21 protein-coding genes and 1 pseudogene are annotated in these 50,530 nt (G+C 73.8%); 9 read left to right on the top strand and 13 right to left on the bottom strand.

Annotated elements, in window-relative coordinates; genetic code table 11:
- On the bottom strand, window positions 1-221 hold a 221-nt coding region (locus ACZ6EM_RS27820), incomplete at its 3' end, for a hypothetical protein (protein ID WP_465773500.1).
- Window positions 222-936: 715 nt separating this feature from the next.
- Between ACZ6EM_RS27820 and ACZ6EM_RS27815 the strand changes: the two genes are divergently transcribed.
- Window positions 937-1,521, top strand: a complete 585-nt coding sequence (locus ACZ6EM_RS27815; protein WP_465773499.1) for a hypothetical protein — start codon at window positions 937-939, stop codon at window positions 1,519-1,521.
- A 36-nt stretch (window positions 1,522-1,557) separates the two neighbouring features.
- Here ACZ6EM_RS27815 and ACZ6EM_RS27810 read toward each other — a convergent pair whose 3' ends face one another.
- The 8 genes from ACZ6EM_RS27810 to ACZ6EM_RS27775 form a co-directional block, all read right to left on the bottom strand.
- A complete protein-coding gene (locus ACZ6EM_RS27810) occupies window positions 1,558-1,758 on the bottom strand; it encodes a hypothetical protein (protein WP_452178465.1) in 201 nt (66 codons plus the stop codon).
- Between the two features lie 8 nt (window positions 1,759-1,766).
- Window positions 1,767-2,516, bottom strand: a complete 750-nt coding sequence (locus tag ACZ6EM_RS27805; RefSeq protein ID WP_465773498.1) for an SRPBCC family protein — start codon at window positions 2,514-2,516, stop codon at window positions 1,767-1,769.
- A gap of 69 nt (window positions 2,517-2,585) precedes the next feature.
- A complete protein-coding gene (locus ACZ6EM_RS27800; RefSeq protein WP_465773497.1) occupies window positions 2,586-3,833 on the bottom strand; it encodes a cytochrome P450 in 1,248 nt (415 codons plus the stop codon).
- Window positions 3,834-3,844: 11 nt separating this feature from the next.
- Complete coding sequence (locus ACZ6EM_RS27795; protein WP_401053975.1) at window positions 3,845-4,060, bottom strand: MbtH family protein; 216 nt, start codon at window positions 4,058-4,060, stop codon at window positions 3,845-3,847.
- Between the two features lie 3 nt (window positions 4,061-4,063).
- Entirely contained in the window at window positions 4,064-28,120 is a 24,057-nt protein-coding gene (locus tag ACZ6EM_RS27790) for a non-ribosomal peptide synthase/polyketide synthase (RefSeq protein ID WP_465773496.1), read from the bottom strand.
- 103 nt (window positions 28,121-28,223) lie between these two features.
- Complete coding sequence (locus ACZ6EM_RS27785; RefSeq protein WP_465773495.1) at window positions 28,224-30,479, bottom strand: ABC transporter ATP-binding protein; 2,256 nt, start codon at window positions 30,477-30,479, stop codon at window positions 28,224-28,226.
- Window positions 30,480-30,705: 226 nt separating this feature from the next.
- Window positions 30,706-31,047: a DUF5132 domain-containing protein gene (locus tag ACZ6EM_RS27780; protein WP_401043354.1), complete on the bottom strand. Its 342-nt coding sequence runs from the start codon at window positions 31,045-31,047 to the stop codon at window positions 30,706-30,708.
- Between the two features lie 310 nt (window positions 31,048-31,357).
- On the bottom strand, window positions 31,358-33,058 hold the full coding sequence (locus tag ACZ6EM_RS27775) for a DUF885 domain-containing protein (RefSeq protein ID WP_465773494.1): 1,701 nt from the start codon (window positions 33,056-33,058) through the stop codon (window positions 31,358-31,360).
- 352 nt (window positions 33,059-33,410) lie between these two features.
- On the opposite strand from ACZ6EM_RS27775, the gene ACZ6EM_RS27770 reads away from it, so the two are divergent.
- The 6 genes from ACZ6EM_RS27770 (at window position 33,411) to ACZ6EM_RS27745 (ending at window position 41,044) form a co-directional block, all read left to right on the top strand.
- Complete coding sequence (locus ACZ6EM_RS27770) at window positions 33,411-34,445, top strand: 3-oxoacyl-ACP synthase III family protein (protein WP_465773493.1); 1,035 nt, start codon at window positions 33,411-33,413, stop codon at window positions 34,443-34,445.
- 87 nt (window positions 34,446-34,532) lie between these two features.
- A complete protein-coding gene (locus ACZ6EM_RS27765) occupies window positions 34,533-36,128 on the top strand; it encodes an ABC transporter substrate-binding protein (protein ID WP_465773492.1) in 1,596 nt (531 codons plus the stop codon).
- Between the two features lie 12 nt (window positions 36,129-36,140).
- A complete protein-coding gene (locus ACZ6EM_RS27760; RefSeq protein ID WP_465773491.1) occupies window positions 36,141-37,109 on the top strand; it encodes an ABC transporter permease in 969 nt (322 codons plus the stop codon).
- A 1-nt stretch (window position 37,110) separates the two neighbouring features.
- On the top strand, window positions 37,111-38,967 hold the full coding sequence (locus ACZ6EM_RS27755) for a dipeptide/oligopeptide/nickel ABC transporter permease/ATP-binding protein (protein WP_465773490.1): 1,857 nt from the start codon (window positions 37,111-37,113) through the stop codon (window positions 38,965-38,967).
- Window positions 38,964-39,740, top strand: coding sequence for an ABC transporter ATP-binding protein (locus ACZ6EM_RS27750; RefSeq protein WP_465773489.1), 777 nt, complete (start codon window positions 38,964-38,966; stop codon window positions 39,738-39,740). Before ACZ6EM_RS27755 ends, ACZ6EM_RS27750 begins: the two co-directional genes overlap by 4 nt.
- Window positions 39,740-41,044: an NAD(P)/FAD-dependent oxidoreductase gene (locus tag ACZ6EM_RS27745; protein ID WP_465773488.1), complete on the top strand. Its 1,305-nt coding sequence runs from the start codon at window positions 39,740-39,742 to the stop codon at window positions 41,042-41,044. The genes ACZ6EM_RS27750 and ACZ6EM_RS27745 overlap by 1 nt, the downstream gene beginning before the upstream one ends.
- On the opposite strand, the gene ACZ6EM_RS27740 is transcribed toward ACZ6EM_RS27745, so the two are convergent.
- Window positions 41,034-42,116 carry an alpha/beta fold hydrolase gene (locus ACZ6EM_RS27740; protein ID WP_452178454.1) on the bottom strand — a complete coding sequence of 361 codons (1,083 nt, stop codon included), beginning with the start codon at window positions 42,114-42,116 and terminating at the stop codon, window positions 41,034-41,036. The two genes, ACZ6EM_RS27745 and ACZ6EM_RS27740, sit on opposite strands and share 11 nt — an antisense overlap.
- Window positions 42,117-42,289: 173 nt before the next feature.
- Between ACZ6EM_RS27740 and ACZ6EM_RS27735 the strand changes: the two genes are divergently transcribed.
- A complete protein-coding gene (locus ACZ6EM_RS27735) occupies window positions 42,290-43,570 on the top strand; it encodes a metal-dependent hydrolase family protein (protein ID WP_401055893.1) in 1,281 nt (426 codons plus the stop codon).
- A gap of 216 nt (window positions 43,571-43,786) precedes the next feature.
- Window positions 43,787-44,083, top strand: a pseudogene (locus ACZ6EM_RS27730) (hypothetical protein); the annotation flags it as partial.
- Window positions 44,084-44,436: 353 nt separating this feature from the next.
- On the opposite strand, the gene ACZ6EM_RS27725 reads toward ACZ6EM_RS27730, so the two are convergent.
- From ACZ6EM_RS27725 to ACZ6EM_RS27715, 3 genes are all read right to left on the bottom strand, one after another.
- Entirely contained in the window at window positions 44,437-45,087 is a 651-nt protein-coding gene (locus ACZ6EM_RS27725; protein WP_465773487.1) for a hypothetical protein, read from the bottom strand.
- Window positions 45,088-45,307: 220 nt separating this feature from the next.
- On the bottom strand, window positions 45,308-47,530 hold the full coding sequence (locus ACZ6EM_RS27720) for an RICIN domain-containing protein (protein WP_465773486.1): 2,223 nt from the start codon (window positions 47,528-47,530) through the stop codon (window positions 45,308-45,310).
- A 321-nt stretch (window positions 47,531-47,851) separates the two neighbouring features.
- Window positions 47,852-50,053: a M4 family metallopeptidase gene (locus ACZ6EM_RS27715; RefSeq protein WP_401053531.1), complete on the bottom strand. Its 2,202-nt coding sequence runs from the start codon at window positions 50,051-50,053 to the stop codon at window positions 47,852-47,854.
- Between the last annotated feature and the right edge of the window lie 477 nt (window positions 50,054-50,530).

Below are 50,530 nucleotides of genomic sequence, written 5' to 3'. Positions count from 1 at the left end.
AACGGCTGCCCCGAAGGCGGCACCGACACCCACGTGGCGGTGATGGGCTGCGGCGCCAGATCGTGAACGGTGAAATCCCGATCAGGGACCGGCATGCTTGCTTCTCCGGGCCCCTGCAACCAGAAAGACTGCAGATTTGAAACGCGATACTTTGCTTCGAGGATGGCGCGCAGGCCGTCAACAGGTCCTGAGATTCCAGCGACGACGTTCATCTGGTCCACGAAGTTCCCCATGGGATTGTGAGGGTGTACGCAGGCGGAAAAGCGCGGAGAGCACCAAGGGATGCCAAGCAGGGCGGACGGCCGGCCTGACCAAGGAGGAGGTCCCCGTTGCGCATGGGCGCGGTTCACCAGTCGGGCAACGACGAACTCGGTCGCTTCCTGAAGTCGCACCCGTCCGCGCTACCGCCTGATCGCTGACGGGTTCGTCGCATCAGACTATGGACGCCAACGCGCTCCCGTCAGCCGGTTCACTCGGACAACGATGTCCTCCCCGGGGCCGGGAAGCTGGCGAGCAGGTCCACGACGGACACCGACATGAAAAATCCCCTCGTTACCGACACGAGTGACGCTGCTGGTAGCGCCCGACCCTCGACAAAACAGGCCAGGCCGGACTCATCGCACCAGGAACCGAGCAGCGGGCATCGACCATCGTCATGGGCCCGCCCGCCTGGCAAGAACCGATCACATCACACATCGTGATCATCCGTCACCTCAAAGCGATATTTCGCCATCCGTGCGGCCGGAATCGGCAGCCACTCACTCCGGAAGTCGGCGAAGGCCGACCCGAACGCGACGCAGAGCACGCTCCCGGCGAGAAGCAGCGGGCCACACCTCGATGATTTCCAGTCGACCTCGATCGAGCCAAAGACTGACGATACGTCATAGCACCTCCGTGACAGGTGATATGACGTAGTCGAGCTGGAGGTGGTCCGTCATGACCCGCTACTGCGTCGACCCCGCTCGACACGAACTCATCGCCACCTGGGGAACCGGCCAAGGCGACCTTGCCTCACGGATCGCCACCGTCCCGGCCGGCACGGACCTCGCCGCGCTGTCCCGCCTGACTGCGGCCCTTACCCAACTGTCGGCGGCGGCCTGGCGCACCTACACCCACCCGGCCGGCGCCGCCGACTCATTGGAGGTGAACAGCGAGGGCTGGCGTCGGGAAGAGGAACGCAAGGCGTTCGCCGGGGTCGCCGCAGCCGTGACCACGCCGAACCTTCCCCAGGGCGGCTCGGTGATCGTCGAGTACAGCCCGGTGCTGGAGAACGCGCACCGCGTCGGGGATTCGCCTGCCGGGGAGGTGCGCCTCGATGAGCCGGTGGTCGACGCTCGGCTCAGGGAGGGTGAGCGAGCGCAGCTCCGGGTCGTCGTAGGCCTCTGTCCCGAGGCCGACTGGTTTGCCGGACGTGAGGCCTCGGCCGTCGAGCCGCAGGGCGACCGCGGGGGCCACCGCCGAGCGCGCCCCTGCGGCCGGACAGGGCCAGGGGCAGGCGCGGGGGCCCCTCCTCCCGGGTGAGAGCTCGGTGGCCGGCTGCCCTACGGCTACCAACGACTACCAACGGCTGCGCGAGGGTGCGGAGTTGAGTCTGGAGGTGAGCGCCGCGAGGAAGGTCGGGAGCTTGTCCACCATGGATCTGGGGACCGGGGTGGTCTGGACGGTGTCCCGCCGCACGTCCTGGACGACGAGCCTGTAGGTGCCGTTCTCCTCGACGAGTTCGGCGGCGTAGAGCAGGGTTTCTGTGGAGGTTTCCATCGGGGGTCCTAGGCGTGGGTGTCGTTGAGCCAGGCGGTCCACGCCCCGGTGGCCCGCTGCTCGTCGGCGTCCTCGGCGAACAGGTGGTGAGCCAGCCAGATCGGCGTGCCCCAGGTGCTGCCGTTGAAGAAGCGGTAGAGCGTGTCCGGGCCGCGCAGGCCGACGAAGTCGGGGCTGAGCCAGTCCATGACCACCTCTTCCGGGCCGCCGTCCGGGCCGGGGACGTGGAGTGTGAGCCGGTCGCCGACGGCCGCGTCCTCGGCGAGGCCGAGGCGTCGGCGCAGGGCGGCGAAGTCGGCCGGGTCGGAGGTGGGTTCGGGGCGCTGGGCCTTGACGTAGACGGCGGGGCGGCCGGCGAAGTGCCGCAGGTACTCGGCGAGGCCGTGCTGGTAGAAGTCGACGTGCTTCTCGGCCGCGTCCGACTTGGCGTCCCACCTCCAGGCCTCGTCGACGACGCCCGTGTGCACCCAGTGGATTCCCATCCGCAGGTGGCTCGTTCCGCCGTCGGCCGGCTCGATGTGGTAGCTGAGCGTGTTGGAGAACCCGCCGTCCTGGGTCGCGCGGACGGCGAAGCGCCGCGGCGGCTCCCAGGCCACGACAGTGGCGTCGCCCCGGGTGGCCTTTCCGCCGACGCGCGGCTCGACCTCCATCGGGTACAGCCAGCCGAGGTTGCCGGCGCCGGTGGCGACCGCGTCCCAGACCTGTTCGGGCGTGGCGGGCAGGTCCTGTTCCCGGCGGACCTCGAACTCTCGGGCCATGGTCGGTTCTCCTTCGTCGTCGTTCATGGTCAGTAGCCGTCGTTCATGGTCAGTAGTCGTCGTTCATGGTCAGTAGGTGAGCGGGAGGGTGCTCAGCCGCCGTTGCAGCGGGTTGGGCCGCCAGTCCAGCGCCGTCTCGTCGGCCAGCCGCAGCTCGGGCAGCCGGCGCACCAGCGTGCCGATCGCCACCTCGGCCTGGAGCTTGGCCAGTGGGCCGCCGAGGCAGAAGTGCGGTCCGTGGCCGAAGCTCAGGTGCCGGTTGCCGGGGCGGGTCAGGTCGAGCCGGTCGGGGTCCTCGAAGCGCTCGGGATCGCGGTTGGTCGCACCGAGGAACAGGTACGCCAACTCGCCCTCCCGCAGCGTCCGTCCGCCGATCTCCAGGTCCTCCGCGACGACCCGGACGATCGCCTGGGTCACCGTGTCGTAGCGGGCCAGTTCCTCGACGGCGCCGCGGATCAGCCCCGGGTCCGCGCACAGCCGGGCCAGTTGGTCCGGGTGGCGCAGCAGGGCGAGGACGCCGTTGCCGAGCAGGTGGGTGGTGGTCTCGTCGCCGGCGGTGATCAGGACGAAGCAGGTGGACAGCAGTTCGGAGTCGGTGAGCCGGTCGTCCTGCGCCTGGGTGGCGACCAGGGCGCTGATGAGGTCGTCGCCCGGTTCGCGCCGGCGCTGCCGGATGAGCCCGGACAGGTACTCCTCGTACTGCCCGATCGCCTCCTCGGACTTGTCGATGTCCTCGCCCAGCCGGCCGAAGCGGCGGAACCAGGTCTTGACCTGCGGGCGGTCCTCGTCCGGAATGCCGAAGAGCTCACAGACGACGGACATCGGCAGCGGGGCGGCGACCGCCTCGATCAGGTCCATGGCCGGCCCCGCCGCGATCGACTCGTCGATGAGCCGGTCGACGATGCGCTGGATGCCGTCGCGCAGGGCTTCGACGCGCCGGGCGGTGAACGCGCGGTTGGCGAGCTTGCGCAGCCGGGCGTGGTCCGGCGGGTCGGTGTTGGTCATCACCCGGCCGAGCCGGTCGGTGAGCCGGCTGAAGGCCTTGAGGTCGCCGCCGAGCGCTCCGTAGGCGCGGGTCATCCGGTCCCGGTCGTTGGACAGCCGCAGGTCGCTCAGGGCCGCCTCGACGTCGGCGTACCGGGTGAGGTACCAGATGCCCTGGGCGCTGCGGTGGACGGGGCTCTCGCGCCGCATGCGGGCGTAGAACGGGTACGGGTCCCGCCGGGCCTCGGGGGTGAGCAGGTCCGCGGCGTAGTCGTGGGGCGGGGCGAGGCCCGCCGCGGGGCGGGCCTCGTCCGTGGTGTCGGTCGGATTCACTACGGGCCGCGTTACCGCTGGGCGTCCATGGCGTCGGCGAGGCTCCTGGGCCGCATGTCGGTCCAGGACTTCTCGACGTACTCCAGGCAGGCGGCGTTGGTGTCGGGGCCGTGGGCGACGGTCCAGCCGTCGGGGACGTCCGCGAACCGGGGCCAGAGCGAGTGCTGGTTCTCGTCGTTGACGAGCACGAGGAAGGTGCCGTCCTGGTCGTCGAAGGGGTTGGTCATGGGTCAGTCCTCCTGGTGGGAAAGGGTGGTGGTGCCGTCGGTGTCGCCGGTCGCCTCGGTGATCCTGGCGGCCAGGATCGGCCCGATCTGGGCGAGCGAGCCGGCTTGGGTCATCCGGTCGTGCCGGGTGGTGATCTCGTGGGATTCGATCCGGCCGGCGACGTACGGGCGCCAGATTGCGGGCCCCGCGTTGTCCTCGACCCGGTCGATCGTGGAGTTGAACAGCAGCAGGTCTCCGCCGAACCTGCCGGGGACGAAGTCGACCGCCAGCTTGGCGTTGTTGATCATGATCTCGACGATCACCTCGATCTGTCGCTCGTTCAGGCCGGCCAGTGCGCTGCCCCGCCGGTTCAGGACCTCGGCAACCTCGGCGTAGGTGATCTCCTGGTCGCCCAGCTCGTCCGGGTCGACGTCGAGCACCCCGACGAGCACGTCGCGCACGGTGGGCACCGGCACCTCCGCGAACTGCACGTCCTTCACCGGGTAGGCGTCGAGGATCGCCAGCAGTGCGGTCCGTTCGCCGCGCGACTGCAGCTCGCAGGCGAGCGCGTGGGCGATCAGCCCGCCGGCGGACCAGCCGAGGAGCAGGTACGGGCCCTCCGGCTGGATCTTCTGGATCTGGTCGGCGTAGTCGGCCGCCATCTCCTCGTAGGACGTCGGCAGGGGTTCGGGCCGGCCGAGGCCGCGCGCCTGGATGGCGTAGACGGGGTGCTGCGGGCCGAGGTGGTTCAGCAGTCCGCTGTACGACCAGCTGATGCCGCCGCCGGGGTGGACGCAGAACAGCGGTGTGCCGGTCCCGGTCGAACGCAGCGGCAGCACCACGTCCAACGCGTCGTCGGGATTGTCCATGACCAGGCGCTCGGTGAGACCGGCCACGGTCGGCGCCTCGAACAGCATGCGCAGGCCCAACTCCAGGCCGAGCGTCTCGCGGACGCGGGAGGCCAGGCGGGCGGCCAGCAGCGAGTGCCCGCCCAGGTCGAAGAAGTTGTCGTCGATGCTCACCTGCTCCCGGCCGAGGACCTCGGCGACGAGACCGCACAGCAGCTGCTCCTGCGGCGTCCGGGGTCCGCGTCCGGCGTCCGAGGCCCCGTACTCGGGGGCGGGCAGGGCGGCCCGGTCGAGCTTGCCGTTGGCGGTCAGCGGCAGCGCGTCCAGGGTGACGAACGCCGCCGGCACCATGTAGTCGGGCAGGTCGCGGCGCAGCCGGCCGGACAGCTCGGCCGCCTCGGGCGCGCCCTCGGGGGCGGGCACCAGGTAGGCGACCAGGCGCTTGTCGCCCGGCCGGTCCTCGCGGGCGACCACGGCCGCCTGGGCGACGCCCGGGCAGCCCGCCAGAACGGCCTCGATCTCGCCGGGCTCGATCCGCAGGCCGCGCAGCTTGACCTGGTGGTCGGCGCGTCCGGCGAAGTCCAGCGTGCCGTCGGTCCGCCACGACGCGAGGTCGCCGGTGCGGTACATCCGGCTGCCGGACGGCCCGTACGGGTCGGCGGTGAAGCGCTCCGCCGTCAGGCCGGCCCGCCCGAGGTAGCCGCGGGCCACGCCCGTCCCCGCGAGGTACAGCTCGCCGACCATGCCGGTCGGCATCGGGCGCAGCCGGTCGTCGAGCACGTAGGCGCGCATGTTCGCCATCGGTCGGCCGATCGGCACGGTCGCGGCGTGTTCGGGGAGGTCGACCACCGGGTGCCAGGTGGCCAGGGTGGTGGCCTCGGTGGGCCCGTAGCCGTTGACCACCTCGATGCCGGGGCAGGCCTCCCGCACCCGGGCGACGGCGGCCGGGGAGACCACGTCGCCGCCGGTCCACACCTCGCGCACCCCGGCGAGCAGGCCCGGGCGCTCCTCGGCGACCAGGCGGAACAGTCCGGCCGTGAGCCACAGTCCGGTCACCCCGTGCGAGGTGATCGTGTGCTGGAGCAGGTCGAGGTCGAGCTGCTCCGGCGGCGCCACCACGACCCGGCCGCCGTTGAGCAGCGGGACCCACAGCTCGTAGGTGGAGAGGTCGAAGGCCGTCGGGGAGTGCATCAGCACCCGCTCGTGTCCGCCGCCCCGCCATTCGGGGGTGAGCGCGAGGCCCGCCACGTCACGGTGGGTGACGGCCACGCCCTTCGGCCGGCCGGTCGAGCCGGAGGTGTACATGATGTACGCCAACTGCCCGGGTTCACAGGGGACTTCGACGTCGGACGGATCGGCGGCCTCGGACCGCACCAGTGCGGTGAGCACCTCCCGGGTGAGCACCAGGGCGGCCCCGCTCTCCCGCAGGATCAGGTCGATCCGGGAGGAGGGGAAGCGCGAGTCCAGCGGCACGTAGGCGCCGCCGGCCTTGATGATCGCCAGGATCGCCACGACCAGCTCCGCCGAGCGGTCCAGCATGACCGCGACCGGCGTCTCCGGCCGTACGCCCTGGCGGATCAGCGCCCGCGCCAGGCGGCCGGCCCGCTGGTCGAGCTCCGCGTAGGTCAGCTCGGTGCCGCCGGCCACGACCGCGACCGCCTCCGGGGTGGCCCGCACCTGGCGGGCGAACAGCTCCGGCACCGCGGCCCGGGGCAGCTCGGCCGCGGCACCGTTGGAGCCGGCGAGCAGTCGGCGGCGTTCCTCGACGGGCATGATGTCGATCCGGCTGATCGGCCGGTCGGGGTCGGCGACGGCCGCGCGCAGCAGACGGGCCAGGCGCTCGAACAGCAGCTCCACGGTGGGCGCGTCGAACAGGTCGGTGGCGTACTCCACGGCGCCGACCAGGCCGTCGGGGGCCCCGTCCGGGCGGAACTGCTCCGCCAGGCTGAAGGTCAGGTCGACCCGCGCGGTCCCGGTCGGCGCCTCCAGGTGGCCGGTCTCCAGCCCCGACAGCGCGAACTCGCCGAGCGGCGCGTTCTGCAGGGCCAGCATGATCTGGAACAGCGGGTGGTGGGCCAGCGACCGCGCGGGGTTGACCACCTCGACCAGGTACTCGAACGGCACGTCCTGGTGGTCGTACGCGCTGAGCGCCTTCTGCCGGACCCGGCCGAGCAGTTCGGCGAAGCCGGGGTCCCCGCCGGTGTCGGTGCGCAGCACCAGGGTGTTGACGAAGAAGCCGACGAGCTCGTCCAGCGCCTCGTCGGTACGGCCGGCGATCGGACTGCCGACCGGGATGTCCGTGCCGGCGCCGAGCCGGGTGAGCAGGGCCGCGAGTCCGGCCTGGAGCACCATGAACATGCTGGCGCCGCGCGCGGCGGCCAGGTCCCGCAGGGCCTGGTGCAGTTCCGCGTCCAGTCGGACCGCGACCCGGTCGCCCCGCTGGGAGGCCACCGGCGGCCGCGGCCGGTCGGCGGGCAGCTGCAGCTGCTGCGGGACGCCGGCCAGCTCGTGCTTCCAGTAGGCCAGTTGCCGGGCGAACAGGCTGTCCGGGTCGGCGGCGTCCCCGAGCAGGTCACGCTGCCAGGCGCTGTAGTCGGCGTACTGCACCGGCAGCGGGGACCACTGCGGGGCCTCGCCCCGGCAGCGGGCCGCGTAGGCCGCGGCGAGGTCACCGGAGAGCGGGCCCATCGACCAGCCGTCGGCGGCGATGTGGTGCACCACGACCAGCAGCGCGTGCCGGTCGGGGGCGAGCGCGTACAGCTCCGCCCGGACGGGCGGCTCCGCGGCCAGGTCGAAGCCGCGCCGGGCCGTCTCCGCCAGCCGTTCGGCCAGTGCGCTCTCGTCGATCTCCATCACCGGCAGTGCGGGGCGCGCCCGAGCGGCGCTCAGCACGACCTGGTACGGCACGCCGTCGATCTCGCGGAAGACCGTCCGCAGGCTCTCGTGCCGGGCGACCACGTCCGCGAGCGCGGCGTGCAGGGCCGGACGGTCGAGTTCGCCGGTCAGGCTGAGCGCGAGCGGCATGTTGTAGGTGGCGCTCGGCCCGTCCATCCGGTGCAGGAACCACAGGCGGCGCTGGGCGAAGGAGAGCGGCACCCTCCCCCGGCCCTGACGGCCGGGAGGTGCCCCCATGGGGCGGGCCCGGGCGGCCAGTGCGGGCCGCGCAGCTCCGGAGCCGTCCAGGCGGGCGGCCAGCCCGGCCACGGTCGGGGTCTCGAACAGCGTCCGGACCTCCAGCTCCGCGCCGAGGACCGCCCGGACCCGGGAGGCCAGGCGGGTCGCCAGCAGGGAGTGCCCCCCGAGGTCGAAGAAGCCGTCGTCGACGCCGACCTGGGCCAGGCCGAGCACCTCGGCGAACAGCTCGGCGAGGAGCTGCTCCTGCGGGGTGCGCGGCGCCCGTCCGGCCGCGACCGGGCCGAGGTCCGGTGCGGGCAGCGCACGGCGGTCGAGCTTGCCGTTGGCCGTCAGCGGCAGCGCCTCCAGCGCCACGAACGCCGAGGGGACCAGGTGGTCGGGCAGCCGGTCCCGCAGCCAGTCGCGGAGTTCGCCCAGGAGGGCGCCGGCGCCCCGGTTGCCGGTCGGGCGGTTGGTCAGCGAGGACAGCGACGCTCCCGTGGCCCGGGCCGGCCGGTACGCCTCGACCGGGGAGCCGTGGAGCGCCCGGGGGTCGGTGAAGACGACGTCCACGGCGTCCGCCGCGGTGGCCGACCAGGTGACGGCCGTCGGGCGGCCGAACTCCGACCCGAGGGCGTGGAGGTCCTCCGGATCGGGGAGGCCGCCGTCCTCCGGGGCGTGCATCCGTTCCAGCAGCTCGGCGAGCGAGCCGTCCCCGTTCTGCACGGCCCGGGCCAGAGCGGCTTCCCGCGTCACGCGGCGGTTCGGCACCCCCGTGATCCGCAGCACTCCGCCGGACGGCCGGGCGAGCAGCTCGCGCAGTTCGGCCGGCCCGGCGACCTGCCGCCCCCACGCCAGCTCGACGGACCGCTCCGGAGCCGTCGGGGTGACCGGCGGCTTGTGCAGCGTCACGTCGTAGCGGTAGCGGGTCAGCTCGTTGTGGTGGCGGCCGCGCTTGACCTCGACGGCCGTCGTGCCGATGTCCGTACCGTGCTCCCGCAGGGCGGTGAAGAAGTCCGGGTCGACCAGGAGCTCCTTCTCCACCCGCAGGGCCTGCTCCACCGCGCGGCGCACCGCCGTGAGGTCCGCACCTTCGCCGACCCGGTGGAGCTGGACGGCGGTGGCCAGCGGACGCAGCAGCCGCAGGTTGCGGACGTCGCCGACGAAGAGCGCGCCGCCGGGGGCCAGCAGCCCCATCAGCTTCCCGATCACGTCGGCGAGGTACTCCGCGGACGGGAAGTACTGCACCACCGAGTTGATCACGATGGTGTCGAACTCCCCGGCCGGGAGCCCGTCGGTGTCGTGCGCCGGGCGGGTCTGCAGCACCACGCGCCCGGCCAGGTCCTCCTGCCCGGCCACCTGGGCGGTGAGCGCCTCGATCGCGGTGGCGGAGAAGTCGGTCGCCCAGTACGTCTCGCAGTGCGGTGCGATCTGTGAGAGCAGCAGACCGGTGCCGACGCCGACCTCCAGCACCCGGCGGGGGCGCAGGGCCAGGATGCGGGAGACGGTCGCGTCCCGCCACTCCCGCATCTGCTCGACGGGGATCGGGCTCGCGTCGTAACTGCTGTTCCAGCCGACGAAGTTCTGGCCGAAGCCGGCGTCCTCGGGAGCGATGGGCAGGGCGTCGTAGATGTCCTGCCACTCGCCCACGTGGTCCGCTTCCAGGGCGCTGTCGCGGGCCTCCTCCTGGCGGGGGACGACGTAGCCGACGAGCCGGTCGTCCTGGGCGAGGACCGCGGCCCGGGCGACGGCCGGGTGCTCGGCCAACGCCGTCTCGACCTCGCCGGGCTCGACCCGGAAGCCGCGCACCTTCACCTGGTCGTCCGCGCGGCCGACGTACTCCAGCTGCCCGTCGCCGAGCCAGCGGACCAGGTCGCCGGTGCGGTACATCCTCCCTCCTTGCCCGCCATCGGGCTGGGGGCACCTCCCGGCCGCCAGGCTGGGGGAGAGGGGCCCATCCCCGGCTGGGCCGAACGGGCAGGCGACGAACCGTCCGGCCGTCAGGCGCGGCCGGTTCAGGTAACCGCGGGCCAGACCCGCGCCCGCGACGTAGAGCTCGCCGGGAACGCCGGGCGGCACCGGCCGCAGCCGGTCGTCCAGCACGTACACCCGGGCGTTGGCGATCGGCCGGCCGATCGGCGGTACGCCCGCCCCCGGGGACAGCGGGTCGCTCATGGTCGCGCACACCGTCGTCTCGGTCGGACCGTACGCGTTGATCATCCGCCGGCCCGGCGCCCACCGGGCCACCAGCTCCGGCGGGCAGGCCTCCCCCGCCACGACCAGGGTCGACACCGCCACCGAGCCTTCCGGCACGGCGGCCAGGACGGACGGCGGCACGGTCGCGTGGGTGGCCGCCAGGCCCGGGTCGGTCAGCGCGGCCACCGGGTCCGCCGCCGGGGGCAGCACCAGGGCCGCGCCGCGCAGCAGGGCGGTGAAGATCTCCGACACCGAGGCGTCGAAGCTGGGCGAGGCGAACTGGAGCACCCGGCTGCCGGGTTCGATCGCGAACCGCTCGATCTGGGCGGCGACCAGGCTCGCGACACCGCCGTGGGGGACCACGACACCCTTGGGGCGGCCGGTCGAGCCCGAGGTGTAGATCACGTAGGCCGGGTGCCGGACGTCGAGTGCGACGTCCGGGTCGGTGTCCGGCCAGTCGCCCTCGGCCACCATGGCGGCGTCGTCGACCATCAGCGCCGGACGGGCGTCCGCCAGCATGAAGTCGATCCGCGCCTGCGGGTACACCGGATCCACCGGCAGGTACGCCGCCCCGGCCTTCAGGACGCCCAGGACCGCGACCACCGCCTCCACCGAGCGCGGCAGGGCCACCGCCACCAGCTGCTCCGGGCCCACCCCCCGGGCGATCAGCGCGTGAGCGAACCGGTTCGCCCGCGCGTTCACCTCCCGGTACGTCAACTCGACGTCGCCGCGGACGAGGGCGACCGCGTCCGGCGTCGCCGCCACCTGCGCCGCGAAGGCCTGCGGCACCGGGACGGCGCCCACCTCGCGGGCGGTCTCGTTGCCCCGCTCCAGCAGCCGGTGCCGCTCGTCGCCGTCGAGGAGGTCGATCCGGCCGATCGACCGGTCCGGATCGGCGGTGACCGCCTCCAGCAGGAGCGTCCAGCGCCGCACGAGGGCTTCGATCGTCGAGCGGTCGAACAGGTCGGTGGCGTACTCCGCCGCGCCGACGATCCCGGCCGGGCTCCCGTCCGGGCCGAACCGCTCGACGAGGCTCACCCCGAGGTCGAACTTGGCGGTTCCGGTGGCCACCGCGTAGGTGGCCACCTCCAGTCCCGGCAGCGAGAACCGGCCCATCGGGGCGTTCTGCACGGCCAGGATGGTCTGGAACAGGGGGTGGTGGGACAGCGAGCGGGACGGGTTGAGCGCCTCCACCAGGTGCTCGAAGGGCACGTCCTGGTGGGCGTACGCCGACAGCGCCGTCTCCCGCACCCGCCCGAGCAGTTGGGCGAAGCTCGGATCACCGCTGGTGTCGGTGCGCAGCACCAGTGTGTTCACGAAGAACCCGACCAGGTCGTCCAGCGCCTCGTCCGTGCGCCCCGCGATCGGACTCCCGATCGGGATGTCCGTGCCCGCGCCCAGCCGCGTGTACAGCGCCGCCAGCGCCGCCTGCAGCACCATGAACAGACTGGTGCCGGTGTTCCGCGCCAGCTCGGTCAGAGCGGCGTGCAGTTCGGGGCTCAGCTCCAGGCCGACGTGGTCCCCGTGCCGGCCCGCGACGGCCGGCCGCGGCCGGTCGGCGGGCAGCCGGAGCAGCTCCGGCAGGTCGGACAGCTGGCGCTTCCAGTAGTCGAGCTGCTCGGCGAACCGGCTCTGCGGGTCGGCGGCGTCGCCGAGCAGGTCGCGCTGCCAGAGCGTGTAGTCGGCGTACTGCACCGGCAGGTTCGACCGACTCGGCGCACGGCCCTCGCTCCGGGCGGCGTACGCCTCGGCCAGGTCGCGGGCCAGCGGGCCGGTCGACCAGCCGTCACCGGCGATGTGGTGCATCACCAGCAGCAGCACGTGCTCGTCCGGCGCCACCGCGAACAGCTCCGCCCGCAGCGGCGGCTCCGCCGCCAGGTCGAAGGGCCGCCGGGCGAACTCGGCGAGCCGGTGGTGCAGTTCGGCCTGCGATACCTCGGTCGACCCGGCCCGGGGCCGGGCCTCGGCCGGGTCCAGGACCCGCTGGCACGGGACGCCGCCCACCTCCGGGAACACCGTCCGCAGGCTCTCGTGCCGGGCCACCACGTCGGCCAGCGCCTCGTCCAGCGCCGCCCGGTCGAGCGTCCCGGTCAGCTGGAGCGCCAGCGGGATGTGGTAGGTCGCGGCCGCACCGTCCATGCGGTGCAGGAACCAGAGCCGGCGCTGGGCGAAGGACAGCGGTACGGCCTCCGGCCGCTCCCGCGCGGTCAGCGCCGGGCGGGCGTTGCCGGCCTCCGTCAACGACACGGCCAGACCCGCCACCGTGGGCGCCTGGAACAGCGCGCGCAGCCCCAGCTCCACGCCGAGCACCGAGCGCACCCTGGCGGCCAGCCGGGTGGCGAGCAGCGAGTGCCCGCCGAGGTCGAAGAAGTCGTCGTCGATCCCGACCTGCGGGCGACCCAGCGCCTCGGCGAACAGCTCGCACAGGATCTGCTCCTGCGGGGTGCGCGGTGCCCGTCCCACAGCCGTGGTCACGGCCTCGGGCGCGGGCAGCGCGGCCCGGTCCAGCTTCCCGTTCGGCGTCAGCGGCAGCGCCTCCAGCAGCACGAACGCCGACGGCACCAGGTAGTCCGGCAGGCGCTCGCGCAGGTACGCCGCCAACTCCGCCGGACGGACGGTCGTGTCCGGACGAGCCGTGACGTAGCCGACGAGCCGGTCGTCCTGGGCCAGGACCGCGGACTGCGCGACGGCGGAGTGCCCCGCCAGGGCCGCCTCGATCTCGCCGAGTTCGATCCGGAAGCCACGGACCTTCACCTGGTCGTCGGCGCGGCCGACGTACTCCAGCTCCCCGTCGGCGCGCCGGCGCACCAGGTCTCCGGTGCGGTACATCCGCGCACCGACCGGGCCGAACGGGCAGGCGAGGAAGCGCTCGGCGGTGAGTCCCGGCCGGTCGAGGTACCCGCGGGCCAGGCCGGGGCCGGTGACGTAGAGCTCTCCCGCCACCCCCGGCGGCACGATGCGCAGCCGCTCGTCCAGCACGTAGACCCGGAAGCCGGCGACCGCACGGCCGATCGGCGGCACACCGCCCGCTCCCGGGGACAGCGGGTCGCTCATGGTCGCGCACACCGTGGTCTCGGTCGGGCCGTACGCGTTGACCATCCGCCGGCCGGGCGCCCAGCGTGCCACCAGCTCCGGCGGGCACGCCTCCCCCGCCACCACCAGGGTGGTGGCCGTGACGTCGGCACTGTCCACCACCGCCAGGGCCGAGGGCGGCAAGGTCACATGGGTGACGCCGAGCCGGTGGTCCGTCAGCGCCTCCAGCGGGGCGTCCGCCGGGGCCAGGACGAGGGCGGCACCGCTGAGCAGGGCACTGCACAGGTCCCAGAACGACGCGTCGAAGCTCGGCGAGGCGAACTGGAGCACCCGGCTGCCGGGCACCACGCCGAGCCGCTCGACCTGCGCGGCCACCAGGCCCGACACGCCGGAGTGGCTGACCACGACGCCCTTGGGGCGGCCGGTCGAGCCCGAGGTGTAGATCACGTAGGCCGGGTGCCGGACATCGGGCGCAACCAGTGGATCAGAGTCCGGCCGGTCTCCGCCGGTCACCATCGCCGGGTCGTCGACCACCAGAGCCGGCCGGGCGTCCGCCAGCATGAAGTCGATCCGCGCCTGCGGGTACGCCGGATCCACCGGCAGATACGCCGCCCCGGCCTTCGACACACCCAGAACGGCCACCACGGCTTCCACCGAGCGCGGCAACGCCACCGCCACCACCTGCTCCGGCCCCACACCCCGGGCGATCAGCGCATGCGCGAACCGGTTCGCCCGGACGTCCAGCTCCCGGTACGTCAGCTCGGTGCCGCCGCAGACCAGCGCGACCGCATCCGGCGTCGCCGCCACCCGCGCCGCGAACAGCTCCGGCAGGCTCACCCCGGCCGCCCCGTCCTCGACGACGGGCAGCAGCTCGGCGCGCTCCTCGACGGACAGCAGGTCGATCCCGCCGATCCGCCGTTCCGGGGCCGCGGCGACCGCGGCCAGCAGCCTGGTCCAGCGGGCGACCAACGTCTCGACCGTCGCACGGTCGAACAGGTCGGTGCTGTACTCGACCGCACCGCTGAGCCCGGCCGGCGCACCGTCCGGCCCGTACTCCTCCGCGAACCCGAAGGTCAGGTCGAGCCGCGCGGTGCCCGTGGTCACGGCCATCCCGGAGACCCGCAGGCCGGGAAGGTCGAAGTCGCCGCCCGGCGCGTTCTGCACGACCAGCCCGGTCTGGAACAGCGGGTGGTGGGACAGCGAGCGGGACGGGTTGAGCGCCTCCACCAGGTGCTCGAAGGGCACGTCCTGGTGGGCGTACGCCGACAGCGCCGTCTCCCGCACCCGCCCGAGCAGTTCGGCGAAGCTCGGATCGCCACTCGTGTCCGTCCGCAGCACCAGCGTGTTGATGAAGAACCCGACCAGCTCGTCCAGCGCCTCGTCCGTGCGCCCCGCGACCGGGCTCCCGATCGCGATGTCCGTCCCCGCGCCCAGCCCCGTGTACAGCGCCGCCAGCGCCGCCTGAAGCACCATGAACAGGGTCGCACCCGAGCTTCGCGCCAACTTCACCAGCGCCGTGTGCAGTTCGGCGTCGATCCGGAGTTCCAGCAGGTCGCCGCCGTACGACATGGTGGCCGGGCGCGGCCGGTCGACGGGCAGCCGCAGCTGCTCGGGCAGCCCGGCCAGCGCCTGTGTCCAGTAGGCGACCTGGCGGCCGAACACGCTGTCGGCGTCCTGCTCGTCGCCCAGGATCTCGTGCTGCCACAGGGTGTAGTCGCCGTACGTCACCGGCAGCGGCGGCCAGGTCGGCGCCCCGCCGCCCCGCCGGGTGGCGTAGGCCGTGGCCAGGTCGCGGGCCAGCGGGCCCATGGACCAGCCGTCCCCGGCGATGTGGTGCATCACCAGCAGCAGCACGTGCTCGTCCGGCGCGACCGCGAACAGCTCCGCCCGCAGCGGCACGTCCGAGGTCAGGTCGAAGCCGCGCACCGCCGCGTCGCGCAGCAGGGCGGGCACCTCCGCCTCGGCGGCCGCGCGCACGGCCAGCGGGACGGGCACCTCGGCGGGGTCCAGCACCCGCTGGTGCGGAATGCCCGCGGTGTGCGGGAAGACCGTCCGCAGGGTCTCGTGCCGGGCCAGCACGTCGGTGAGCGCGGCGCTCAGCGCGTCCCGGTCGAGGTCGCCGTTCAGCCGCAGGGCCAGCGGCATGTGGTAGGTGGCGCTCGGTGCCCCGAACTGCTGGAGGAACCAGAGCCGGCGCTGGGCGAAGGACAGCGGCATCGGTTCGCGGCGGGGCCGGGGAACCAGGGCCTGCCGCGCGGTACCGGCGTCGTGCAGCCCGGCCGCCAGCCCGGCGGGCGTCGGCCGCCGGAACAGGGCGCGCAGCTCCAGCTCGACCCCGAGGGTCGCCCGGACCCGCGAGACCAGCCGGGTGGCGAGCAGGGAGTGCCCACCCAACGCGAAGAAGTCCTCGTCGACTCCGACCCGGGCGAGGCCCAGCACCTCGGCGAACAGCTCGCACAGGATCTGCTCCTGCGGCGTGCGCGGCGCCCGGCCCGCCTCCCTGGTCGTGGCCTCGGGAGCGGGCAGCGCCACCCGGTCCAGCTTCCCGTTCGGCGTCAGCGGCAGCGCCTCCAGCAGCACGAACGCGGACGGCACCAGGTAGTCCGGCACCCGGCCGCGCAGGTAGGCCGTCAACGCCGCCGCGGTCGCCCCGCTCCCGGCCGACGGGACGACGTACGCGACGATCCGGTCCTCCCGGGCGAGCACCGCGACCTGGGCGACGTCCGGGTGCGCGGTCAGCTCGGCCTCGATCTCGCCCGGCTCGACCCGGAACCCGCGCACCTTCACCTGGTGGTCGACCCGGCCGGCGAACTCCAGCTCGCCGTCGGCGCGCCAACGGACCAGGTCGCCGGTGCGGTACATCCGGGTGCCCGCCGGACCGTACGGGTCGGCGACGAAGCGCCCGGCGGTGAGCCCGGGCCGGTTCAGATAGCCGCGGGCCAGCCCGGCCCCGGCCAGGTACAGCTCGCCCAGCACCCCGGGGGCGACCGGTCGCAGCGCCGCATCCAGCACGTACACCCGGCAGTTGGCGATCGGACGGCCGATGGGCACCGGCAGCGGGCAGTCGGCGGGGTCGGACGGCAGCGAGTAGGCGGTGATCACATGGGTCTCGGCGGGCCCGTAGTGGTTGTGCAGCACCCGTCCCGGCCGACGGGCCTGGAAACGGCGCACGGCACCGCCGAGGCGCATCGCCTCACCGGCCTGGGCGACCAGCCGCAGGTGCGGAAGCTCCAGCCCGGCCTCCTCGGCGGCCTCGGCCAGTGCCTCGACCACCAGGTTGGGCGCGAACAGCTCCGCCACCTCGTGCCGGTCCAGCCAGTGGGCGAACAGTTCGGCGCTGCGGCGCTGCTCCTCGGTCGGCACCACCAGGGTCTTGCCGTACAGCAGCGCGGACAGCACCTCCTGCACCGAGACGTCGAAGCTGATCGCGGTGAACTGCGCGGTGCGCGTGCCGGGTTCGCCGCCGACGGCCTCGTGGTGCCACTCCAACAGGTTCAGCAGCCCGGCGGCCGGCATCACGACGGCCTTGGGGCGGCCGGTGGAGCCGGAGGTGTAGATGACGTAGGCGGGACGGCGCCCGTCCACGGCCACGGCCGGATCGTGCTCCGGCAGGTCACCGTCCGGCGTGACGGCGGCGAGGTCGTCGAGCACCACGGCCGGGCCCGCGTCCTCCAGCATGTACGCGATGCGGGCGGCCGGGTAGTCCGGGTCGACCGGCAGGTACGCCGCGCCCGACTTGAGCACCGCCAGGACGGCGACCACCAGCTCGGCCGAGCGCGGCAGCCGCAGGGCGACGGTCCGTTCCGGTCCGACCCCCCGGGCGATCAGCGCGTGGGCCAGGCGGTTGGCCCGGCGGTTCAGCTCGCGGTAGGTCAGCTCGGTGTCCTCGAACACCACGGCCGGGGCCTCCGGGGTCGCCCGGACCCGCGCCTCGAACAGCGCGGGCAGATCGGCCGTGGGGACCGGGCCGGCGGTGTCGTTGCGGGCGACCAGCAGCTCGTGCCGCTCCTCGGCGGTGAGGACGTCGATCCGGCTCAGCGGCCGGTCCGGCTCGGCGACCACCGCCGCCAGCAGCCGCAGCCACCGGGCGAGCAGCGTCTCCACCGTGGCGTGGTCGAACAGGTCGGTGCTGTACTCGACCCGGCCGACGATGCCCTCGGCCGGCCCGCCGGCGCCACCGTGCTCCAGCAGGTGGAAGCCGAGGTCGAACATCGCGGTGGGCGTGCGCACCAGGAGGATCCCGGCGTCCAGACCGTCCAGCGCGAACTCGGTGCGGGGCACGTTCTGCAGTGCGAGCAGCACCTGGAACAGCGGCTGACGGGCGAGTGACCGGGACGGGTTGAGGGCCTCGACGACGTGCTCGAACGGCAGGTCCTGGTGGGCGTACGCGCCGAGCGCGTCCTCCCGGACCCGGCCCAGCAGTTCGGCGAACGACGGGTCGCCGGAGGTGTCGGTGCGCAGCACCAGGGTGTTGACGAAGAAGCCGACCAGCTCGTCCAGCGCCTCGTCGGTCCGGCCCGCGATCAGGCTGCCGACCGGGATGTCCGTGCCCGCGCCGAGCTTGTCCAGGAGCGATGCCAGGGCGGCCTGCAGCACCATGTAGACGCTGGCGCCGTGCTCCCGGCCCAGCCGGACCAGGCCGGCGTGCAGGTCGGGGTCCAGTTCGACGTCGAGGTGCCCGCCGGCGTAGGAGGGGGTCGCGGGGCGGTGGCGGTCGGCGGGGAGCTTGATCTGCTCCGGAAGGTCGGCCAGCGTCCGCGTCCAGTGGTCCGTCTGGCGGGCGAACAGGCTGTCCGGGTCGGCCGGGTCGCCGAGCAGCCGGTTCTGCCACAGGGCGTAGTCGGCGTACTGGACGGGCAGCGGCGCCCACCGCGGCTCCTCGCCCCGGCGGCGGGCCGCGTACGCGGTGGCCAGGTCGGCGGACAAGGGGCCCAGCGACCAGCCGTCCCCGGCGATGTGGTGCATCACCACCAGCAGCACGTGCTCGTCCGGTGCCGTCTCGAACAGCTCGGCACGCAGGGGCGGTTCGGTGGCGAGGTCGAATCCGCGCGCCGCGGCCGCCGTCAGCAGCTCCGTCAGGTCCGCCTCACCCACCCGGGTGACGGCCAGCCGGGGTGGGGCCGTTCCGGCGTCCAGCACCTCCTGGCGGGGAACCCCGTCGAGCTGCGGGTAGACCGTGCGCAGGCTCTCGTGCCGGGCGACGACGTCGCCGAGCGCCATCTGCAGGGCGGTCCGGTCGAGTTCACCGGTCAGCCGCCACGCCAACGGCATGTTGTAGACCGAGCCGGCGTCCTCCAGCTGGTGCAGGAACCAGAGCCGTCGCTGCGCGAAGGAGAGGGGGACCGGGGCCGGCCGCTCCGCGCGGCGCAGCGCGGGCCTGGCCCGGGCGGCCCCGCCGAGCCCGGCGGCCAGCCCGGCCACCGTCGGCGTCTCGAAGAGGGTGCGCAGCTCCAGTTCCACCCCGAGGGCGGCACGCGCCCGGGCGACCAGCCGGGTGGCGAGCAGGGAGTGCCCGCCGAGGTCGAAGAAGTCGTCGTCGGCCCCGACCTCGGCCACGCCCAGCACCTCGGCGAACAGCTCCGCGAGGACCTGCTCCTGCGGGGTGCGCGGGACCCTGCCGGTCCTCGGCGCGGTGTGGACGGGTGCGGGCAGCGCGCGCCGGTCCAGTTTGCCGGTGGCGGTCAGCGGCAGGCTCCCCAGGGGCACGAAGGCGGACGGGACCATGTAGTCCGGCAGTCGCTCGCGCAGGTGTGCCCGCAGTTCCTCCGGCCGGAGTTCCGCCCCGGTGACGGCCACCGGGTAGGCGACCAGCCGCGCGTCCCCGGCCCGGTCCTCCCGGACGGTCACCGCGACCTGGGCGACCTGCGGGTGTTCCGCCAACGCCGCCTCGACCTCGCCGAGTTCGATCCGGAAGCCGCGCACCTTGACCTGGTCGTCGGTACGCCCGAGGAACTCCAGGTTCCGGTCGGCGCCCCAGCGCGCCAGGTCGCCGGTGCGGTACATCCGCGTGCCGCCCGGACCGAACGGGTCCGCCACGAAGCGCCCCGCGGTGAGCCCCGGCCGGTTCAGGTAGCCGCGGGCCAGGCCCGCTCCGGCGAGGTACAGCTCGCCCGCCACGCCCGCGGGCACCGGCCGCAGCGTGCTGTCGAGCACGTACAGCCGGATGCCCCCGAGCGGCCGGCCGATCACCGGGCGCGGACTCGATCCCAGCGGTGCCACGAGGGCGTCCACCGTGCATTCGGACGGCCCGTAGTAGTTCAGGCAGGACACGCCCTCGACGGCCCGCAGCCGCTCCCACAGCTGGTCCGGAACGGCCTCCCCGCCCATCGAGACCACCGCGGGACGGCGCCCCGGGTCGTCCAGGAGCCCCCGTGCGACGAGCACCTGCAGATAGGACGGGGTGGCGTTGACGTAGTCCAGCCCGGCGCGCGCGGCGTAGTCGACGAAGGCGTCCGGGTCGGACCAGGTCGCCTCGTCCAGGACGTGCAGCTCGTGGCCCGCGTACAGGCTGGACAACTGGTCGCAGGAGGCGTCGAACGACACCGAGGTGGTCAGCCCGATGCGCAGCCGCTCCCTCGTCCGCCGCGGGAACAGCAGCTGCCGCTGGTTGGCGAACAGGTTGAGCAGGCCGCCGTGGGTCGACACCACGCCCTTGGGCCTGCCGGTGGAGCCGGAGGTGTAGATCACGTAGGCCGGGTGCCCCGGGTCGATGGCGACCAGCGGGTCCGTCTCCGGGCAGTCGGCCACCAGGGCGGCCGTCGCCGGGTCGTCGAGCACCAGCCATCCGGCCGCCCCGGCCTCCGGGAGCCCGTCCCGGGTCCGGGCGTCGGTCACCACCAGGGCCGGGTGTGCGTCGTCGAGCAGGTGGGCGATCCGGGCGGCCGGGTACTCGGGATCGACCGGGACGTAGGCCGCCCCGGTCCGCAGCACCGCGAGGATCGCCACGACCAGGTCGGCCGACCTCGGCAGGGCGACCGCCACCAGCCGTTCCGGCCCCGCGCCCCGGGCGATCAGGGCGTGCGCCAGCCGGTTCGCCCGCGCGTCCAGCTCCGCGTAGGTCAGCGAGACGTCTCGGCACACCAGCGCCACCAGGTCCGGCGTCGCCCGCACCTGGGCCCGGAACAGCTCCGGCAGGCTCGCGGCCGGAAGCTCCACCTCCGGTCCGGTGCCCAGGGCCGTCAGGTCGCCGTGCTCCGCGGCGGAGAGCAGACCGTACCGGCTGAGCCGCCGCCGCGGGTCGGCGACCACGGCGCGGAGCAGTCGCTCCCAGCGCTCGAACATCGTCTCGACGGTGGCCGGGTCGTACAGGTCGCTGGTGTACTCGACGAACCCGTCGATCCCCTCCGGGGAACCGTCCTCCGCGTGCCGCTCGGACATCGTGAAGATCAGGTCGAGCTTGGCGGTGGTCGTCGTCAGCGGCAGGTCGCGGACGTGCAGCCCGGGCGGGGCGAAGTCGGCCCGGGGAGCGTTCTGCAGCACCAGCATCACCTGGAACAGCGGGTGGTGCGCCAGCGACCGCGCCGGGTTGAGGGCCTCGACGAGGTACTCGAACGGCAGGTCCTGGTGGGCGTACCCGGCCAGCGCGGTGTCCCGCACCCGGCCCAGCAGCTCGGCGAACGTCGGATCGCCCGAGGTGTCCGTACGGAACACCAGGGTGTTGACGAAGTAGCCGACCAGCTCGTCGAGGGCCTGGTCGGTCCGGCCGGCGACCGGGCTGCCGACCGGGATGTCGTCGCCCGCACCGAGCTTGCTCAGCAGCGCCGCCAGCCCGGCCTGGAGCACCATGAACAGACTGGTCCCGTGTACGCGGGCGAGCTCGCGCAGTCCGCGGTGCAGCTCCGCGTCCAGCCCGGCCGGCACGAAGCCGCCCCGGTGGGAGGCGACGGCCGGGCGGGGCCGGTCGGCGGGCAGCCGGAGCTGCTCCGGCAGATCGGCCAACTGCCGTGTCCAGTAGGCCGCCTGGCGGGCGAACGGGCTGTCGCTGTCGGTGGCGTCGCCGAGCAGCTCGTGCTGCCACAGGGCGTAGTCGGCGTACTGGACCGGCAGCTCCGCCCACTGCGGCTCCTCACCCCGGCAGCGCGCCGCGTAGGCGGCGGTCAGGTCCTGCGTGAGCGGGCCCAGCGACCAGCCGTCGCCGGCGATGTGGTGCAACACCATCTGGAGCACGTGCTCGTCCGGTCCGAGCTCGAACAGGCCGGCGCGCAGCGGCAGATCGACGGCCAGGTCGAACGGCCGGGCCTTCGCGGTCGCCAGCACGCCCGGCAGCCCGGCCTCGGTGGTCCGGCTCGCGTCCAGCCGCGGGCGGCCCGCCACGACGTCCAGCACCTGCTGGTGCGGCACGCCGTCCACCGCCGGGAAGACGGTGCGCAGGCTCTCGTGCCGGGCGACCACGTCCGCCAGGGCGGCCTCCAGGGCCCGCCGGTCCAGGTTCCCGGACAACCGCCAGGCCAGCGAGATGTGGTAGTTCGCGCCGGCACCCTCCAGCTCGTGCAGGAACCAGAGCCGCCGCTGCGCGAACGACAGCGGGATCCTCCCCCCGCCTTGACGGCCGGGAGGTGCCCCCATGGGCCGCGGGTAAGGTGCCAGTGCCAGCTGCGCCCGGCGGGCACCCGTCAGGGCGGAGGCCACGCCGGCCGGGGTCGGGGTCTCGAACAGGGTGCGCAGCTCCAGCTCCACCCCCAGGGTCGCGCGGACCCGGGCGGCCAGGCGGGTCGCCAGCAGCGAGTGCCCGCCCAGGTCGAAGAAGCTGTCCTCGACGCCCGCCCCGGCCACCCCGAGGACCTCGGCGAACAGCTCGCAGAGGACCTGCTCCTGCGGGGTGCGCGGCGCGCGGCCGGTGCCCGCGGGGGCGAGGTCGGGAGCGGGCAGGGCCCGGCGGTCCAGCTTCCCGTTGCCGGTCAGCGGCAGCGAGTCCAGTGCCACGAACGCCGACGGCACCATGTACTCCGGCAGCCGTCCGGCCAGGTGGGCGCGCAGCTCGGCCGGGCGCGGCGCGGAGCCCGGGGCGGGCACCAGGTAGGCGACCAGCCGGGTGTCGTCGGCGCGGTCCTGCCGGGCCAGCACGGCGACCTGGGCGACGCCGGGGTGTGCGGCGAGCGCCGCCTCGATCTCGCCGAGCTCGATCCGGAAGCCGCGTACCTTCACCTGCTGGTCGGCCCGGCCGACGTAGCGCAGGCTGCCGTCGGCCGCCCGGCGCACCACGTCGCCGCTGCGGTACATCCGGGAGCCGGCCGGTCCGAACGGGTCGGCGAGGAACCGCCCGGCGGTCAGGCCGGGCCGGTTCAGGTAGCCGCGTGCCAGGCCCGGGCCCGCGACGTACAGCTCGCCCGCGACGCCCGGGGCGACCGGACGCAGGCCGTCGTCGAGGACGTACGTCCGCAGGTCCGGGACGGCCGTCCCGATCTGGCCGGCCGGGGTGCCGGACCGGTCGAGCGCCGCGTGGGTGACGTGCACCGTGGTCTCGGTGATGCCGTACATGTTGACCAGCCGCGGCGCGTCGTCCGGGTGCCGCTCGTACCAGCCCGCGAGGCGGGCGGGCTCCAGCGCCTCTCCGCCGAACACCACTGTGCGCAGGGCGAGTTCCGGCCTCGTCTCCTGATCCGCCTGGATCAGCTGGTGAAAGGCGGACGGGGTCTGGTTGAGCACCGTCACCCGCTCGCGGGCGAGCAGCTCCAGGAAGCGGCCGGGCGAGCGGCTGGTCTCGTGGTCGACGACCACCAGCCGGCCGCCGTGCAGCAGCGCGCCCCACAGCTCCCACACCGAGAAGTCGAAGGCGTAGGAGTGGAAGAGCGTCCAGACGTCCTCGGCGGAGAAACCGAACAGTTCCCGGGTGGTGGCGAACAGCCGCACCACGTTCCGGTGCGGGACCACGACGCCCTTGGGGTTGCCGGTGGAGCCGGACGTGTGGATGACATAGGCGGGGTGGGCGGGATCGACCGCGACCTCCGGGTCGGTGTCCGGCAGCCCGTCCAGGTCGGTGGTGTCCAGCAGCAGCCGGTCCACCGCCTCCGCGCCCGGCAGGTCGCCGATCCGGCCGGTCGTCACGAGCAGCGCGGGCCGGGTGTCCTGGAGCAGGTAGGTGATCCGGGCCGCGGGGTACTCCGGGTCCACCGGCACGTACGCGGCGCCGGCCTTGAGCACCGCGAGGATCGCGACCACCAGCTCGGCCGAGCGCGGCAGGCCCAGCGCCACCAACTGCTCCGGCCCCGCCCCGCGGGCGATCAGGGCGTGCGCGAGCCGGTTGGCCCGGGTGTTCAACTCGCCGTACGTCAGGCTGGTTTCGCCGTCCGTGAGCGCGACCGCGGCCGGGTTCGCCCGGACCTGTCGCTCGAACAGCGCGGGGATGCCGGTCTCCGGCAGCTCGCCGTCCCGGCCTTCGCCGGCCGTCAGCAAGGCGCTCAGCTCGTCGGCGGACAGCACGTCCACCCGGCCGATCCGCCGACCGGGGTCGGCGACCGCGGCCCGCAGCAGTCGCAGCCACCGCTCGACGATCCCGGCGGCGGTGGCCTCGTCGAACAGGTCGGTGCTGTACTCCAGGACGCCCGAGAGGCCGTCGGGCTGTTCGGCCAGGACGAAGGTCAGGTCGCACTTGGCCGTCCCGGTCTGGACCAGATCGGTCGCCACCCGCAGCCCCGGCAGCTCGAACGCGCCGAGCGGAGCGTTCTGCAGGGCGAGCATGGTCTGGAACAGCGGGTGGTGCGCCAGCGTCCGGGACGGGTTCAGCGCCTCCACCAGCTGCTCGAACGGCACGTCCTGGTGCGCGTACGCGGCGAGCGCGTCGGCGCGCACCCGGCCGAGCAGTTCCGTGAAGGACGGGTCGCCCGACAGGTCGGCGCGCAGCACCAGGGTGTTGACGAAGAAGCCGACCAGGTCGTCCAGCGCCTCGTCGGTGCGTCCGGCGATCGGCGTTCCGATCGGGACGTCGGTGCCGGCGCCGAGCTTGCCCAGCAGCGCGGCCAGCCCTGCCTGGAGCACCATGAACAGGCTGGCCCCGCCGTCCCGGGCGAGCGCACGCAGGCCCTGGTGCAGTTCGGCGTCGATCCGCACCGGCAGCTGGGCGCCCCGGTAGGACATCGCCGTCGGCCGGGGCCGGTCGAACGGCAGCTCCACCTGCTCGGGAAGGTCCGCCAGCTGCTCGCGCCAGTAGGCCAGTTGACCGTTCAGCAGGCTGTCCGGGTCCGAGCCGTCGCCGAGCAGGTCCCGCTGCCACAGGGCGTAGTCGGCGTACTGGACGGGCAGCGGCGCCCATTCCGGTTTCGCCCCCGCGGAGCGGGCCGCGTACGCGGTCGTCAGGTCCTGCGAGAGCGGCCCCGTCGACCAGCCGTCACCGGCGATGTGGTGCACCACCAGGAGGAGCACGTGCTCCTCCCGTCCCAGCCGGAACAGCTCGGCGTGCAGCGGCGGCTCCGCGGCGAGGTCGAATGCGTGCCGGGCCGCCTCGGCCAGCCGGTCCGTCAGGTCGCGCTCGCCGACCTCGGTCATCCGCAGCCTCGGCCGTGCCGCGTCGGGGTCCAGCACCCGCTGGCTCGGCACGCCGTCGACCGCCGGGAACACCGTGCGCAGGCTCTCGTGCCGCTCGACCACGTCCGCCAGGGCGGCCTCCAGGGCCCGCCGGTCCAGCTCTCCGGCAAGCCGCAGCGTCAGCGGGATGTTGTACGTGGCGCTCGGGCCCTCCATGCGGTGCAGGAACCAGAGCCTGCGCTGCGCGAAGGACAGCGGGACCGCCCCGGGCCGCTCCCGCCGCCCCAGGGCCGGCCGTGCCCGGCCGGCGGCGTCCACCGCCGCCGCCAGCTCCGCCACCGTCGGCGTGTCGAACAGGTCGCTCAGCCTCAGCTCCACGCCGAGGGCCGACCGGACCCGGGAGACCAGTCGGGTGGCCAGCAGGGAGTGCCCGCCGAGGTCGAAGAAGCTGTCGTCCGAGCCGACGTCGGCCACCCCGAGCACCTCGGCGAACAGCCCGGCGAGCAGGTGCTCGGTGGCGGTGCGCGGGGCGCGGCCCGGGACGGCGGCGGTCTGCTCCGGCGCGGGGAGGGCCCGCCGGTCGAGCTTGCCGTTCGGCGTCAGCGGCAGTGCGTCCAGCACCACGAACGCCGACGGCACCATGTACTCCGGCAGCCGCTCCCGCATCCGGGTCCGCAGGGTGTCCGACCGGACGGCCCGCCCTTCGGCGGGGACGACGTAGCCGACCAGCCGGGGCTCGTCGTCGGTGCGCACCACGGCGGCGGCCCGGGCGACCTCCGGGTGCTCCACCAGGACGGCCTCGATCTCCCCGAGTTCCACCCGGAATCCGCGGATCTTGACCTGGTCGTCGGTGCGGCCGAGGAATTCCAGGTTCCCGTCCGGGCTCCGCCGCACCAGGTCGCCGGTGCGGTACATCCGCGAACCGCTCGGCCCGAAGGGGTCCGCCACGAAGCGCCCGGCCGTCAGGACCGGCCGGTTCAGGTAGCCCCGGGCCAGCCCGGCACCGGCGATGTACAGCTCGCCCGGCACACTGGCGGGAAGCGGACGCAGCGCGCTGTCGAGCACGTACAGCCTGGCGTTGGTGACCGGTCGGCCGATGACCGGGACCGGGCTCGAACCCACCGGCGCGACCACCGAGTTGACCGTGCACTCGGACGGCCCGTAGAGGTTGAGTCCGCGCACCCCGTCGGCCTCCCGCAGATCCGCCCAGAGCTGCGCGGGGACGGCCTCGCCGCCCGCCGCGAGCAACGCCGGCCGCCACTGCGGATCGCTCAACAGCCCGTGCGCGACCAGGACCCGGAGGTAGGACGGGGTGGCCTCGATGTAGTCGAGCCCGCAGCGCGCGGCGTAGCCGACGAAGGCGTCCGGGTCGGTCCAGGTCGCGTGGTCCAGGACGTGCAGCTCGTGGCCCCCGAACAGGGCGAGCAGCTGGTTCAGGGAGGCGTCGAAGGACACCGACGTGGTCAGCGCGACCCGCAGCCGCTGCCGCTCGTCGAGCACCGGCCGGAACATGGCCTGCCGGTGGTCGGTGAGCAGGTTCAGCAGGCCGCCGTACGTCGGCAGCACGCCCTTGGGCCGCCCGGTGGAGCCGGAGGTGTAGATGACGTACGCCGGGTGTGCCGGATCGACGGCCACCCTCGGGTCCGTGTCCGGCAGCCCGTCCAGGTCGGCGGTGTCCAGCACCAGCCGGTCGACGGAACCCGCCTCGGGCAGCCGCTCGCCGCTGCGGGAGTCGGTCACCAGCAGCGTCGGCCGCGCGTCGTCGAGCAGGTACCCGATCCGGGCGGCCGGGTACTCCGGGTCGACCGGGACGTACGCCGCACCGGTCTTCAGCACCGCGAGGATCGCCACCACCAGCTCGGCCGAGCGCGGCAGGGCCACCGCCACCAGCCGCTCCGGTCCGGCGCCCCGGGCGATCAGGGCGTGCGCCAGCCGGTTCGCCCGCGCGTCCAGCTCCGCGTACGTCAGCGAGACGTCCCCGCACACCAGCGCGACGAGGTCCGGGGCCGCCCGCACGTGCTCCCGGAACAGCTCCGGCAGGCTCGTGGCCGGGACCTCCGCCGCCGGCCCGCTGCCGACGGCCGCCAGCTCGCCGTGTTCCTCGGCCGTGAGCAGCTCGATCCGGCCCAGCAGGTCGTCCGGGTCGCAGTCCGCGACGGTGTCGAACAGCGCGAGCAGCCGCTGCTGGTGCGCGGCGAGGTCGTCGTCGCCGTACGCCTCCGGTGCTCCGTGGAGCCTGAGGAGCGGAGGGTTGCCGTCCCGGTAGTCGAACACCCAGACCGCCAGGTCGGTGGTCGATCCGGACACGAAGTGGTGCACGGCGGCGGGGTGCCCGCCGAAGCCCGGCCTGGAGTTGAAGGCCATGATGTTGACGATCAGCGGGAACGCCGTGCCGATGCTGCCGGGCGCGCCGAGGTCGCGCAGCAGGTCCTCGCTCCGGTAGCGCTCGTGCGCGACGGCCGCCTCGACCTCCCCCGCCACCTGGTCGACGAGTTCGCGCCAGCGCATGTCGGGGCGCACGGTCAGCCGCAGGGGCACCACGTTGGACATCGTGCCCGGCACCGACATCAGGTCCCGGTCGGCGGATCGACGGGCCGTCACGGGAAGCGCGAGCACCACGTCCTGGGTGCCGGTCAGCCGGTGCGCGTAGAGCGCCGTCGCCGCGATCACCAGACGGGACCAGCGGACACCGGCCCATCCCGCCGCCGCCCGCAGCGCGTCCGGGCGACGCAGTTCCCGCTCCTCGCGCAGGCGCAGGGCCAGGTTCGGGTCGGTCGGGGACCGGTCGGTGAGCCTCGTCGGTGCCGGCCGGTCCGCGAACCGCTCCGTCCAGTAGGCGCGGTCGGCGGCGAAGTCGGCGGACGAGCGGTAGGCGGCGTCGCTGTCGACCAGCTCCCGCAGCGAACCGAACGGGGACGGCGGCACCGGGCCGCCCTCGGCCAGCGCCGAGTACACCTCGCCGACCCGCTGCCGGACCAGGGCACTGCTCAACGCGTCCAGCACGACGTGGTGGTAGTTCAGGTACCAGAGGAATTCCGTCGGTGACAGCCGGATCAGCGCGTGGCCGAACAGTGGGTCGCGGGCGAGGTCCAGCGGGCGCGTCAGGTCCCGCTCCATCCACTCCATGGCCGCCGCCCGGGGAGCGGGTTCCCCGCTGAGGTCGAGGTGGGCCGGCGCCCAGTCCCAGGTCTCCCGGACGACCTGCCGCGGGCCCTCGCCGTCGTCGACGAAGCTCACGTGCAGGGCGTCGACCTCGTCGACCACCCGGCGCAGCGCGGTCTCGAACGACTCCGGGTCCACCGGCCCGTGGATCTCCAGGCATTCGCCGACGCGATAGCCCGGGATGGCCGTCCGGGAGCGTTGTTCGGCCAGCCAGATCTCGCGCTGGGCCGCGGTCAGGGGAAGGACGTCGCCGTCGCGACGGGACATGGGGGTACCTCCAGAAGAATGGGCAGGCGTGTGCGCAGGGCACGCCGGGCCCCGCCGACCGCGGTGGCGTCACGCGGTCGGCGGGCGGGTGCTGCTGCTGTGGTCAGGCGGCGAGTTCGCCGGCCTGGAGCTGCCAGAGGGATGCGTAGAGTCCGTGCCGGGCGAGGAGTTCGTCGTGGGTGCCCTGTTCGGCGACCACGCCGCCCTTGTCCATGACGTAGATCCGGTCCGCGTGGCGGACGGTGGAGAGCCGGTGGGCGATGACGACCATGGTCCGCTCGGCCGCGAAACTCCGCAGGGTGCGCTGGATGGCGGCCTCGGTCTCGTTGTCCACGGCGGAGGTGGCCTCGTCGAGGACCACGACCGGTGAGTCCTTGAGGATCGCCCGGGCCAGGGCGATCCGCTGGCGCTGGCCGCCCGAGAGCGCGGCGCCGCGTTCGCCGATCAGGGTGTCGTAGCCGTCCGGCAGCGTCGCGACGAAGGCGTGCGCCTCGGCCATCATGGCCGCCTCGACCACGGCCTTGTCCGAGGCCCCGAAGCTGCCGTAGCGGATGTTGTCGGCGATGCTGCCGTCGAAGAGGAACGGGTCCTGGGCGACGAACCCGATCGCCTGGCGCAGGTCCCGGCGGGGCAGGTCGCGCACGTCCCGCCCGTCGAGCAGCACGCTGCCGGACTCCGCGTCCTGGAAGCGCATCAGCAGCTTGGCGACCGTCGTCTTGCCGGAGCCGGTGGCACCGACGAGGGCGGTGACCTGCCCGGCGGGGATGGTCAGTGAGAGGTCCTCCAGCACCGGCGGCCGGCCGGGGTAGGCGAAGGTCACGCCGTCGAGGACGACCTCGCCCCGTACCTTCCCGGTGTCGAGCGGTCCGCCGGTGCCCTCGGCCTCGACGGGCAGGGCGTGCAGCCGGTGGACCCGGTCGTAGGCGGCGAGCGTGCGCTGGTACTGGTCGACGATGCCGCCGAGCCGGTTCATCCGCAGCAGCACCATCTGGGGCAGCCCGATCAGCGGGCTGAACACCTCGAACGGCAGGCTTCCGTTGAGCACCGACCGACCGCCGATCAGCAGGGTGCCCGCCATCGAGCTGGTCGTGCAGACCCGGACGGTCTCGGCGTGCCGGATCGTGCTCCGGTCGGTCCGCTCATTGCTGTCCTGGGCCCGCGCGCTCAGCCGGTCGATGCGCTCGGCCTCGTAGTCCTCGGTGCAGAAGCTCTTGACGGTGGCGCCGGCCTCCAGGGTGTTCACCAGTTGGCTGTGCAGCCCGGCCCGGTCCTCCCCGGCGACGGCGTAGTCGGCGGTGACCTTCTCCTGGTAGCGGAGCGACAGCCAGGCGATGACCGGGATGGGCAGGAAGGCGATCCAGGCGATCTGCGGTGCCAGCAGCAGGAACACCGGCACCAGGATGGCCAGGCTGGTGCCCATCTGGAGCACGTCGTTGGCCGAGGTGGTGAAGAAGGCGCCCAGCTGGCGGACGTCGTCGGTGAGCACGCCGGCGATCCGGGTGGTCCGTTCGCCTTCCAGGTGCCGCAGTTCGAGGTGCTGGACGTGGTCGTACGTGCGGCTCCGCCAGTCGTGCTCGATGTCCTGGCCGAGTCGGCGCCACTGGAGGTTCGAGGAGTAGGAAAGGCCCGCGACGGCGGCACAGGCGACGGCCACCAGCCCTGCCAGGCCCCAGAGTTGGGCGGACGCGGTGGTCAGGCCGATGCGGACCAACGGCGCGGCCTCGCCCTTGATGAGGACCAGCGCGGTCCAGCCGAGGAAGGTGGCGAGCGCCATCTCCGCGACCTGGCAGGCGACCGAGAGCGCGGAGGCGCGGAAGAGTCGGCGCCGGTGCGGTCCGACGACCTCCAGCAGGGGGTGGCGTTCGGTTCCGGTCCCGGCCGGCTCGCCGGCCGTGTCGGCCGTTCCGCGCCAGGCCTTCCGAAGGACGGCCACGGTCGCGGTCGCGACCCCGCCGAGTGCCACCAGTTGCCTGCTCAGCGCCGACCCCCGGATCAGCGCGACGCCGGCCGCCACCCCGCCGCCGACGGCGAGGACCGGTCGCACGACGAGGCCGCGGTCCGGGCGCGGGGCCGGTGCGGCGGGCCGCGCCGGCGCCGGGCGCACCGTCCCGGTCGGCCCCTCCAGGACCAGGGTGACGGCCCTGCGGACGATCCGGCCGACGTCCGCGGCGCGCACCCGCGCGTCGTGCCGGACGAGGACTCCACCGGTGACCGGACTCGCCTGCGCCTCGGTGATCCCGGGGACGCGCCGCAGGGCGGCGGCGAGGATCTCGGCCGTCCGGGGCCGTCCGAGGACCGGCTTGACGTCCCAGCGCTGGCGCCCCGGGATGACCGAGCGCGGGCGCACGTCCGAATCCACGGGAAGGTTCCCGGCCGCTGCGGCCAGCAGAGATGGCATGTGTACGATCACCTGTTTGCGGAGGTCGCGGATGGACCGTCACTGGGCATGACGGAGCACCGCGACGAATGGAAAGTCTGAAGGGAAAGCGATACGGCCGACAGGGCGGTGGTAGCTGCTCGGGCACATCTTCCGAGACCGGTCGAAACATGCGCCCGAGCGACTGATCGGTCCGCGGGGCGGAGCGTCAGGGCGTCTTGCCGGCGCCGGCGGTCGCGGTCGCGCGGATCTTCGGGGCCCTCGACTCGTGCTCGACCCGGTGGACGGGCTCGGTCTTCTCCTTGTGCGGGACGGGGCCCTCGGCGGCCCGGCGGTGCTCGTCGGCGGTGATCTGCGCTGCCACCATGTCGGCGGCCACCTCGGCCGCGAGGTCGTGGATGCCCTCTCCGGCCTCATGGGCCGCCTTCTTCACCTCCATGGCGATGCCGACGGACGTCTTGACGACGCCACGGACCAGCGGCTTGAGGAGCCGCTTGGCCAGCGGCGCGACGACGAGGCCGATCAGGAAGGGCGGTACTACGGGCGGCATGATGCTCCAACCTCTCTACGCAGACGGATGACAGGGGACCCCGGGGGCACTGCGAACTCCGGAGCACGCACAACAGGGCGGACGGAAGCACCCGTGTCCGAAATTCTTCGTTCCCGTGCCGGATTCCCTGCTGGGCCGAAAATTCGTCTTGGGGTCCACCGCCCGCTCCCTGGCCACCGTAGTCGAGCCAGGTCCACCGAGAGCAAACTTCCTTGGCAGATTTCACCCGTGCGAGTGCTTTAAATCCAATCCGCCTCCAAGGGTTTAAGTATGCATACTCACCGAATAAGCCAATGATCCTATTTACATATCAGGCCCCGTCCTTAGCCCCTCGTTCCACCCGTCGGCGCAGCACGGGGAACGGCAGCCCGCCACCACCCAGCACGGCCTCGTGGAAGGTCCGCACCTCGAAACCGGCCCCCTTCTCGGCCTCCGCCCGGGCCCGCAACCGAACGAACTCCAGGTAGCCCGCACGGTAGGAGAGCGCCTGCCCGGGCAGGTCCGTCGCGTAGCGCAGCAGGTCCGAGGCGATCTGGCCGTCCGCCTCGGTGGAGTTGGCGCGCATGAAGTCCCGGGCCTGCTCCAGGCTCATCGTCCCGAGGTTGAGCCCGGTGTCCACGACGAGGCGCTGCGCGGTGAATCGCTCCTGCGCAAGGCGCCCGTAGGCGTCCCAGGGGTCGTCGTAGAGGCCCATCTCCCAGCCGAGGCCCGCCGCGTACTCGGCCCAGCCCTCGTTGAAGGCGCCGAACTCGGCCACCTCACGACGCAGTTGCGGCAGCACGCGGTTCTCGGCCTGCCGGGCGAGGTGGAAGTGGTGCCCGGGGGCCAGCTCGTGGTGGATCAGGGAGGCCGCGCCGATCAGCGAGCGCCCTTCCAGACCGGAACCGTTGTAGCGGTAGCGCCCGATCGGGGCGGCCGGAGTCGGCAGCTCGTAGTACCCGAAGGTCATCCCCGCCTCCAGCGCCGGATCCAGCCGCGCCAGTCCGTACGGCGCGGCCGGCAGCACCGCGAACCAGCGCGGCAGCAACGGGGCGAGCCGGTCGAGGTAGCCGCGATAGCGGGCCTCGACCTCCTCGGGAGTCCGCGCGTAGAGCCGGGGCTCGGTGCGCAGCCGCTCGTGGAACTCCCCCTCCGGGCCGTGGAATCCGAGGGCGACGCGGACCTCCCGCATCCGCTCGGCGAGCTCCCGGCACTGCTCCCGGCCGAGCTCGTGGAGCCGCTCGGGCGGCGTGTCGCCCCCGCTGTGGATCCGGACGAACTCCCGGTACGCCTCCTCCCCGCCCTCGTACCGCGCCCAGCCGACGGCCCGCGGTGCCTCCCGCAGGTAGTCCGGGTCGTCGAGGACGGCGAGCAGGCCGTCGAAGACCGGGGCCAACTCCGCCTCCACCAGCCGCCGCACCCCGTCCCGGAGTCGGCCCCGGACGGCCGGGCCGAGCCCGCCGAGCCGGCCGTCGTCCACCGCCACCCGACGCGTCACGGAACTCCGCAGGCCGACGACGGTGGTGCGTGCGCCGGCCAGGGCCGGGGCCGGCACCCGGAAACCGCGGGCGGCCTGTTCCGCCGTCTTGTCGACGATCGAGCCGACCGCCCGGGCGAGCTGGTGCAGCAGCGACAAATACCGCTCGACGTCGGACGGTTCGACGAACCGGAAGGGGCACAGGACCGCGTCGACGTACTGCGACAGCGGGAACAGCCGGTACGGCGTGGCCGCGGGCGTCAGCCCGTAGCAGCGGTGGGCGCGCACCTCCTGCTCGGCCAACCCCGCGAGGAATCCGACGGTGTCGGTATCGGTACCGGACAGCTCCGCGCCGTCGAGCGTCCGCGCCCGGGCCAGCACCTCCTCGGCGAACCGCGCCCGCTCCTCGGCCTCGGCGGGCGACACTCCGGGGAGCGTCTCGACCGGGAGCCCCTGGCGGACTCTCAGCAGTGGATCGCGCTCCAGCAGGAACTCCCAGTAGCGATCCGCCAGATGGCTCGTCGCCCGGCCCGGCTCGTTCGTCCTCGCGCTCATGCGGCCAGTGTGGCGGTGACGGGTCGGCCGCCCTGCCCGGTCGGCGAAACAGCAGCCGCAGTATCCCTCGAACGGATGAGGCGGCGGGTTTCGCCCCCGACCCGTACGGAAGCCGACCGCATCAACCGGAGCGCCGGGATATCACCGTGCGCACGGACGTTCTGATGAGCTTACTTGTCCCTGGTCGGCGCGCCAGGAGGGTCCCGCATGCGTGCGCCGCATCCGGTTTCCGGGACCGCGGCGCCCTCATCACCCGGACCGCCCGACGTAGCGTGCTCGGCGACCCCTGCGCCTCCGGCCACTGCCACACCGCCCCGGAGGTCCTGATCGCGCCCGAGCGGAGCACCGTCGCATGACCGTCACCCAGGACAAGCCCCTGCACCACCACACCGGCGCGGGGCTACCCGCCCCGTTCGCCGTCGCGGGGACCGGGGTGCACCTGCCCCCGACCGTCGTCACCAACGAGCAGCTGACCCGCTCCCTCGACACCAGCGACGCATGGATCACCAGCCGCACCGGCATCCGTGAACGCCGCCGCCTGGCCCCGGAGCTGGCCACCTCCGACATGTGCGTCGACGCCGCACACCAGGCCCTGGACGCGGCGGGCACCGCCCCCGCCCAGTTGGACGCGGTGATCGTCGCCACCTACACCTGGGACCAGCCCCTGCCCTCAACCGCGCTGATCGTCAAGGACGCCCTGGGCGCCCACCGAGCCCTGTCCCTGGACGTCACCCAGGCGGCCTGCGCATCCGGCGTCCAGGCCGTACTGATCGCCGCCCACCTCCTCCAGAACCCTTCCATCACCACCATCCTGGTCCTCGCCGCCGACTGCGCCTCCAGGATCACCGACCCCACGGACCGCACCACCGGCGTCTTCTTCGGCGACGCCGCGGCCGCCGTCGTGCTCACCCGCTCCGAGACCGCCGGCGCGGGCCTGCTCTCCTACGACCTGGGCTCTCAGCTCTCCTACGACGTCCAGGTCCCGGCCGGCGGCTCCCGGCTGCCCACCAGCACGGCCACCCTGGCCGCCGGCGCGCACTACCTGCGCATGGACGGCCGCTCCGTCTGGAACACCGCCACCACCCGCCTGCCCGAGAGCATCACCGGCGCCGCCCGGCAGGCCGGTGTGCCGCTCGACGAGATCCGGCACTTCTTCCTGCACCAGGCCAACCTGAACCTCCTCGCCGAAACCGTGAAGGCCATGGGCGTCCCTCGGGAGCGCGTCCCCGTCACCGTCGACCGGCTCGGCAACACCGGTTCGGCCGGCCTGTTCACCGCGCTCCACTCCACCGTCACCGCGGGCGGCCTGCGACCGGGCGACACCTACGTCCTGTCCGGGATCGGCGCGGGCTTCCAGTGGGGCACCCTCTGCCTCCGGCACGCCTGACCCCGATCACCGTGTCACATTCGAACACTCTTACTGCGCAAGCGAGTTGACTCGCCAGTGGCAGAACTCGGTGGCACCATGACGCCCATGCCCCGTCGTACTCCGCCGCCCGTCCGGACGGCCACCGCCACCGTCCTGGCCGCCGCGGTGACCCTCGCGATGACCGGCTGCGGGGGCACGGCCCGCCCCTCGACGAGCACCCCGCTCGTCGAACACGGCACCGTCCGGATCGCCGTGTCCAGCGAGACGCCGAGCTTCGACCCGTACTCGACCTTCGGCGCCGCCCAGGCCCGCTACGCCTACGACTCGCTGGTCTCCCTCGCCCCCGACGGCACCGTGGTCCCCGGCCTGGCCACGTCCTGGCAGGCCTCCACCACCACGGCCACCTTCACCCTCCGCCCGGGGATCACCTGCTCCGACGGCACCCCCCTCACCGCCTCCGCGGTGGCCCGGGCACTGACGTACGCGGGGGACCCGGCCAACCAGCTCGCCGGCGCCCAGACCGTCCTGCCCGACGTCCCCTTCACCGCGACCGCCGACGACCCGGCCGGCACGGTGTCGGTCGGCGCCACCGCCCCCTTCCCGTTCCTCACCCGCACCGTCGGCCTGCTGCCGATCGTCTGCCCCGCCGGGCTCGACCGCCCCCGGTCGCTCGACCGCGCCACCCAGGGCACCGGCCCGTACGTCCTGAGCCGCTACTCCCCCGGCGGGCCGTACGAGTTCACCGTCCGCGAGGGCTACACCTGGGGCCCGGCCGGCGCGACCACCGCGGCGCCCGGCCTCCCGGCCCGCATCGTCATCTCGGTGGTGCCCCAGGCCTCCACCACCGCCAACCTGCTGCTCACCGGGGGCGTCGACATCGCGGACGTGAACGGGCCGGACCGCGCCCGGCTCACCGGCCACGGCCTGTCCGCCACCGACGTGCCGACCGTCGTCGGGATGACCTTCTTCAACCAGCGCCCCGGCCGCCCGCTGGCCGACCCCGCGCTGCGCCGGGCCCTGGTGTCCGCGCTCGACCGCCAGGGGCTCGCCAACGTCGCCGTCGGCGGCACCGGCCGCCCGGCCGGCGACTTCGGCGCCGAGGGCGCCGTCTGCCACGCCGACCTCGCCACCGCCAACCTGCCCACCCAGGACGCCGTCGAAGCGCTGCGGGCCGCCGGCTGGACCCGCGGCCCGGACGGCCGGTTGGCCAAGGACGGCCGACCGCTGCGGCTGCGCCTGATCACCAGCCCGGACCTCGGACCGACCCTGCCGCCCGCCGCCGAGCTGATGGCCCGGACCTGGACGGCACTCGGCGCCGACGTCAAGCTGGTCACCGAGAGCCTGCCCGCGCTCGTCAACGCCATGTACCGGACCGGCGACTTCGACGTGGTGGTCGGCACCTCGCCGGGCTTCGCCCTGCCGGTCGGCTTCATCCCGTTCTTCTCCGGCCCCACCCCCGCCCAGGGCCTCAACTTCGCGGGCGTCACCAACCCCGAGTACGACACCCTGGTCGCCCAGGCCCTCCGGGAGCAGGACACCGAAGGCTGCGGCACCTGGAACCGGGCCGCCGCCGCGCTGTTCCGCGCGGCGGACGCCCTGCCGATCGCGGACGGCCGGAGCACCGTGTACGGCCGGAGCACCACCTTCGCCACCACCTTCGGCGGCCAACTCGTCCCCACCAGCATCCGCCTCCACCAGTGATCGGTGGCCTCCGTGTCCTTGCCCCACCTGCTGCGGCGCCCCTGGGCGGCCTTCCTCGGCCGCCGCACCGCCCGGCTGCTCCTCTCCCTCGGGGTCGTGCTCACCGCGTCGTTCGCGATGATCCGCCTCGTCCCCGGCGACCCGGTCCGCGCCGCCCTCGGAGTCGACGCCGCCCCCGCCCTGGTCGCCGCACGCCGACACCGACTCGGGCTCGACGTGCCGTTCCCGGCCCAGTTCCGGCACTACCTGGGCAGCCTCGTGCACGGCGATCTCGGCACCTCGCTGGTCACCGGGACACCGGTCGCGGAGCTGGTCCGCACCCGGCTGCCGGCCACCCTGGAGATCGCCGGTCTGGCCTTCCTCGTCACCCTCGCCGTCGCCCTGCCCGGCGGACTGCTCGCCGCCGTCCGCACCCGCGACGGCCGCCACCCCCGCAGCGAACTGGCGTTCACGGCAGTGACCGCCGGGCTGGCCGGAGTGCCGGACTTCGTCCTGGCCGCCGGACTCACCGCGCTCCTGGGCGTCGGCCTCCAACTGCTCCCGGTGGCCGGCGCGGCGGGCGCCGAGTCCTTCGTGCTGCCGGTCCTCGCGCTCTCCCTCGCACCCACGGCCGTCCTGGTGCGCATCGTCCGGGTGGAGGCGCTGAAGGTGCTGGGCGAGGACTACCTGCGCACGGCCCGGAGCAAACGGCTGTCCCCCGCCCGCCGCTACCTGCGGCACGCGGCGCCGAACATGGCGACCGCCGCGCTCACCGTCGCCGGGAGCCTGCTGCCCGCCATGATCGCCGGCACGGTGCTGGTCGAGAAGGTGTTCGCCTGGCCCGGCATCGGCTCGGCGATGGCCCAGTCCGTGGTCTCCCAGGACTACCCGGTGGTCCAGGCGATGGTGCTGATCCTGGGCTCCGCCGTGCTGCTCTCCGGCCTCCTGGTCGATGTGCTGCTGGCGCTGCTGGACCCTCGTTCGACGATCCGGGAGAGCTGATATGCCCCTTCCCACCCGGTACCTCCGCTCACCGATGGCCTGGCTCCCGGCGATCATGCTGACCTCGCTGGTCGTGCTCGCGCTGGCCGGCCCGCTCCTCTGGGGAGCGGCGGCCGAGCTCCCCGATCCGTCCGCGGTGCTGCACGGCCCCTCCGCGGCACACCCCTTCGGCACCGACAACCTCGGGCGGGACGTGCTCGCCCGCGTCCTGACGGCCACCCGGCCCTCCCTGCTGCTCGCGCTGGCAGCGGTCCTGCTCGGCGCGACCATGGGCGTCCTCCTCGGCGCGGCCACCGCCGTGGTCGGCCGTCGTGCCCGCCGACTGCTCGCCGCGCTGATCAATCTGCTGCTCGCCTTCCCCGCGCTGCTGGTCGCGATGTTCCTCGCGGTCGTGTTCGGCGCGGGCGCCGGCGGGGCGACGCTCGCCCTCGCCGTCGCGGCGGTGCCCGGCTTCGCCCGACTCGCCCAGACCCTCGCCGCCGCCGTCGCGGGCACCGACCACCTGGCCGCGGCCCGGGTCCTCGGCCTGCGCCGGCACCGGCTGCTGTGGCGGCACGTCCTGCCCAACATCGCCGAGCCGCTGCTGCTGAGCACCACCACGGCCGCGGGCACCGCCCTCGTCGCGCTCGCCGGGCTGAGCTTCCTCGGCCTGGGCGTCCAACCGCCCGGCTACGACTGGGGTCAGCTGCTCAACCAGGGACTCGACCGCATCTACGCCGACCCCCTGCCCGCACTCGCCCCCGGCCTGGCCGTCCTCTACGCGGCGGTGGCCTTCCAACTGCTCGGCGAGGCCCTGGCCGGAGGCGTCGCCCGGCGCAGCCCCGCACCCCCTACGCCCGCGCCACCGCCCGCCCCGAGCGGGCCCGCCGAGGACGGTCCGGTGCTCCAGGTCGAGGACCTCACCGTCGAACTCCCCACCCCGGAGGGGGTGATCCGGCCGGTGCGCGGCGTGAGCCTGTCCCTGCGCGCCGGCGAGATCGTCGGGCTCGTCGGCGAGTCCGGCTCCGGCAAGTCGCTCACCGCACTCGCCGTCGCCGACCTGCTCCCGGACCGGGCCCGGGTCTCCCGGCGGACCCTGCGCCTGCTCGGCACCGACCTCGCCGCCCTGACGCCGAAGGAGCGCGAGCACCACCTCGCGACCGGCCTGGCGGTGATCTTCCAGAACCCGGCCTCGGCGCTGAACCCCTCGCTGCGCATCGCCACCCAGCTCACCGAGACCGTCCGGGCGCACCGCGGCGCCGGCCGTGCCCAGGCATCGGCGGAGGCCTCCGCCGCCCTGGAGCGGGTGGCCCTGCCCCCGGCCGTGCTGCGGGCACGCCCCCACCAGCTCTCCGGCGGCCAGCGCCAGCGGGTGCTGATCGCCGCCGGGCTGATGGTGCGTCCGGGTCTGATCATCGCCGACGAGCCGACCACCGCGCTGGACGTCACGGTGCAGCGGCAGATCACCCGGCTGCTCTCCGACATCCGACGGGACACCTCCGCCGCCGTCCTGTTCATCAGCCACGACGTCGCGCTGGTGGGCGAGTTCTGCGACCGCGTCCTGGTGATGTACGCGGGGACCATCGTCGAGTCCCTGCCCGCCGACCGGCTCGCGTGCGGCACCCGGCACCCCTACACCCGGGCCCTGGTCGCGTCGGTGCCGGACCTCGCGGCGGACCGCGACCGGCCGCTGCCCACGGTGGAGGGCACACCGCCCGACCCGCTGGCGCCCGCCCCGGGCTGCCCGTTCGAGCCCCGCTGCCCGCGTCGCCGGGGCAACTGCGCCGAGCAGGCCCCACCGCTGGAGGACCTCGACGCGGTCCACCAGGTGGCCTGCTGGTACCCGGTGCCGGTGACGGCGGAGGTGGTCACGCCATGACCGTCCTTCAGCTCTCCGACCTCACCGTCCGCCACCACGGCCCGCACGGCCCGGTCGCCGCCGTCGACGGGGTCTCGCTGGAGATCCCGGCCGGCACGACACTCGGGCTCGTGGGCGAGTCCGGCTCCGGGAAGTCGAGCCTGGCCCGCGCGATCGTCGGCCTCACGCCCGTGCACGGGGGCCGGGTGCTGCTCGACGGCCGGGAGGTCCGGGTCCGTACGATCGGCGACCGGCGTCGGCTCGGCCGCCTGGTCCAGATCGTGCTCCAGGACCCGGACACCGCGCTGGATCCCCGGATGACCGTCCGCGGGACACTCCTCGAAGCGGCCACCGCGTTCCACCGGCTCGACCGACGGGCCCGGGCCGAGCGCGTCCCCGCCCTGCTCGAACTCGTCGGCCTGGACCCCCGGTTCGCGGACCGTCTGCCCCGGCAGCTGTCCGGCGGCCAACGCCAGCGAACCGCCATCGCACGTGCCCTGGCGGTCGAGCCCGGGCTGCTGATCGCCGACGAGATCACCTCGGCACTCGACGTCTCGGTGCAGGCCTCCGTCCTCAACACGATCCGCGACCTCCAGCGGCGGCTCGGCCTGTCGATGCTGTTCATCGGCCACAACCTGCCCGCGGTCTGCCACGTCTCCGACACGGTGGCGGTCATGCGGCACGGCCGGATCGTCGAGACCGCCCCCACCGAGGTCCTGTTGCGGAATCCGCGGCACCCGTACACTCGGACGCTGCTCGACTCCGTCCCCCGCCTACCCTCTCGAAGGTCCTGATGACCAGTCGCCAACCGGACGTCGTGGTGGTCGGAGCCGGAGTGATCGGTGCCGCCGTCGCGCTCGAACTCGCCCGCACCGGGCGGCAGGTGGCCGTCGTGGACAAGGCGGGCGCCGCCGGCCACGGCTCCACCAGCGCCTCCAGTGCGATCATCCGGTTCAACTACTCCACCTTCGCCGGCGTGGCCACGGCCTGGGAGGCGCAGCACCTCTGGACGTCCTGGCCCGACCACCTGCGGCTCACCGGCCACCGCCCGCTCGCGGCCTTCCACCGCACCGGCGCCGTACTGCTCGACTCCCCCGCCGTCGCACCGTCCGAGGCAGCCGCCCTGTTCGACCGCGCCGGAGTCCGGTACGAGCGGTGGGACGCCCCGACGCTGCGCGCGCGCCTTCCCGGGATCGATCCCGGGCGGTACTGGCCGCCGAAGCCGGTGGACGACGACGCCTTCTTCGCCGACCCGTCCGGCGAGCTCGGCGCCCTGTACACCCCGGACGCCGGGTACGTCGACGACCCGCAGCTCGCCGCCCGGAACCTCGCCGACGCGGCGGCCGGACTGGGCGCACGCTTCCTGTTCCACCACACCGTCGTGGCCGTCGACCGGCGCGCGGACCGGGTGGCGGGCATCCGGCTGGCCGACGGAACGCGGATCACCGCGCCGGTCGTGGTCAACGCCGCCGGCCCGTGGTCCGGAGGCCTCAACCGGCTGGCCGGCGTCGGCGACGACTTCACGATCGGCGTCCGCCCGCTGCGCGAGGAGGTCCACCAGGTCCCCGCCCCGAGCAGCCGCCCCATCGACCCCTTCCCCCTCGTCGCCGACCTCGACCTCGGCACCTACCTGCGGGCGGCTCCCGGCGGCCACCTCCTGGTCGGCGGCACCGAGCCGGACTGCGACCCGCACGAGTGGATCGACGACCCGGACGAAGCCGACCCCCGCCCGACCGCCCGCCGCTTCCGGGCCCAGGTGACCAGGGCGGCCCGCCGCTTCCCGGACCTCGGCGTCCCCAACCGGCCCGTCGGGATCGCCGGCGTGTACGACGTCGCCGACGACTGGACCCCGATCTACGACCGCACCGCGCTGGACGGCTACTACGTCGCCATGGGGACGAGCGGCAACCAGTTCAAGAACGCCCCGCTGGTGGGCCGCTTCCTCGCCACCCTGATCGACCGGATCGAGGCCGGCCACGACCACGACCGCTCACCCCTCTGTCACCGCTGCGAGCACACCGGCAACGTCGTGGACCTGGGCGCCTTCTCCCGCCGGCGCCCCGCCCGGGCGGACTCCGCGCGGACGGTCATGGGTTGAGCGCCCGCAGCTCCCGCACCAGGTCCGCGACCACCCCCGCCACGAACCCGGGCGCCTCGCGCGGGAAGTCGTGGCCGGTGCCGTCCGGCGTGTGCACCAGCCGGGAGGCCGTCGACGCCGCCAGGTACCGGACCCTGCTCCGGAGGTAGAAGCGGCTCATCCGCTCGGCCTCGGCCGCGTCCCGGGCCCCGGCCAGCACCGCCTCACCGCCCGTGAGGTCCCGGGGTATCACCAGGACCAACAGCAGGTCGCCGAGGTCCCCGTCGTACACCACGGTCTGCCAGCCCACCCGGGCCAGGCCCGCCGGTGAGAGCTCCGCGAACACCGACGCGGCGGCGCAGCCCTGGCCGGTGCGGCCACCGGGGCCGCGATGGGCGCCGAACAGCTGCCGCACCGCGGCCGAGACGGCCTCGCGACGCATGCGCGCGAGCTGCCGGTTGGCCGGCGCGAAGGCGATGACCTCCAGGGGTGTCGGGTCCAGCAGCACGAGCCCGGCCACCAGGTCCGGCCGCCGTCTGGCCGCGTTCGCGACCAGCAGCCCGCCGAAGGAGTGGCCGACGAACACGTACGGGCCCCGCTCCCCCGCCCGCTCCAGCGCTGCCAGCAGCTCCTCCGCCTCGGCGGCCGTCGTCCGGGGGAAGGGCCCGACCTCGCTCCAGCCCGTGCCGAACCGGTCGACCAGCACCGAGCGGGTCGAGGCCGCCAGCATGGCGTGCAGCTGCCCGAACTCCGCTCCCGGCGTGTGTCCACCCGGCATCCAGACCACCGTCGGCCCGTCACCGGCCTCCCCCTCGGCGAGGACGTGCATCCGGTGTCCGCCCACGTCGACCAGCCGCCCGGGCGGCGGATGCGCCCCCGCCTCGCGGGCCACCAGCACCAGGTGCCGGACGGCCCCGGCCGCCAGCACGACACCGAGAGCCAAGGCCACAGCGCCGAGCGCCACCGCCCAGTCCGTGCCGAGCCGAAGGAGGACACCACCCACCACTGCCACCACCAGCGCGGCCGGCACGCCCGTCCAGTCCCGGCTCAGCAGCGCGAGCAGGAAGTTCGCCACCCGTCCGTCCCGGTGCATCGGCCCTCCGTGACAGCAGCATCCGACAACCGACCCCTGTCCGTCTTCTTCCCCCTCTGCCCGTACCCTCACCCGGCGACCGTCCGAGCGCACCCCGCTTCGGAAGGTCACCGGCACTGCTCCATTCGGGGTGCCCTCTGGTGATGGCCCCTCGACCGGTCGAGGATGACGGCATGGATGTCGACAACTCCGGTGCCGGATTGCTGGTGACCAACGTCCGCGTCTTCGACGGAATCGGCGCGGAGGCGGTGCCGGGACATGTCCGTGTCGAGCGGGACAGGATCGCGGACGTGGTGCTGGGCACCCCGTCCCCGCTCAGCGCCCGCGGGGCGCGGGTGCTCGACGGCGGAGGCCGCACGCTCATCCCGGGGCTCACCGACGCCCACGTCCACCTGTTCGCGATCGGCGGCACCATGGCGGAGCTGCAACTCGGACCGACCGGCACCGTGTACTACCAGGCCCTGGCCTCGGCCCGCGACATGCTGATGCGCGGCTTCACCACCGTCCGGGACATGGCCGGCGACACCGAACCGCTACGGCGGGTCCTCGACCGCGGGCTGTTCCCGGGCCCGCGGATCTACCCGAGCCAGGCAGCCGTCTCCCAGACCTCCGGGCACGGCGACTTCGGGGCCGTCCACGACACCCCGACCGCGTTCGGCGGTCCGCAGGCCCGCACCGAACGGATCGGGTTCACCCGGGTGGCCGACGGACCGGAACGGGTGCTCGCGGCGGTGCGCGAGCAGCTGAGGAAGGGCGCCGCACAGGTCAAGCTGATGGCCGGCGGGGGCGTCGTCTCCGAGTTCGACCCGCTGGACGTACTGCAGTTCACCACCCCGGAACTGGAGGCGGCGGTCGCCGCGGCCACCGACTGGGGCACCTACGTGACCGCGCACGTCTACACCTCCGAGGGCGTGCGCCGCGCGGTGGACGCCGGGGTGCGCTGCATCGAGCACGGCCACCTCGTCGACGAGGCCACCGTCCGCCACCTCGCGCAGAAGCACGTGTGGCTGAGCACCCAGCCGTTCGAGGTCGACGACCACCACTACGCCTCCCCGGACAGCACCCGCAAGAACCGCGAGGTGTGCGAGGGCGTCGCCCGCGTCTTCGACTGGGCACTCCGCCACGGCGTGCGGCTCGCCTTCGGCACCGACCTGGTCTTCGACCCCGCGAAGGCCGACCGGCAGATCCAGATGCTCGTCCGGCTCGGCCGGTACCTCAGCCCGGTCGACGCCCTGAAGCTGGCCACCTCCGGCAACGCCGAGCTCTTCCGCATGTCCGGTCGCCGCGACCCCTACCGCGCGGCGCCGCTCGGCGTCGTCGCGCCGGGAGCCTGGGCCGACCTCCTGGTCGTCGACGGCGACCCCACCACCGACCTGTCCGTCCTCGCCGACCCCCAACGCAACCTGCGCCTCATCGTCAAGGGCGGCGTCGTCCACAAGAACCAGCTCGACTGACCGGCTCACCCGGACACGGGCTCCGTCACGTGCGGGGTAGGGGCGCCGACCGCCAGGTGGGCCTTCGTGGTCAGTCCGCCGCGGGAGCGTTCGAGGGCCTGTTCGTGCGGCTCGCCGGCCGGGGCCCGGACGGGCCGACCGCGTGCTGGTGTGGGCGCAGGACCGTCGAGTGGTCCACCCAGCCTCTGACCTGGGAGGAACCGTGGATCGCGTGGTATGTGGTGGAACTTCACCGGCCGCACCCACGAGGACATCGTCCAGGCCCGCGACGAGTGGCAGGCCGCCACCGACCGCTTCGGCGCCGTCCAGGGCTACCCGGGCGACCGCCTCCCCGCCCCGGAACTCCCCGGAACTCCCCGGCACCCCATTCAAGCCACGCGGACGCACCAGCCGACCTGCACCCTCGACGGACGGGGAGCCGGCCGCAGGATCAGGGACGCGCTCCCCACCGCCACACCCACGACCCCCTTCCGCGATCGGTCGCGGAGGGCGTCGAGCAGGGCGTCCCGGTAAGCGCGGTAGCCGAGGCGACCGCCCCGCAGCGGCGGGGCCCGGACTGGCTCGTCGCCGAATCGGCCGGCGGGGGACACGGCCGTCGCCGCACTCGGCCCGGGCCTTTGGCGTGATCGTCCAGCACCACCGGGGTGCTCCCCCGGTCGAGCCGGACGGCGGCCACCGGGCTGCCGATGGACCCCGCGCAGCCGGTGACCAGTACGTTCTCCGTCCGAGGTGGATCGCTTCCCGGTCACCGGGTGCCCGATGGCGCCCGATGACCGGGAAGGACGTCCGTTCGCGCCCGGGCGGTCCCCGGCAGGCACCCCGGCGGTACGGCCGGACTGCTCGGACCGGCGACCGGGGCCGGCGGCTCAGGCCCGGCGGCGCCGGCGGAGCCAGAGCCCGGTGCCGACCAGCAGCACGGCCACGACGGCGGTGCCGGCGGCGGCCCAGGTGGTGGAGTCGGAGGTGTCGCGCTCGGAGGCGGAGCCGGAGGACGCGGCCGGTGCGGAACCGGCGGGAGCGGGCTCGGACACCGTCCCGCCGGTGGGCACCGGGACGGGCCCGGCGCCCGTCCCCGTCGACGCGGCCGACGGCACACCGGTCGGGGGCGACGCGGCCGCCGTGCCGGCGGGCACCGGGTCGTCGATGACGGCGTCCGCCACGTCCAGTTCGCGCTGGGCGTGGCCGAGCGAGGGGAAGGCGCAGTCGACGGTCACCTGCCAGTGCCCGGCGGGCAGGATCTCCCGGGTGGTGTACGTCCCCGGGCGGCCCGGGGCGCCGACCAGTCGCCAGGGGCCCACCGTCCGGCCGTCCGCCGCGGTGGCGGAGAGCGTGCCGGCGAACTCCTCGGTGACCGGGTCGTGGTCGTTCTCCCAGGTGGCGACGGTGCTGACGCGACCGTTCTGCTGGCCGGTGACGTCCAGGTGGACACTGTCGCCGTGGGCACCGGCCGGTGCGGCGGTGGGCAGGACGACGGCCGCCGCGAGGGCGCAGGCGGCGAGGAGCGGGCGGGTTCGCATGGCGGGTGTTCCTCGGAGCGGTGTGGGAGGTCGGGTGCGGGAAACGGGGGCGTCGGGCGCGGCCGCGCCGGAACGGGTGGCCGCGCCCGGCGCGCGGGCCGGGCGACGTGCGGGACCGTGGCACCGGGCTGGCGGGCACCGGGCAGCCGGGCAGCCGGGCAGCCGGGCCACGGTCCTCGGGCGCGCGGCCCGCGGCCCGCGGTCGGTCGGAGGTGCCTGCTTACGTGGCCTTCAGGAGCGACCAGTTCTGCTGCGGCCGGCCGTTCGCCTGCTGCAGCTCCAGCAGCCAACCGCCGTAGTACCAGCGAGTGCTGAGCCCCAGCACGAGCGAGCCGCCGTCCGCGGTGACGGTGAACCCGCCCTCGACGGCGTTGAGCTGCCACTTCTGCGCGGCCGCGTCGGAACACGGCTGCTGGGCGACGTACTGACCGGCCACCGGGGCGCCGCCGAGTTGCAGGCACTTGCCGGAGCGCGCGGACTTGATCCGCACCGCGCCGTTCCCGGCGTCCTCGAACTGCCACTTCTGGTTGGCGTAGCCGGTGCGCTGGTAGGCGATGGCCACGGTCCCGTCGTTCATCGAGCTGCCCCACAGGTCGGCGGCCTGCCCGGTCAGTCCGTTGACCATCGTGTAGCGCGTGCCCGGCTGCGGGCGGCCGGCGTCGGTGACCGTGCGGAAGGTGGCGGTGCGACCGGGCTTGCCGACCGCTCCGGCGGCGTCGCGGACGGCCACGGCCACGGTGTACGAGGTGCCGGGGGCGAGGCGGACCACGCCGACCACCGTCGAGCGGACGGTGCCGATCGCCTGGCCGTTCAGCAGGACGTCGTAGCCAGCCGCGGCGGGTACGGCGGTCCAGCTGAGCACGGCGGAGTTCTGGGTGACCTGGCTGACGCCCACCGCGGGGCCGGTGTTGCCCGCCGTGGGGGTCGCAGTTGGAGTGGGGGTCGCGGTCGGGGTCGCGGTCGCGGTCGGCGACGGGGAGCCGGTCGGCGTGGGGGTGGTGCTGCCGGTGGGCGTCGGGGACGGCGAGGGCGTGCGGGTCGGCGTGCCGGTCGGAGGCGGGGTGGGCGTCGGGTCGGGGCCGCTGCCGCCACCGGCGATGAGGAAGCGGTTGTTGGCGACGTTCCAGTGCGTGGTGAGGTAACTGCCCGGCGACGGGGAGGTGTTGTAGTAGTCGTCGTGGTTGCAGTCGAGCCGGTCGTCATGGGCGCGGTCCGGGCAGACGGTCCGCATCTGCGGGTAGTCGGGGGCGTCCGAATAGCACATCACGTCCCACTCGTCGACGCAGTGCCCGGCCTTGCTGGAGTTGGGCGCGCTGTTGTTCACCGCGCCCAGGTTGTGGCCGAGTTCGTGGGCGGCGGTGCTGCCGCTCCAGCACCCGGAGTCGGTCCGGCCGTACGAGGGACCGAAGTTGCTCAGGTTGTCCTGGCCGGGGCGCTCGTCGCCGGCGAACGTGCCGATCCCGCAGTACACCTTGGCGTCGGTGAACATCATGTACTTGCGGTCCTTGCGGTTGAACCCCTGCGCGGCGAGGGCCCGGTTGCTCGCGTTGAAGTCCTGGATCTCGGCGTCGGAGATCTGCACGTTCAGCACCGAGGCGCTGCAGTCGGACTCGGTGACGAAGCGGACGTGCCGTTCGCCGCCGGTCTCCGCGGCGCTGGCGTTGTAGATGACGTCGACGTCGGCGGACCACTTCTTGAACGAGGCAAGGTACTGGGCGAAGCGGTCGTTGCCCGGGCTGTGGACGTACACCACCTGGACGCGGTTGCCGCTGCTGCCGTCGCCCTCGCAGACCAGCTTCGACCCGGCGGGCACGGCCGCTCCGGCCGGGGCAGCGTCCGCGGCGGTGCCGGCGCCGCCGAGCAGTGCCTTCTGCGTGGCGTCCAGGACGGGCGTGGAGCCCTTCAGCAGGTCGGCGGCGGCGGGTGCCTGGGCTCCGGCCGCGGGGGTGAGCGCGGGCGTCCGAGCGGCCGGGGCCGCGACCGGCGGGACGTCCTGGCGGATGTCCACGCCCTTGGGCGGCACGTCCGGGCCGTGGCTGCACTGGGTGCTGCCGGTGACCTCCAGCGTGCCGCCGCAGCGGTCGCTGCCCGGCAGGCTCAATCCGGCGTAGACCAGGCCGCGTTCGGGCTCGTCCTTGGGTATCGCCTTGAGCGGCGCGGCCTTCTGGTCCCGCTTCGGGGCGGGCGCCTGGGTGGCCCCCTCGGCGGTGCCGGTCTCCCCCGGTCCGCCGTCGTAGCCGACCAGCCCGGCCTGCGTCCCCGAACCGTCGACCCCGTCGGCCGCGGCCGTGACGGCGCCGTTCAGGGCCGTCGGCTCCAGCGCGGTGCGGATGCCGAGCGTTCCCGCCAGCAGCCCTGCCGCCACCGCCGCGGCGACCAGTGCGCTCCTGCGGGTGAGCCTGCGGCGCTTGCGCCGGCGAAGCTCGGTGCTCCGGTGTCCCATCGCGTTCCTTTCCTCGTGCGACGACCCGGACCCTGTGGTGAAGGGGTCCGGGCCTTCCGACACTCCGGAGAGCACACGGGACGACCGGCAATAACAGAAACATCTTGCGAAAATATTCAGCGCGTTCGAACCGTGGGCGACGGCGGCGCCGGTTCCAGCCAGGGTGGTCCGGAGCCTGGCGACGGACCGTGCCGCACGGCCAAGAGGTGATCCGGTCGGCGAAGTGAGTGCCTTCGCCGACCGGATCACCTCAGAGGTCAGTGCTCAGTGCCCGGTGCTCAGTGCCCAGTGCCCGGTGCTCAGTGCCCGGTGCCGACACGGTCAGAAGATGAGCTTCCAGCCGTCGATGCGGCCCGAGTCGGTGCGGTACATGTCCTGCACCCGGAGCCGCCAGGTGCCGTTGGCGAGCTGGGCGGAGGCGTCGACCGTGTAGGTCTCGATGACGTTGTCGCCCGAGTCGCCGAGGTTGCTCTTCTTCAGCGAGTACACCGTGCCGTCCGGGCCGACCAGGTCGACGACCAGGTCACCGCGCCAGGTGTGCTTGATGTCCACGCCCACCTTGAGGTCGCTCGGCGCCCGGCCCGGAATCCGGTCGATGACGATGTCCGAGAAGATCGCAGGGCCCCCGTCCGGAATCGACACGGGGGTGGTGTTCGCGAAGATGCCCCGGGAGACCTTCCAGGTGAACGTCGTCGCGAGGCTGCTGTGGTGGGAGGCCTTGGCGGTGACGGTGACCGTGTACGTGCCGGTAAGGGCCGGGACGCCGGTGACGCGGCCGGTGACCGGGTGGAGCGTCAGGCCCTCGGGGAGGCCGGTCGCGTGGTAGGTGACGATGCCGGGGTTGAAGTTGGCGGCCTTGATCTGGAGATCGGCGGGGGCGCCGATCGCGGTGATCTGGCTGGCGACGGGGTCCAGCAGGAGGCCGTCGACGACGCGCGGGCCGACGTTGATGGCCGCCCAGGCGTTGGCGGTGTTCATGTAGGTCGCGCTGGTCGGCCCGTACAGGTCGGCGGCGGCCTGCAGGGTGGCGGTGCGGGCCGCCGCGTAGTTGGTCGACGAGGTCATGTAGGTGGTCAGCGCCCGGTACCAGATCTTGGCGGCCGCGTCCCGGCCGATGCCGGTCACCGGCAGGCCGTCGGAGGTCGGGGAGTCGTAGGCCACGCCGTTGACGGTCTTGCTGCCGCTGCCCTCGGAGGCCAGGTAGAACCAGTGGTTGGCCGGGCCGGAGGAGTAGTGCACGTCGACGGAGCCGAGGTCGGACGACCAGTAGTCCCTGGAGCGACCGTCCTTGGAGGGCTTGTCCATGTAGCGCAGCGGACTCCCGTCGCCCCTGATGTCGATCTTCTCGCCGACCAGGTAATCGCCCTTGTCCTCGGGGTTGTCGGCCCAGAACTCGATGGCGGCGGCCATGATGTCCGAGGTGGCCTCGTTCAGGCCGCCGGACTCACCGCTGTAGACCAGGTTCGCGGTGGCCGAGGTGACGCCGTGGGTCATCTCGTGGGCGCCGACGTCGATGGAGGTCAGCGGCTTGACGTTGCCCGCGCCGTCGCCGTAGGTCATGCAGAAGCAGCTGTCGGACCAGAACGCGTTGACGTAGTTGTTGCCGTAGTGGACCCGGGTGTAGGCGCCGACGCCGTCGTCCTTGATGCCGTTGCGGCCGTGGACGTTCTTGTAGTAGTCCCAGGTGAGTTGGGCGCCGTAGGCGGCGTCCACGGCGGCGGTCTGCCGGTTGGCGACGGTGCCGTCGCCCCAGGTGTCGGTCGGATTGGTGAACAGCTTCTTGGTGGAGCTGGTGCCGTTCAGGTCGTAGGTGCTGTGGCCGCCGCGGGTGTTGTCGGTCAACGCGAAGCCGCCGCCGGCCGCCGCCGAGGTGCCGATGGTGACCTGGCCCGAGTACTTGCTGTTGCCGACGCCGGTCTCGACGCCCTGGTACTCGAAGATCTTCTTGCCGGAGTTGGCGTCGGTGATGACGTGCAGCTCGGACGGCGTGCCGTCCTCCTGCGTGCCGGTGACCACCGTCTCCCACGCGAGGCGCGGGGTGCCGGACGCGGCCCAGACCACCTTGCGGGCGCTGTCGGCCGCCGGCTCCGCGACCTTCGCGCTGCCGGCGCTGTCGAGCGCGAGGCCCTTCGCCGCCTCCGCGCTCTCCTTGGCGGTGGTGTCGACGGCGATGTCCGCCTCGGTGGCCTTGGTGACGCCCTTCGTGGAGCCGTCCGCGGCGGTGTGGACGACCAGGTCGCCGCCGAGCACCGGCAGTCCGTCGAAGGTCCGCTCGTAGCGGGTGTGCACGCTGCCGTCGGCGTCCTTGGTGACGCCCCTGGCGACCAGTGCCTCCTTCGACCCCAGCTTCAGCGACCTGGCGGTCTCCGCCAGCGACGCGTCCGCCGAGGCCAGCAACTCACCGCGCTGCTCCGGCGACAGCTGCACCGGCAGCGCGCCGGCGGTGGCCCGGGCCTCGGCGGGGGCCTGGGCGGGAGTCTCGTCGGCGATGGCGACACCGGATGTCAGAACAGCCACGATCATCGCGGCGCCGACTGTCAACGCGCCTGCGCCGGTGGTCTTTCGGGAGGATCGATTCACACTGAACTCCTTCTGCGACGGCCGCGCGGGTGCGGCCGGAGTCAGCCGGGAGGGCAGGGATGGTGCCGCCCGGTAGAGCTGGTGGTTCGAGTGGGGGACAACCTCCACGTGATCACCGCAGCGGGTGGTGCGCGTGCGACTGCAAGGGCCGCTGCGGCGATGGGACGGTACAGTGCCATCTTTGTTGGAAACACGTCACCCGTGCGGCGACAAGTTGGCCGGAATGCTTCGTCATAGACGTAATGTCGAGGTAATCCACCGTCAGAAGACGGGTAATGCGGGGGAAAACAGACCGGCGCCGACGACGGCCCCACCAGCGTGCGTCCGGTGTGACGTCTACGGGCGGGTGCCCTTGACGTTGGGCTGGGTCTTCTGGTTGTAGATCTCCTTGCCGTCCGCGTTGTAGGCGTGGACGTAGGG

The organism is Kitasatospora sp. NPDC041917 (assembly GCF_055589745.1).
This window is presented reverse-complemented; position numbering and strand designations above follow the sequence as displayed.

Coding starts and splice junctions, on each gene's coding strand:
- ACZ6EM_RS27770 (WP_465773493.1), top strand. CDS start 33,411: ATGACCGTCACCCAGGACAAGCCCCTGCACCACCACACCGGCGCGGGG.
- ACZ6EM_RS27735 (WP_401055893.1), top strand. CDS start 42,290: ATGGATGTCGACAACTCCGGTGCCGGATTGCTGGTGACCAACGTCCGC.
- ACZ6EM_RS27755 (WP_465773490.1), top strand. CDS start 37,111: ATGCCCCTTCCCACCCGGTACCTCCGCTCACCGATGGCCTGGCTCCCG.
- ACZ6EM_RS27780 (WP_401043354.1), bottom strand. CDS start 31,047: ATGCCGCCCGTAGTACCGCCCTTCCTGATCGGCCTCGTCGTCGCGCCG.
- ACZ6EM_RS27750 (WP_465773489.1), top strand. CDS start 38,964: ATGACCGTCCTTCAGCTCTCCGACCTCACCGTCCGCCACCACGGCCCG.
- ACZ6EM_RS27740 (WP_452178454.1), bottom strand. CDS start 42,116: ATGCACCGGGACGGACGGGTGGCGAACTTCCTGCTCGCGCTGCTGAGC.
- ACZ6EM_RS27810 (WP_452178465.1), bottom strand. CDS start 1,758: ATGGAAACCTCCACAGAAACCCTGCTCTACGCCGCCGAACTCGTCGAG.
- ACZ6EM_RS27765 (WP_465773492.1), top strand. CDS start 34,533: ATGCCCCGTCGTACTCCGCCGCCCGTCCGGACGGCCACCGCCACCGTC.
- ACZ6EM_RS27745 (WP_465773488.1), top strand. CDS start 39,740: ATGACCAGTCGCCAACCGGACGTCGTGGTGGTCGGAGCCGGAGTGATC.
- ACZ6EM_RS27795 (WP_401053975.1), bottom strand. CDS start 4,060: ATGACCAACCCCTTCGACGACCAGGACGGCACCTTCCTCGTGCTCGTC.
- ACZ6EM_RS27790 (WP_465773496.1), bottom strand. CDS start 28,120: ATGTCCCGTCGCGACGGCGACGTCCTTCCCCTGACCGCGGCCCAGCGC.
- ACZ6EM_RS27775 (WP_465773494.1), bottom strand. CDS start 33,058: ATGAGCGCGAGGACGAACGAGCCGGGCCGGGCGACGAGCCATCTGGCG.
- ACZ6EM_RS27805 (WP_465773498.1), bottom strand. CDS start 2,516: ATGGCCCGAGAGTTCGAGGTCCGCCGGGAACAGGACCTGCCCGCCACG.
- ACZ6EM_RS27725 (WP_465773487.1), bottom strand. CDS start 45,087: ATGCGAACCCGCCCGCTCCTCGCCGCCTGCGCCCTCGCGGCGGCCGTC.
- ACZ6EM_RS27715 (WP_401053531.1), bottom strand. CDS start 50,053: ATGATCGTGGCTGTTCTGACATCCGGTGTCGCCATCGCCGACGAGACT.
- ACZ6EM_RS27815 (WP_465773499.1), top strand. CDS start 937: ATGACCCGCTACTGCGTCGACCCCGCTCGACACGAACTCATCGCCACC.
- ACZ6EM_RS27720 (WP_465773486.1), bottom strand. CDS start 47,530: ATGGGACACCGGAGCACCGAGCTTCGCCGGCGCAAGCGCCGCAGGCTC.